Annotated in this window: 56 protein-coding genes and 7 pseudogenes (2 of these 63 running past the window's edge); 29 read left to right on the forward strand and 34 right to left on the reverse strand. The window is 68.6% G+C overall.

Annotated features, from left to right (window positions below; all coding sequences use genetic code 11):
• Window positions 1–857 carry the 5' portion of a protein kinase gene (locus ACH492_RS26465; protein WP_398990180.1) on the reverse strand. 670 nt of this gene lie to the left of the window's left edge, so 857 of the gene's 1,527 nt are visible here — the first part of the coding sequence; its start codon is at window positions 855–857; its stop codon lies beyond the left edge, outside the window.
• Window positions 858–1,176: 319 nt separating this feature from the next.
• Between ACH492_RS26465 and ACH492_RS26470 the strand changes: the two genes are divergently transcribed.
• From ACH492_RS26470 to ACH492_RS26495, 6 genes are all read left to right on the forward strand, one after another.
• A complete protein-coding gene (locus tag ACH492_RS26470; RefSeq protein ID WP_398990181.1) occupies window positions 1,177–2,805 on the forward strand; it encodes a protein kinase in 1,629 nt (542 codons plus the stop codon).
• 180 nt (window positions 2,806–2,985) lie between these two features.
• Window positions 2,986–3,627: a hypothetical protein gene (locus ACH492_RS26475; protein WP_398990182.1), complete on the forward strand. Its 642-nt coding sequence runs from the start codon at window positions 2,986–2,988 to the stop codon at window positions 3,625–3,627.
• A gap of 85 nt (window positions 3,628–3,712) precedes the next feature.
• Complete coding sequence (locus ACH492_RS26480; protein ID WP_398990183.1) at window positions 3,713–4,447, forward strand: PadR family transcriptional regulator; 735 nt, start codon at window positions 3,713–3,715, stop codon at window positions 4,445–4,447.
• A gap of 174 nt (window positions 4,448–4,621) precedes the next feature.
• Window positions 4,622–5,383, forward strand: a complete 762-nt coding sequence (locus ACH492_RS26485) for an ABC transporter ATP-binding protein (protein WP_398990184.1) — start codon at window positions 4,622–4,624, stop codon at window positions 5,381–5,383.
• Window positions 5,380–8,244 carry an FtsX-like permease family protein gene (locus tag ACH492_RS26490; RefSeq protein ID WP_398990185.1) on the forward strand — a complete coding sequence of 955 codons (2,865 nt, stop codon included), beginning with the start codon at window positions 5,380–5,382 and terminating at the stop codon, window positions 8,242–8,244. Before ACH492_RS26485 ends, ACH492_RS26490 begins: the two co-directional genes overlap by 4 nt.
• A gap of 118 nt (window positions 8,245–8,362) precedes the next feature.
• Window positions 8,363–8,905 (forward strand): bacterial proteasome activator family protein, encoded by a 543-nt coding sequence (locus ACH492_RS26495; RefSeq protein ID WP_356224526.1) that lies wholly within the window; start codon window positions 8,363–8,365, stop codon window positions 8,903–8,905.
• Between the two features lie 246 nt (window positions 8,906–9,151).
• Here ACH492_RS26495 and ACH492_RS26500 read toward each other — a convergent pair whose 3' ends face one another.
• Both ACH492_RS26500 and ACH492_RS26505 read right to left on the reverse strand, forming a co-directional pair.
• The gene (locus tag ACH492_RS26500; protein WP_398990186.1) at window positions 9,152–10,141 is read right to left on the reverse strand and encodes an NAD(P)H-quinone oxidoreductase; all 990 of its coding nucleotides are present in this window, start codon (window positions 10,139–10,141) and stop codon (window positions 9,152–9,154) included.
• A gap of 26 nt (window positions 10,142–10,167) precedes the next feature.
• Window positions 10,168–10,845 (reverse strand): annotated as a pseudogene (locus ACH492_RS26505) (potassium channel family protein); the annotation flags it as partial.
• Between the two features lie 61 nt (window positions 10,846–10,906).
• Here ACH492_RS26505 and ACH492_RS26510 point away from each other — a divergent pair.
• Window positions 10,907–11,539, forward strand: coding sequence for a recombinase family protein (locus ACH492_RS26510; RefSeq protein ID WP_398990187.1), 633 nt, complete (start codon window positions 10,907–10,909; stop codon window positions 11,537–11,539).
• A gap of 36 nt (window positions 11,540–11,575) precedes the next feature.
• On the opposite strand, the gene ACH492_RS26515 is transcribed toward ACH492_RS26510, so the two are convergent.
• Window positions 11,576–12,160 (reverse strand): DinB family protein, encoded by a 585-nt coding sequence (locus tag ACH492_RS26515; protein ID WP_266486916.1) that lies wholly within the window; start codon window positions 12,158–12,160, stop codon window positions 11,576–11,578.
• 5 nt (window positions 12,161–12,165) lie between these two features.
• On the opposite strand from ACH492_RS26515, the gene ACH492_RS26520 reads away from it, so the two are divergent.
• Window positions 12,166–12,294, forward strand: coding sequence for a hypothetical protein (locus tag ACH492_RS26520; RefSeq protein WP_257548903.1), 129 nt, complete (start codon window positions 12,166–12,168; stop codon window positions 12,292–12,294).
• A gap of 212 nt (window positions 12,295–12,506) precedes the next feature.
• On the opposite strand, the gene ACH492_RS26525 is transcribed toward ACH492_RS26520, so the two are convergent.
• The 4 genes from ACH492_RS26525 to ACH492_RS26540 form a co-directional block, all read right to left on the reverse strand.
• The gene (locus ACH492_RS26525) at window positions 12,507–12,947 is read right to left on the reverse strand and encodes a hypothetical protein (RefSeq protein ID WP_398990188.1); all 441 of its coding nucleotides are present in this window, start codon (window positions 12,945–12,947) and stop codon (window positions 12,507–12,509) included.
• Between the two features lie 433 nt (window positions 12,948–13,380).
• Window positions 13,381–13,974, reverse strand: coding sequence for a hypothetical protein (locus ACH492_RS26530; protein WP_398990189.1), 594 nt, complete (start codon window positions 13,972–13,974; stop codon window positions 13,381–13,383).
• Window positions 13,975–14,289, reverse strand: coding sequence for a hypothetical protein (locus ACH492_RS26535; RefSeq protein WP_398990190.1), 315 nt, complete (start codon window positions 14,287–14,289; stop codon window positions 13,975–13,977). It abuts the gene before it with no gap.
• A 1,086-nt stretch (window positions 14,290–15,375) separates the two neighbouring features.
• Window positions 15,376–15,642, reverse strand: coding sequence for a DUF6959 family protein (locus ACH492_RS26540; RefSeq protein ID WP_398990191.1), 267 nt, complete (start codon window positions 15,640–15,642; stop codon window positions 15,376–15,378).
• Window positions 15,643–15,769: 127 nt separating this feature from the next.
• Between ACH492_RS26540 and ACH492_RS26545 the strand changes: the two genes are divergently transcribed.
• The 6 genes and pseudogenes from ACH492_RS26545 to ACH492_RS26570 all read left to right on the forward strand — a co-directional run bounded on the left by ACH492_RS26545 (window position 15,770) and on the right by ACH492_RS26570 (window position 19,767).
• Complete coding sequence (locus ACH492_RS26545) at window positions 15,770–16,120, forward strand: hypothetical protein (protein ID WP_398990192.1); 351 nt, start codon at window positions 15,770–15,772, stop codon at window positions 16,118–16,120.
• 6 nt (window positions 16,121–16,126) lie between these two features.
• Window positions 16,127–16,444: a DUF6233 domain-containing protein gene (locus ACH492_RS26550; RefSeq protein WP_398990193.1), complete on the forward strand. Its 318-nt coding sequence runs from the start codon at window positions 16,127–16,129 to the stop codon at window positions 16,442–16,444.
• A gap of 26 nt (window positions 16,445–16,470) precedes the next feature.
• Window positions 16,471–16,695: a hypothetical protein gene (locus ACH492_RS26555; RefSeq protein ID WP_398990194.1), complete on the forward strand. Its 225-nt coding sequence runs from the start codon at window positions 16,471–16,473 to the stop codon at window positions 16,693–16,695.
• Between the two features lie 1,170 nt (window positions 16,696–17,865).
• Window positions 17,866–17,961, forward strand: a pseudogene (locus ACH492_RS26560) (transcriptional regulator); the annotation flags it as partial.
• Window positions 17,962–17,964: 3 nt separating this feature from the next.
• Complete coding sequence (locus ACH492_RS26565) at window positions 17,965–18,435, forward strand: NUDIX domain-containing protein (RefSeq protein ID WP_398990195.1); 471 nt, start codon at window positions 17,965–17,967, stop codon at window positions 18,433–18,435.
• 339 nt (window positions 18,436–18,774) lie between these two features.
• Complete coding sequence (locus ACH492_RS26570; protein WP_398990299.1) at window positions 18,775–19,767, forward strand: potassium channel family protein; 993 nt, start codon at window positions 18,775–18,777, stop codon at window positions 19,765–19,767.
• Between the two features lie 39 nt (window positions 19,768–19,806).
• On the opposite strand, the pseudogene ACH492_RS26575 reads toward ACH492_RS26570, so the two are convergent.
• The 6 genes and pseudogenes from ACH492_RS26575 to pdhA form a co-directional block, all read right to left on the reverse strand.
• A pseudogene (locus tag ACH492_RS26575) lies at window positions 19,807–20,226 on the reverse strand (potassium channel family protein); the annotation flags it as partial.
• Window positions 20,214–21,617 (reverse strand): molybdopterin molybdotransferase MoeA, encoded by a 1,404-nt coding sequence (locus ACH492_RS26580; protein ID WP_398990196.1) that lies wholly within the window; start codon window positions 21,615–21,617, stop codon window positions 20,214–20,216. The pseudogene ACH492_RS26575 and the gene ACH492_RS26580, both read right to left, overlap by 13 nt.
• Entirely contained in the window at window positions 21,614–22,528 is a 915-nt protein-coding gene (locus tag ACH492_RS26585; protein WP_398990197.1) for an NTP transferase domain-containing protein, read from the reverse strand. The genes ACH492_RS26580 and ACH492_RS26585 overlap by 4 nt, the downstream gene beginning before the upstream one ends.
• 128 nt (window positions 22,529–22,656) lie before the next feature.
• On the reverse strand, window positions 22,657–24,075 hold the full coding sequence (locus ACH492_RS26590; protein ID WP_398990198.1) for a dihydrolipoamide acetyltransferase family protein: 1,419 nt from the start codon (window positions 24,073–24,075) through the stop codon (window positions 22,657–22,659).
• Window positions 24,075–25,079 (reverse strand): alpha-ketoacid dehydrogenase subunit beta, encoded by a 1,005-nt coding sequence (locus tag ACH492_RS26595; protein WP_398990199.1) that lies wholly within the window; start codon window positions 25,077–25,079, stop codon window positions 24,075–24,077. The genes ACH492_RS26590 and ACH492_RS26595 overlap by 1 nt, the downstream gene beginning before the upstream one ends.
• The gene (gene pdhA / locus ACH492_RS26600; protein ID WP_398990300.1) at window positions 25,076–26,212 is read right to left on the reverse strand and encodes a pyruvate dehydrogenase (acetyl-transferring) E1 component subunit alpha; all 1,137 of its coding nucleotides are present in this window, start codon (window positions 26,210–26,212) and stop codon (window positions 25,076–25,078) included. Before pdhA ends, ACH492_RS26595 begins: the two co-directional genes overlap by 4 nt.
• A 204-nt stretch (window positions 26,213–26,416) precedes the next feature.
• Between pdhA and ACH492_RS26605 the strand changes: the two genes are divergently transcribed.
• Window positions 26,417–26,947 (forward strand): Lrp/AsnC family transcriptional regulator, encoded by a 531-nt coding sequence (locus ACH492_RS26605; RefSeq protein WP_398990301.1) that lies wholly within the window; start codon window positions 26,417–26,419, stop codon window positions 26,945–26,947.
• Window positions 26,948–26,980: 33 nt separating this feature from the next.
• Here ACH492_RS26605 and ACH492_RS26610 read toward each other — a convergent pair whose 3' ends face one another.
• Window positions 26,981–27,574 carry a TetR/AcrR family transcriptional regulator gene (locus ACH492_RS26610; protein ID WP_398990200.1) on the reverse strand — a complete coding sequence of 198 codons (594 nt, stop codon included), beginning with the start codon at window positions 27,572–27,574 and terminating at the stop codon, window positions 26,981–26,983.
• Entirely contained in the window at window positions 27,571–29,082 is a 1,512-nt protein-coding gene (locus tag ACH492_RS26615; RefSeq protein WP_398990201.1) for a 3-hydroxyacyl-CoA dehydrogenase, read from the reverse strand. The genes ACH492_RS26610 and ACH492_RS26615 overlap by 4 nt, the downstream gene beginning before the upstream one ends.
• Before the next feature lie 122 nt (window positions 29,083–29,204).
• Here ACH492_RS26615 and paaN point away from each other — a divergent pair, with 122 nt between their 5' ends.
• The gene (gene paaN, locus ACH492_RS26620) at window positions 29,205–30,881 is read left to right on the forward strand and encodes a phenylacetic acid degradation protein PaaN (protein ID WP_398990202.1); all 1,677 of its coding nucleotides are present in this window, start codon (window positions 29,205–29,207) and stop codon (window positions 30,879–30,881) included.
• A gap of 156 nt (window positions 30,882–31,037) precedes the next feature.
• On the opposite strand, the pseudogene ACH492_RS26625 reads toward paaN, so the two are convergent.
• The 4 genes and pseudogenes from ACH492_RS26625 to ACH492_RS26640 all read right to left on the reverse strand — a co-directional run.
• A pseudogene (locus ACH492_RS26625) lies at window positions 31,038–31,149 on the reverse strand (rRNA methyltransferase); the annotation flags it as partial.
• A gap of 9 nt (window positions 31,150–31,158) precedes the next feature.
• Complete coding sequence (locus ACH492_RS26630) at window positions 31,159–31,935, reverse strand: TrmH family RNA methyltransferase (RefSeq protein WP_398990203.1); 777 nt, start codon at window positions 31,933–31,935, stop codon at window positions 31,159–31,161.
• A gap of 328 nt (window positions 31,936–32,263) precedes the next feature.
• Complete coding sequence (locus ACH492_RS26635; RefSeq protein ID WP_398990204.1) at window positions 32,264–32,668, reverse strand: three-helix bundle dimerization domain-containing protein; 405 nt, start codon at window positions 32,666–32,668, stop codon at window positions 32,264–32,266.
• A 176-nt stretch (window positions 32,669–32,844) separates the two neighbouring features.
• Entirely contained in the window at window positions 32,845–33,441 is a 597-nt protein-coding gene (locus ACH492_RS26640; RefSeq protein ID WP_398990205.1) for a TetR/AcrR family transcriptional regulator, read from the reverse strand.
• A 169-nt stretch (window positions 33,442–33,610) separates the two neighbouring features.
• Between ACH492_RS26640 and ACH492_RS26645 the strand changes: the two genes are divergently transcribed.
• Entirely contained in the window at window positions 33,611–34,576 is a 966-nt protein-coding gene (locus tag ACH492_RS26645) for an alpha/beta hydrolase family protein (RefSeq protein ID WP_398990302.1), read from the forward strand.
• Window positions 34,577–34,957: 381 nt separating this feature from the next.
• Here ACH492_RS26645 and ACH492_RS26650 read toward each other — a convergent pair whose 3' ends face one another.
• Both ACH492_RS26650 and ACH492_RS26655 read right to left on the reverse strand, forming a co-directional pair.
• On the reverse strand, window positions 34,958–35,608 hold the full coding sequence (locus ACH492_RS26650; protein ID WP_398990206.1) for a TetR/AcrR family transcriptional regulator: 651 nt from the start codon (window positions 35,606–35,608) through the stop codon (window positions 34,958–34,960).
• Between the two features lie 219 nt (window positions 35,609–35,827).
• Complete coding sequence (locus ACH492_RS26655) at window positions 35,828–36,706, reverse strand: SDR family NAD(P)-dependent oxidoreductase (protein WP_398990207.1); 879 nt, start codon at window positions 36,704–36,706, stop codon at window positions 35,828–35,830.
• A gap of 268 nt (window positions 36,707–36,974) precedes the next feature.
• On the opposite strand from ACH492_RS26655, the gene ACH492_RS26660 reads away from it, so the two are divergent.
• Both ACH492_RS26660 and ACH492_RS26665 read left to right on the forward strand, forming a co-directional pair.
• Window positions 36,975–37,313, forward strand: a complete 339-nt coding sequence (locus tag ACH492_RS26660; protein ID WP_398990208.1) for an SCO0607 family lipoprotein — start codon at window positions 36,975–36,977, stop codon at window positions 37,311–37,313.
• 491 nt (window positions 37,314–37,804) lie between these two features.
• Entirely contained in the window at window positions 37,805–38,059 is a 255-nt protein-coding gene (locus ACH492_RS26665) for a Tn3 family transposase (RefSeq protein WP_398990209.1), read from the forward strand.
• A gap of 201 nt (window positions 38,060–38,260) precedes the next feature.
• Here ACH492_RS26665 and ACH492_RS26670 read toward each other — a convergent pair whose 3' ends face one another.
• From ACH492_RS26670 to ACH492_RS26680, 3 genes and pseudogenes are all read right to left on the reverse strand, one after another.
• On the reverse strand, window positions 38,261–38,758 hold the full coding sequence (locus tag ACH492_RS26670) for a hypothetical protein (RefSeq protein WP_398990210.1): 498 nt from the start codon (window positions 38,756–38,758) through the stop codon (window positions 38,261–38,263).
• 527 nt (window positions 38,759–39,285) lie between these two features.
• Window positions 39,286–39,450 (reverse strand): annotated as a pseudogene (locus tag ACH492_RS26675) (transcriptional regulator); the annotation flags it as partial.
• Window positions 39,451–39,798: 348 nt separating this feature from the next.
• A complete protein-coding gene (locus tag ACH492_RS26680; protein ID WP_398990211.1) occupies window positions 39,799–40,179 on the reverse strand; it encodes a winged helix-turn-helix transcriptional regulator in 381 nt (126 codons plus the stop codon).
• A 109-nt stretch (window positions 40,180–40,288) separates the two neighbouring features.
• On the opposite strand from ACH492_RS26680, the gene ACH492_RS26685 reads away from it, so the two are divergent.
• The 4 genes and pseudogenes from ACH492_RS26685 (at window position 40,289) to ACH492_RS26700 (ending at window position 42,791) form a co-directional block, all read left to right on the forward strand.
• Entirely contained in the window at window positions 40,289–40,696 is a 408-nt protein-coding gene (locus ACH492_RS26685; RefSeq protein WP_398990212.1) for a RidA family protein, read from the forward strand.
• Window positions 40,697–40,832: 136 nt separating this feature from the next.
• Window positions 40,833–41,564 (forward strand): annotated as a pseudogene (locus tag ACH492_RS26690) (ergot alkaloid biosynthesis protein); the annotation flags it as partial.
• 412 nt (window positions 41,565–41,976) lie between these two features.
• Entirely contained in the window at window positions 41,977–42,234 is a 258-nt protein-coding gene (locus ACH492_RS26695; RefSeq protein WP_398990213.1) for a hypothetical protein, read from the forward strand.
• 164 nt (window positions 42,235–42,398) lie between these two features.
• Window positions 42,399–42,791 carry a hypothetical protein gene (locus ACH492_RS26700; protein ID WP_398990215.1) on the forward strand — a complete coding sequence of 131 codons (393 nt, stop codon included), beginning with the start codon at window positions 42,399–42,401 and terminating at the stop codon, window positions 42,789–42,791.
• A gap of 205 nt (window positions 42,792–42,996) precedes the next feature.
• Here the strand turns inward: ACH492_RS26700 and ACH492_RS26705 are convergent, their stop codons facing one another.
• From ACH492_RS26705 to ACH492_RS26725, 5 genes and pseudogenes are all read right to left on the reverse strand, one after another.
• Window positions 42,997–43,386: a VOC family protein gene (locus ACH492_RS26705; RefSeq protein ID WP_398990216.1), complete on the reverse strand. Its 390-nt coding sequence runs from the start codon at window positions 43,384–43,386 to the stop codon at window positions 42,997–42,999.
• 45 nt (window positions 43,387–43,431) lie between these two features.
• Window positions 43,432–43,992, reverse strand: coding sequence for an integrase core domain-containing protein (locus tag ACH492_RS26710; RefSeq protein ID WP_398990217.1), 561 nt, complete (start codon window positions 43,990–43,992; stop codon window positions 43,432–43,434).
• Window positions 43,993–44,412: 420 nt separating this feature from the next.
• Window positions 44,413–44,655 (reverse strand): annotated as a pseudogene (locus ACH492_RS26715) (rRNA methyltransferase); the annotation flags it as partial.
• Complete coding sequence (locus ACH492_RS26720; RefSeq protein ID WP_398990218.1) at window positions 44,652–45,914, reverse strand: HTTM domain-containing protein; 1,263 nt, start codon at window positions 45,912–45,914, stop codon at window positions 44,652–44,654. The pseudogene ACH492_RS26715 and the gene ACH492_RS26720, both read right to left, overlap by 4 nt.
• Window positions 45,911–46,834, reverse strand: coding sequence for a DUF5819 family protein (locus ACH492_RS26725; protein ID WP_398990219.1), 924 nt, complete (start codon window positions 46,832–46,834; stop codon window positions 45,911–45,913). Before ACH492_RS26725 ends, ACH492_RS26720 begins: the two co-directional genes overlap by 4 nt.
• 113 nt (window positions 46,835–46,947) lie before the next feature.
• Here ACH492_RS26725 and paaA point away from each other — a divergent pair, with 113 nt between their 5' ends.
• The 6 genes from paaA to ACH492_RS26755 all read left to right on the forward strand — a co-directional run bounded on the left by paaA (window position 46,948) and on the right by ACH492_RS26755 (window position 51,745).
• Entirely contained in the window at window positions 46,948–47,913 is a 966-nt protein-coding gene (paaA, locus tag ACH492_RS26730; RefSeq protein ID WP_398990220.1) for a 1,2-phenylacetyl-CoA epoxidase subunit PaaA, read from the forward strand.
• Complete coding sequence (paaB, locus tag ACH492_RS26735; RefSeq protein WP_254372136.1) at window positions 47,910–48,200, forward strand: 1,2-phenylacetyl-CoA epoxidase subunit PaaB; 291 nt, start codon at window positions 47,910–47,912, stop codon at window positions 48,198–48,200. The genes paaA and paaB overlap by 4 nt, the downstream gene beginning before the upstream one ends.
• Window positions 48,197–48,913 carry a 1,2-phenylacetyl-CoA epoxidase subunit PaaC gene (gene paaC / locus ACH492_RS26740; protein ID WP_398990221.1) on the forward strand — a complete coding sequence of 239 codons (717 nt, stop codon included), beginning with the start codon at window positions 48,197–48,199 and terminating at the stop codon, window positions 48,911–48,913. The genes paaB and paaC overlap by 4 nt, the downstream gene beginning before the upstream one ends.
• Entirely contained in the window at window positions 48,907–49,410 is a 504-nt protein-coding gene (gene paaD / locus ACH492_RS26745) for a 1,2-phenylacetyl-CoA epoxidase subunit PaaD (RefSeq protein WP_398990222.1), read from the forward strand. Before paaC ends, paaD begins: the two co-directional genes overlap by 7 nt.
• Complete coding sequence (locus tag ACH492_RS26750; protein ID WP_398990223.1) at window positions 49,411–50,466, forward strand: 2Fe-2S iron-sulfur cluster-binding protein; 1,056 nt, start codon at window positions 49,411–49,413, stop codon at window positions 50,464–50,466. It begins immediately after the preceding gene.
• 115 nt (window positions 50,467–50,581) lie between these two features.
• A complete protein-coding gene (locus tag ACH492_RS26755; protein WP_398990224.1) occupies window positions 50,582–51,745 on the forward strand; it encodes an acyl-CoA dehydrogenase family protein in 1,164 nt (387 codons plus the stop codon).
• A gap of 58 nt (window positions 51,746–51,803) precedes the next feature.
• Here ACH492_RS26755 and ACH492_RS26760 read toward each other — a convergent pair whose 3' ends face one another.
• From ACH492_RS26760 to ACH492_RS26775, 4 genes are all read right to left on the reverse strand, one after another.
• The gene (locus ACH492_RS26760) at window positions 51,804–52,148 is read right to left on the reverse strand and encodes a rhodanese-like domain-containing protein (protein WP_398990225.1); all 345 of its coding nucleotides are present in this window, start codon (window positions 52,146–52,148) and stop codon (window positions 51,804–51,806) included.
• A 91-nt stretch (window positions 52,149–52,239) separates the two neighbouring features.
• Window positions 52,240–53,073 carry a J domain-containing protein gene (locus ACH492_RS26765; protein WP_398990226.1) on the reverse strand — a complete coding sequence of 278 codons (834 nt, stop codon included), beginning with the start codon at window positions 53,071–53,073 and terminating at the stop codon, window positions 52,240–52,242.
• 33 nt (window positions 53,074–53,106) lie between these two features.
• Window positions 53,107–54,576 (reverse strand): DUF2252 domain-containing protein, encoded by a 1,470-nt coding sequence (locus tag ACH492_RS26770; protein WP_398990227.1) that lies wholly within the window; start codon window positions 54,574–54,576, stop codon window positions 53,107–53,109.
• A gap of 172 nt (window positions 54,577–54,748) precedes the next feature.
• Window positions 54,749–54,927, reverse strand: the 3' portion of a protein-coding gene (locus ACH492_RS26775; RefSeq protein ID WP_398990228.1) for a winged helix-turn-helix transcriptional regulator. It continues 172 nt past the right edge of the window; 179 of the gene's 351 nt are visible here — the last part of the coding sequence; its start codon lies off the right edge, out of view — the gene reads right to left on this strand; it ends in the stop codon at window positions 54,749–54,751.

Consider the following 54,927-nt stretch of genomic DNA (forward strand, 5'->3'; position numbering starts at 1 on the left):
TCCGCGCTCTGGAACCGGTCGTCCGGGTCCTTCGCCAGCGAGCGCATCACCAGACCGTCGAGCTCCGGCGGCACCGCGTCGGAGACCTCGGACGGCGGCACCGGGATGTCCTGGACATGCTGGTAGACCACCGAGAGCGGGGTCTCGCCGGTGAACGGGGGCCGCAGGGCGAGGAGTTCGTAGAGCAGACAGCCCGTGGCGTACAGATCGGAGCGGTGGTCGACGGCCTTGCCCAGCGCCTGCTCGGGGGAGAGGTACTGCGGCGTGCCCATGACCATGCCGGTCTGGGTCATCGTCGACTGCGCGCCGTGCAGGGCGCGCGCAATGCCGAAGTCCATCACCTTCACCGCACCGGAGTTGGTGATGATGACGTTCGCGGGCTTGATGTCGCGGTGCACGATGCCGTGCTGGTGCGAGTAGGCGAGCGCCTCCAGCACACCGGAGACGATGATCAGCGCCTGCTCGGGCGGCGGGGCCTCCGCGTTGACCAGCAGATCGCGGATGGTGCGCCCCTCGACCAGCTCCATCACGATGTACGGGACGGTCTGGCCGCCCACCACGTCCTCGCCGGAGTCGTAGACCGCGACCACGGCGTGGTGGTTGAGGCCGGCGACCGACTGTGCCTCGCGCGTGAAGCGGGCCTTGGAGACCGGGTCCTCGGCCAGGTCGGAACGGAGCAGCTTGACGGCGACCGTGCGGCCGAGCCGTACGTCCTCCGCCGCGAACACCTCGGCCATGCCGCCGCGTCCGAGACGGTGCGTCAGGCGGTAGCGGCCGTCGCCGACCACTCCGCCGATGCCCCAGGAGTCCGCCGCATCCGGCGATCCGCCGCCGCCTGCTTCGGGTTCGGGTGCCATCAGTCCTCGCCGTCGTAATCTGTCCGCGTGCGTACCGTGCCTGCGGGTGTTCGCTGTCGCCCTCAGGGTGCTCTGCCACGTCACGCTACAGCCTTCGTGTGAGTGGCCTCTTTCGATGTGGACCGGCCATCAAACCCGCTGCCCGTGCGGCCATGCAAATTCCATGCTTTTCCTGTAACGCTTCCGAGACGCTTCCTATGCGTACGGTCACGGAACGGGCACCTGGCTTGACGTGCCGGACCCCTCGGGCAGACTTGCCCCAAAGAGCAACGGGATCATCGCGGGCCATCGGGCCTTGCGCCGAGGGGGATGCACAGTCATGAGCCAGGACGGCGCGCAGGGCCGCTATGCGGGTGGTTCCGTAGCGGGCGGCCGGTATCAGCTTCGCGACCTGCTCGGCGAAGGCGGCATGGCCTCCGTGTACCTGGCGTACGACTCGGCGCTCGACCGCCAGGTCGCCATCAAGACGCTTCATACGGAACTGGGGCGGGAGCAGTCCTTCCGCGAGCGGTTCCGGCGCGAGGCGCAGGCGGTCGCCAAGCTGTCGCACACCAATATCGTCTCGGTCTTCGACACCGGCGAGGACGAGCTCGACGGCTCGCTGATGCCGTACATCGTCATGGAGTACGTCGAGGGCCAGCCGCTCGGATCCGTACTGCAGGCGGACATTCAGCAGTATGGCGCGATGCCGGCCGACAAGGCGCTGAAGGTGACGGCCGATGTGCTGGCCGCGCTGGAGACCAGCCATGAAATGGGCCTGGTCCACCGCGACATCAAGCCCGGCAACGTGATGATGACCAAGCGGGGCATCGTCAAGGTGATGGACTTCGGCATCGCGCGCGCCATGCAGTCGGGCGTCACCTCGATGACGCAGACCGGCATGGTGGTCGGCACTCCGCAGTACCTGTCGCCCGAGCAGGCGCTGGGTCGCGGCGTCGACGCGCGCTCCGACCTGTACTCCGTCGGCATCATGCTGTTCCAGCTGCTGACGGGGCGGATCCCGTTCGACGCGGACTCGCCGCTGGCGATCGCGTACGCGCATGTGCAGGAGGAGCCGGTCGCACCGTCCACGATCAACCGCTCCGTCACGCCCGCGATGGACGCACTGGTCGCGCGGGCGCTGAAGAAGAACCCCAACGAACGTTTCCCGAGCGCCGCAGCGATGCGCGACGAGTGCGCGCGGGTGGCGAGCGCCGGGCAGACGGGCGCGCCGGTCATCATCGGCGGCGCTCCGGCGGCGAGCGGCGCGGGGGTGGGTTCCGCGGTCTTCCCGCCGCTGGATCAGTCGACTCCGGCGCCGCAGAGCGTGCAGACGCCGTACCAGCCGGGTCCGTACGGCCCGCCGACTCCCGCGTCGGCGCCCATGCAGAGTCATACGCCGGCTCCGACGCCCCAGTACGGCTACCCGCACACGCCGCCCCCTCCCGCCTACCAGACGCCTGGGCCGGTTGCGTCGACGCCGCCGTACAACATCACGCCCCAGACGAGGGTTTCGGGCGGCGGCGGTGGGAAGCGGAACATGCCGGTCGTCGTGGGCGCGATAGTGGTGGCACTGCTGGCGATCGGCGGTCTGATCACGGCGATCGTGCTGAGCAAGAACTCGGGGGACGGGGACAACGCGGGCGGCGACCCGAGCTCGAGCGAGTCGGCTGACTCTGGGGGACTGGCTCCGGACCGCACCCGGACGATCGAGAAGACGAAGTGCTCGGAGGCCACGGAAGACGGCACGGACCCGGCGAAGGTCCAGGCCCCCGACCTCCTCTACAAGGACCTTCTGTCGGTGAAGGAGTGTCTGCGGGCCGCCGGGTGGACCTGGAAGGTGACCGAGGTGGACAACCCTCAGTACCCCAAGGACGCCGTGGTTGTGCAGTACCCCGGCCAGGGACAGGCCGTGGTGCCGAAGAACCAGGAGTTCGAGCTGACGATCTCCACGGGCAAGTCGGGGTAGCCCGAGCCGCACCGCATCCCCGGGGACGGCCCGGCACGCACTGCGCGTGCCGGGCCGTCCCCCATTGCACTCCCCCGGGATGCCGGAAGTGTCAAGGCATGTGACGCTGAGTCCGATATGGGCGACATCTCGGCGACTTCTCGGCGACTCGGCACGGGAGGGGGTCCCCCCGTGACTCCAATGCTCCGCACACGGTGCGCGATCGCGGTCACCTCGCTCCTGGTGCTGGCCACGCCCCTTGCGTACGCCGAGGAGTCCGAGGCCCCCGACCGCGCCCCGGCCGCCAGGCCTGCCGCCACACCTGCCGCCACACCTGCCGCCACACCTGCCGCCGCGCCGACCGCTTCCGCCTCCGCTTCGCTCGCGGGGCGGCAGGCCGGGGAGGGGCGGAAGAGGCCCGGACGGACTCCCCAGTCGCACAGCCCGGACGAGTCCGAGAGCCCGGACGGCGAGGGCCGCCCCGACCGTGAGCCGTCCGCCGCACGGTCCGCATCGCCTTCCGAGTCCGATTCCGAGTCCGCGTCTGCTTCCGCGTCTCGTTCCGCTTCAGCCACTTCGTCCCGTACGCGACCCTCCGCGCCGAAGTCCCCCTCTGCGGAGGACGAGGTACTCGAGACGGAGGAGCAGGAGGAGGCCGAGGAGGCCGATGAGTTCCCGGCGCTCTCGCCCAGCCCGACGCCACCCGCCGCCGCACGTGACCAGGCACCCCAGGCACTGCCCGAGCCGGTCGTGCACCAGATCTCCCCGCTGTCGCTGGGGGTCGGGATGGCGCTCATGGGGCTCGGAATCGGCTTCCTCGGGGTGCGGTTGCGGCGTCGTTGATCTTCTCGTCCTCCTCAGGATGGAGGCACAGGCTCCGCCTCTCGATGGTTGGCGGCGGTCGGCATACCCGGTATACATACCGAGTATGTCCATCCGCCACGGGCTCCTTGCCCTCCTCGAGCACGGCCCTCGCTACGGCTCCCAGCTCCGCACGGAGTTCGAGTCGCGCACCGGAGCCACCTGGCCGCTCAACGTCGGTCAGGTCTATACGACCCTCAACCGCCTGGAGCGCGACGGCATGGTCGCCCAGGGCGGCGAGGACGAGGCGGGCCATGCGCTCTACGTCATCACCGATGCCGGGCGCACCGAGCTGAAGAGCTGGTTCGCGACGCCGGTGGACCGCAGCAGTCCGCCCCGTGACGAGTTGGCGATCAAGCTCGCGATGGCGGTCGGTGCGCCCGGCGTGGACATCCGTGCCGTCATCCAGTCCCAGCGCCACCACACCGTGAAGGCGATGCAGGACTACACCCGGCTCAAGGCGCAGGCGCTGGCCGCGATCGAGGGCGGGGGCTCGCAGGAACGCGACGACGTGGCCTGGCTGCTCGTGCTGGAACAGCTGATCTTCCAGACCGAGGCGGAGGCGCGCTGGCTCGACCACTGCGAGGTGCGGCTCATCCGGATCTCCGCGGCGGCCGGCCGGGCCGCGGACCGCGGAGCGGCGCACACGACGGCCGCGTCCCTGCTCGGTACCCCGGCGGGGCGGGCGTCCTCGGCGTCTTCGGCGTCTTCGACGGAGCCGCCATCGGCAGGCTCGGAGGGCCCGGCATCTCCTGCGGCGCCGTCAGGCTCGGCGCGCGCACGGCCCGCGCCGCCGACGTAGTCCACCCAATGCCGCCGATGTAGCCCGCCGAACGCCGCCGAGCCGGCTCAGTCCACCGAACGCGGCCGGCTCAGCCCACCGAAACGACCCGCACGCCCAGCTCTCCCAGTCTCCGTACATCCGCTCGCGGCATCCAGCCGCTCGTGCACCGTCCGTCCAAGGGGGGACCCTTCCATGTCCGACCGTCAGTCACAGACGTCACAAAAGTCACAGCAGCCAGTGCTGCAACTCCAGCAACTCACCCGCGTTCACGGCAGCGGCGCCACCGAGGTGCATGCCCTGCGCGGCATCAACCTCGATGTCTTCCCCGGCGAACTCGTCGCCGTCATGGGCCCGTCCGGCTCCGGCAAGTCCACGCTGCTCACCATCGCCGGCGGACTCGACACCCCCACCTCGGGGCGTGTGATCGTCGAGAACACCGACATCACCACCGCAGACCGCAAGACGCTCGCCGCTCTGCGCCGCCGCAGCATCGGCTATGTCTTCCAGGACTACAACCTCATCCCGGCGCTCACCGCCGCCGAAAACGTCTCCCTGCCGCGCGAGCTGGACGGCATATCCGCACGCAAGGCCCGTTCCGAGGCCGTCACCGCGCTGGAGGAGATGGAGCTCGGTCATCTCGCCGACCGCTTCCCCGACGAGATGTCGGGCGGCCAGCAGCAGCGCGTGGCCATCGCCCGCGCCCTGGTCGGCGAGCGCCGGCTCGTCCTCGCCGACGAGCCGACCGGCGCCCTCGACTCCGAGACCGGTGAGTCCGTACTCGCCCTGCTGCGCTCCCGCTGCGACAGCGGAGCGGCCGGCATTCTCGTCACCCACGAACCGCGCTTCGCGGCCTGGGCGGACCGTGTGGTCTTCCTGCGCGACGGCGCGGTCGTCGACCAGACCATCCGCAGCCAGGCCGACTCGCTGCTCTCGGGCCAGGCGGCCGAGCTGTGAACAGTTGGTACCACTCCTGGCGGGCCGCGATCCGGATCGCCCGCCGCGACGCCTGGCGCTCCAAGGGGCGCAGCTTCCTCGTCCTCGCCATGATCGCCCTGCCCATCCTCGGCGTGAGCGCCGCGGATCTGACCCTGCGCAGCGCCGAGCTCTCGACCGAGCAGAGCCTGGAGCGCTCGCTGGGCGCCGCCGACGCACGGCTGAACGACCCCGGCATGGGCGGGGTGCCCCTCATGCAGACCCCCGACGCCAACAACTCAACGCCGGTGGGGGACTTCGAGAACAAGCCGTATCCCGAGGGCAAGTCCGACGTCGACAAGGCACTGCCCACCGGTGCCAAGTCCCTGACGGACTCTGTTGGTTCGGGCAAGCTGCGCACCACCCACGGGCTGCTGAACACCGAGATCCGTGAGCTGAAGGCCTCGGACCCGTTGGCCAAGGGCATCATGGTCGTCGATCAGGGCCGGCTTCCGCAGAAGGCCGACGAGGTCGCCGCGACCACACACTTTCTGGAGACCAGCGGTCTGAAGGTGGGCTCCAAGCTCACGGCCCGCGGACTCGACCGTGAGTACAAGATCGTCGGCGCCTACGAACTCCCCGACGCACTCGACGCCGACCAGGTCAACGCGCTGCCGGGCGCGCTCCTCGCCCCGCTCGACAAGGCCCTGGAAAAGGCCGGGCTGCCCGTGGCCGAGGCGAGTACCACGCATCTGGTGAGCGTTCCCGGTGGTTTCACGTGGAACATGGTCAAGGAGGCCAACGCCAAGGGCGTAACGGTCAATTCGCGCGCCGTGGCCCTCGACCCGCCCGCCAGGTCCGACGTCCCGATCTACCAGCAAGAGGGCTGGGGCGATTACGAGGAGAGCACGGCGGCCAAGGCCGCGGCGCTCGCCGCGGTCGGTACCGTCGTCGGCCTCGCGATGCTGGAGATCTGCCTGCTGGCAGGGCCCGCCTTCGCGGTCGGCGCGCGTCGCTCCCGCCGCCAGCTCGGTCTGGTCGGCGCGAACGGCGGCGACCGCCGCCACATCCGCGCCATCGTCCTCGCCGGCGGCCTGGTGATCGGCGTCGCCGCGGCGGTGGTCGGCACGGTTCTCGGCCTGCTCCTCACCTTTGCGCTGCAGCCGCTGCTCGAGGATTACATGGGCCAGCGCTTCGGCAGCTTCGACGTTCGGCCGCTGGAACTGCTCGGCATCGGGCTGCTCGCCGTGCTCACGGGCCTGATGGCCGCGATCGTTCCGGCCATCACCTCGTCCCGCCAGTCCGTGCTGGCCTCGCTCACCGGCCGTCGGGGCGTACGCAAGAGCAGCCGGGTACTGCCGGTGATCGGCCTGATCGCGGTCGCGCTGGGCGCGACGATCGCGCTCTACGGCTCGGTGATGACCGACCAGTCCATCGTTGTCGCGGGCGGCAGCGCCATCGCCGAGCTGGGCGTGGTCGCGCTGACCCCCGCCCTGGTGGGTCTGTTCGGCCGGACCGGACGCATCCTGCCGCTCTCCCCGCGGCTCGCGCTGCGGGACGCGGTACGCAACCGGGGCCGTACGGCTCCCGCCGTAGCCGCGGTGCTGGCCGCCGTCGCGGGCACCGTGGCAGTGGCGACGTACGCCGCCAGCAACGACGCCGAGGGCAGGGCGGCGTACGAGGCACGTCTCCCGCACGGCGCGGTCTCGGTGATGCTCGACGAGGCCGGCGGCCGGGACGTCCCGGCCGTGCGCGCCACCGTGCAGAAGATGCTGCCCATCGATCTACGGGCCGATGTGGACCGGATCTCGGTCGGCAAGACCAACTGCTCGACGTATGGCGGCGGGGACGGCTGCGGCCGCTACGAGGTGGTCGTGCCCAAGGCCAACCAGTGCCCGCTGTGGATGACCGACCCCGCCCACCCGAACGAGGACACCACCTCGAGGTTCAGCAAGGCCGAGCGCCGCAAGCTCTCCGAGGACTGGCGCTGCAAGGAGTTGTCGGGCGGCGGCAGCTATGTCGACGGCGGTGTGCTGGTCGGTGACACGAAGCTGCTGAAGGTGCTCGCGATCGACGACGCTGCGGCCGAGAAGGCGCTGGCGGCCGGGCAGATCGTGTCCTTCGACAAACGAAACGTCGACGCCAAGGGCAAGATCGGCATCCGTCTGATCACTGACACCAAGAAGGCCGACGAGGCCGCGGAGAAGGGCAAGGACGCGCCGGGCGAGGTCAAGAGCTTCAGCGCGCACCAAGTCGCGGGTGAGCCCAATTCGTACGGCGTCGCGATGATCCTGTCGCCTGCCGCGGCCAAGTCGGCGGGCATGAGCACGGTGCCGTTCGGGGCGTACTACTCGACGGACAAGATGCCGAGCAGCGAGCAGCGCCAGCGGCTGGACGGCGAGCTCGACAAGACCGGGTCGGACATCAACCTCCATGTCGAGGAGGGCTACACCAGCGAGAACAGCATCATCCTGCTGGCGCTGACCGTCTTCGCCGGGCTGATCACGATCGGCGCGGCCGGTATCGCCACGGGCCTGGCCCAGGCGGATGCCGAGGCCGACCTGAAGACGCTGGCGGCTGTGGGTGCGCCACCACGGGTCCGCAGGACGCTCAGCGGATTCCAGTGCGGTGTGGTGGCCGCGATGGGTGTGGTCCTTGGCTCGGCGGCGGGTGTCCTGCCGGCGATCGGGCTCCGGCTCACTGAGAAGCGCGAGCAGATGAAGTGGTACCGGGAAGCGCTGGACCAGGGCTACGGCTCGCTCAACTCGGTGCCGCACGTACCGATCATCGTGCCCTGGGAGACCCTGGCCGCGCTGCTCGTCGCGGTCCCGGTCGGCGCGGCGCTGCTGGCGGCGCTGGTGACCCGCTCCCGCGGCGCGCTGTCCCGCCGCGAAGCGACCTGATCGGCGGAGCCGGGCGTATCCAGCCATATCCAGCGGCTTTGCGCCCCCGTACAAGGGTGGATCACCCTTGTACGGGGGCACACCGTGTCGTGAGGCACATGTGCGAGAGAATGGCGGCATGGAGATGCCGAGGAATGAACGGTCGCAGGAGAGCCCCCACATTCTTGTCGTGGGACAGGACGGGATGGCACTCGGCGGCGGTGACGGTGACGACGAGTCGCGCGAGGTCCCGGTGACGGAAATGGTGGAACAGCCTGCCAAGGTCATGCGCATCGGCAGCATGATCAAGCAGCTGCTGGAGGAAGTCAGAGCAGCACCTCTGGACGAGGCGAGCCGGGTCCGGCTCAAGGAGATCCACGCCAGCTCGGTCAAGGAGCTGGAGGACGGCCTCGCCCCCGAACTGGTCGAGGAACTCGAACGTCTCTCGCTGCCCTTCACCGACGAGGCAATCCCCTCCGAAGCTGAACTGCGCATCGCGCAAGCCCAGTTGGTGGGTTGGCTGGAGGGCCTCTTCCACGGAATCCAGACGGCCCTGTTCGCACAGCAAATGGCGGCCCGCGCCCAACTCGAACAAATGCGCAGAGCACTCCCCCCGGGAGCCCCGCACGAGGACGACGAGGGCGGCCAGCACGGAGCGATCCGCTCGGGACCGTATTTGTAGGGGCGCGGGGGTACTGCGTACGGCGCTGGAGGTACTGCGTACCTCCAGCGCCGAGCCAATTTCGCGACTGGGTACTGAGTACTGGCCCGCGCCGCCAGGACGGGGGGACCTGAGGCGCACGCCGTCACCCCCAGCCCGCGGCCGCGGGGGCATCCGAGGCGCACGTCGCCGCCACTCCGAGGTCCGCGCGGGCGGGGCGGCCGGGAGGGCGAAGCCCGCAAGCCAGCACGCGAACCGCGGGCGCGCTCAGCCCCCCGCAGGCGCCACCAGCAGCACCTTGCCGACGTTCGCCCCGGCCTCCAGCACCCGATGCCCCTCCTCCGCATCCGCCATCCCCAGCTTCCGGTCCACGACCGCCCGCACCCGGCCCCCCTCGATCAGCGGCCACACATGCTCCCGCACCGCCGCCACGATCGCCGCCTTCTCGCCCAGCGGCCGCGCCCGCAGCGACGTCGCCGTCACCGCCGCCCGCTTCCCCAGCAGCGCCGCCAGGTTCAGCTCACCCTTGACGCCACCCTGCATCCCGATCACGGCCAGCCGGCCGTTGACCGCCAGCGCCTGCACATTCCGGTCCAGATACTTCGCGCCGACGATGTCGAGGATGACGTCCGCCCCCGCCCCCTCCGTCGCCTTCCGCAGCTCCTCCACGAAGTCCTGCTCTCGGTAGTCGATCAGGATGTCCGCGCCCAGCTGCGCGCACCGCGCCAGCTTCTCGGGCCCGCCCGCCGTCACGGCCACCCGCGCACCCACGGCCTTGGCGAGCTGGATCGCCATCGTGCCGATCCCGCTCGCACCCCCGTGCACCAGCAATGTTTCACCCGGCCGCAAGTGCGCAATCATGAAAACGTTCGACCACACCGTCGCGGTCACCTCCGGCAGCGCAGCCGCCGTGACCAGGTCCATCCCCTCCGGCACCGGCAGCAGTTGCCCCGCCGGCACGGCGACCTTCTCCGCGTAACCGCCGCCGGCGAGCAGCGCGCACACCTCGTCACCCACGGCCCAACCGGAGGCACCCTGCCCCAGGGCGACGATGCGCCCCGAGCATTCAAGGCCGGGGTACGGCGACGCCCCGGGCGGCGGGTCGTAGAAACCCTGACGCTGCAGCAGATCGGCGCGGTTGACGGCGCTCGCCACGACTTCGACGAGGACCTCTCCCTCGTCGGGTACGGGATCGGGCACCTCGGCCCACACAAGCGCCTCGGGGCCGCCAGGTTCGGGAATCGTGATCGCATACATGGCCGCGAGGCTACTCCGGAGCGGCCTTATTCAGGGCGGTTGAGGGCTGCGCCTTCCTCGGCGCGCACGATGGTGATGAGGCGGTCCGTCAACTGCAATGGACTGGCCGCAGGATCGTCGTATCCGAGCAGCCGGTGCCCCCGCAGCACGCTCACCACCAGGTCATCCGTCTCCCGCACACTGCGCCCCACCTCGGCCTTTATCACCGGCCGCTCAATGAGGTCGAGCCCGCTGCCCTGCTGGATCAGGTCCTCCATCACCGTCCCCGCGCTGGGGCTGAGCACCGACAGACCCAGCAGCCGCCCCGCCGCACTGGCGCTGGTGATCACCGCGTCGGCGCCGGACTGCCGCAGCAGCGGCGCGTTTTCTTCCTCGCGCACCGCTGCGACGATTTTCGCTCCACGATTGAGCTGCCGCGCGGTCAGCGCGACCAGCACCGCCGTGTCGTCGCGCTGCGTCGCGATGACGATCTGGCGCGCTTTTTGCACCTCGGCGCGGAGCAGCACATCACTACGGGTCGCATCACCGACCACCCCCACAAAGCCGTCGGCGTTCGCGGCCTCGATCACCTTGCTGCTGGGGTCGACGACAACGATCTGCTCTTTCCTCAGGCCCGTGGCGGTCAGCGTCTGGATCGCGGACCGACCCTTGGTGCCGAAGCCGACGATGACGGTGTGATCACGCAAGCGAAGCCTCCAACGGTTTTCCAAAAGTAACCTAAGCGCATGAGCGACGATCTCGTGAAGCGGGCACGCTGGGGCGATCTTGAAGGCCAGAACTGGGCCGGTCTCGTCCCGGCTTTCCTTCGAGCCTGACGACGGCCCCGGTACCGACGGGAATGACGGTACCGACCACCTTGAGGACGCGATCGAGGTCGTCCAGAACTTCGGCCGCCCGATCATCGACATCACGGGTTCTCTCGACCTCCTCACCGAAAACGGCCGTACGGTCGCACGCATCGTGACCGCGACAAACGGCAAGCAGTCGGCCGACACTGCGCGACGGGTCGCGCGTAAGCACCAGGCTCTACAACAGGCTGGAATCCCCATCGGTGGGCAGAGGCCCTTCGGATGGAAGGAGGACAAGCGAACGCTGGACCCGTACGAGTCCAAGTGGCTTCGGCAGATGGTGCATTGGCTACTGGCTGGGAAGCCGATCTCAGCCGTCATCCATGAACTGAAGAAGGCCGGAGTATCCACGGCCTCCGGGCACGAGTGGTCACGCGAGGCGATAAAGGTCGTCATGCGCAATCCACGCATGTGCGGCTGCCGGTCACGCCAGGTCATCGATGTTGACCCGGTAACAGACATGGAGAACAAGCGGCTTGAGATCGTCCTGGACGACAAGGGGAAGCCCGTCATGGGGCAGTGGAAGCCCGTGACCTCCGTGGACGAATAGGAGGCCGCACGAACATCAAGTCAGGTGAGACAACCTCTAAGCCTTGATTGGTGCGGCCGACCTGGCGGCCTGCTCGATCTTCGCGCAGTAGGCTGCACGGGCTTCCTCGTCGATCTGCTTCTCGAGTTCGGCGCGCAACCCGGTCCGGCCGTCGAGGCCCTCGCGCAGGATATCGGCGTGCCCGGCATGCCGGATGGACTCGCCGAGGACATGGACCATGATGGCGAACAGGTTCGTGTCGGCATAAGGCTCCGGCCACCACGGCACGTGGCCGGGGGCGTCGAGGGGAAGCTCGTTGATCGTCGCGTCCGAGTGTTCCCACGTGCGCCGGTAGAACCCGATGATCTGATCGCGGGTCTCGTCCTCGGTCGCCCACAGATCGCTGCCGTTGGAGTCCTGCCACCGGGGCAGCGGTTCCGGGGAAGGGCGGTCGAAGACCTCGCCGAAGTACCTGGCCTCGACGGTGGCCACGTGTTTGACCAGGCCGAGGAGGTTGGTCCCGGTCGCTGTCAAAGGTCGGCGGGCGTCGTATTCGGACAAGCCGTCGAGTTTCCAGAGCAGCGCCTTGCGGTCCCGCCGCAGTCTCCCGTGCAGGTTGTCTTTCGCGAATTCATCGATCATGCGGCATGAGCCTGCCATGGGCTGCTCGTGGTCTCAAGATCCCGTACGTGGTCCGCAACGACTGGCAGAGCCGAGGCCTGGCCATGGCCGCCGCCCTGACCTGCTACAAGAAGCTCGCGAAACTTGCCACGTGAGACACCCTCTTAGTGACCTGCAATCGAGCGGTCATCCGTGGTCGTTGTTGGTCGAGGTGGGCCGTCCCTCAATGGCCCCACAGACGGCTGGCTCCGGCGTAACGTCAGATTCACCGACCCCGCACCCCAACGCTGTCTGATCGTCTGCATACCCATCCGATCCGATCCGACATATAACCTTGCGGCTGAACCGTCGGCGCTGAGTGGCCGGGTTACAAGACCCCCATCTCTAGTCGCGCTGCTTCGCGAAAGGCTTCCCGTGCTTGCAGATAGCCCTCGGCTGCATCAGGATGCTGCGGCCCCTTGTTGATGAATGCATGATCATGGAGATTCGCGAGGTGGTCGAAAAGCTCGCTGGCGGCGGTCCTTGTACTGTCAGATGCAAGCAGTGAGACCTCACCTGACAGCTGGTAAGTCTCGTCCAGGAGTGCATCGGCTCGCTCGTTGTCACCTTTCTCGATGGAGTCATGCCAGCTATTGGCAATTGAAAGTTGTCTACTAAAAATGACTCTCCGCGACTCGTCCCACCGGGCAGCGTATTGTCTACGCCAGACGCCACGCTGCGTCAGATAAGTTGCCAAGGCTCCCAAGGTAGCGCCGCTCAACGTTGCCACACCGGTGATAACTGGCTGCAACCATGTCGAGTCTGCCATGTGCGCAGCATGACACAAATGGCCAGCTCGGAGACGCTTCAACCGCCCCAGCCACGACGTGTATTGACCTTATGCACGGTGTGCTTGCCTGGGTGCGCCGGCCGCCGCCCGCTCCTGCCCGGAGGAGCGCAGCGACGACGGGTGCTTGATCAGCCGCAACAACTCCGCCCCCACCGACCGCGCCCCCCGGAGGCGTTGCAGTACAGCAGCGAAGTACAGCAACCACCGCGACCGCATCCGACGAACATCGGCCCCGATCACCCCGGCTGACCAGTCGAACGGACCTCAGCGACCGTCTCGCCGGTAGTTCGCATGGAGGGGCAGCTGACATCCACAGTTGACATCAACGACGGCGAACGACAGCAACATCGAGCGGCCGTCAGCAGCGCCGCTGCGCGTGATGCGGCCAGGTGCGGCTGCTGTCCGGCCAAACTTACAAAGCAGATGTCGGTGCGCCGGCCTCGCGAGCCCTCATCCATGCAGGCGCTTGCCACTGGGGCCGACTTTCACGAAGTTTTCTGATCTGCCGCTGCGTATGAAAACGAAGCGGCCCAGCGAATGGCGTCAGTTCCCGCCGCATGGCCTTCAAGCAGAGTTTAAGTTCCGGCTCATTGTCGTACGGACAATATGCAGAGTCCGGAATCTCTGCGTCGCTCGTGATTATTTCCTCCATCCAAGCTTCTTTCCGGTATGGGCCTCCCCGCCGACGAGTCTGCGTGAAAAGAAGCTGGTAGGCCTCCCCTATCACCGCAGAGTCCATATCTAACAGCGCCTGGTTATAGCGGATTCGCGAGAACACCTCCGTCTGACGCTGAACGATTGCAGCTCGTGTTTCACTGGCACCGTCAGGGCGTCGTCGAATTAAATACGGAAGTTCCTCGTAGTCCGAGATAGCCAAAATCGCCTCAGCGTATGTCTTGGATTTTCGCTCCCGGCGGGCGGCATGCTGGTTGACCCAGTATCCAAGAATAGCTGCGGTGGCGGTCGCGAATCCGGTGATGAGTGTTACTCGGGCGGCAGCATCCATTTACTCGGCGCCCGCGATAGCGGGAACGATAACTGCTGCAATGGCTGACAGCAATCCGCTTGCAGCCAGGAACGCGTTGAACTTCTCCTTGGCCGCGAGAAAGACAACCCTGGAGAAATCCCCAGCCTTGCTGCGCAGAACGATCATCTTGAGCTTTTGCCATCTATGCTGGCGCTTACTGCAACCCATCAAGATTCCGTGGGCGTTGTTTCGGCAATAGGTAACGCGATCACGATTGACGGCCCCGCACCACACAGGGACCTGAAAGGAAGCGTGGGCGAACACGGCAAGGGAAAGAAACATAATCACCGACATTGCGGCTCCACGCCCCCAGGCAACGATGAGAGCCGCAATGGCCAAATAGCCCCAGTAAGTGCGAATCCCCCTCATGAGGGTGCAGAGTACCGACCGCCAGACATCACAGGTAGAGCGCGAACCAGCCACAACGCTCGACGTATCCATGCTGCCCCGGTAGGTCCCCTCATGCCCGATGCGTGCCCGATTGGGCGGCAAACAGCGGTCAACCACGGGCTCAGTGGAGCCAAGCCATAGGCCAGCCAGCGGCGCGTCCTCGACCGAGCCGGAATCGACGCTCAGCAAGCCCCCCGGGGCAGAAAGGGGGACTGTCCCGGGCGAGTTGGAGTGAGGGCTTCGATGCACCAACGCTAGCGACGGGGGGATGCACCAGCGTCGATCGTCCGGGGGCAACTGGCGTCACCCCTCGAAATGGCGGCTGAACAGCTTCCCGATCAATTCCCAGAGAGCACGAGCCCCCAGCGCGATCGAGAGCCGACTAGCAACCTCACGAATCTTCCCCTTGGACTCCGGGAAAGGGTTCGGCTTTTCCATCACTCCACCTCATCTCTGGGGCTGCGTCTCGTCACCGTGCGGGACGAGGCGCCCCCCTCTCAGAGATGAGGCCCCGCAATATTAGCGCCCACTTCCGATTGATCACCACTCAGGCAACTCACCCAGCGTCCACGGCTGTTGCGGTACAGCAGCGAAGTACAGCAACCCCAGAACCACCCGCACCCAGCAGCGTCCCCCAGAGGCTTCGCAGCGACCGCTATGACCGCCCCCGACCGATCCACGTAGAGCTACGGATCAGAAGGCCCTGTTGCCTATGGCCCGTATGGCACGATCCGTTGCGTGGAGTGGGCGACTTTGGTGGGACGGGTCAGCGACGACGACGGTCCCAGGGAGGCCCCGCCGGCTCAGCAATGACACAGGGTGCCTTCACGGCAGGCGCACCAGATACGCACCAGATAGGGCAGCGTTCACCGGTCAACCACGGTCACAAGGCGAGGCTGGAGCACACCCCGATTCGTGTCGTCTCCACAGGTCAGCAGGTATGTCCGCCGGAAGCGGCCGGTGATTCCCAAGCTGAGGGTCTTCGCGAGGTCAGTACTGCGGCGGGATCTCGTGCTCTTCGAGTGCCGCGGTGTAGCGCGTCAGGAGCGCGTCGAGGTCGGCCAGCAGGAGGCCGGCGGCTTCCCGGGCCCCGGCCACGTCGCCCTGGGCGAAGGCATCCACCACCTCGGCAACGTCGTTGCGGAGGATGGAGAGAGAGTCACCCTGGATCAGTACACCGGGAAATCGGCGACCGGGCAGCCGCACCACAGCGTTGTTCCCACCGTCCGTGAACAGCTCAGCCTCGACACGTTCCATATGGCCATCCAACCTGACATCACCGTCTGAGGATGTCGATGGCGCCGACCCGGGGGTCTGACTCGCTGGCACACACGCGACCGCACGGTGCTCGCCAACGCAAATCGAACAGGCGTACCATTCTGGTGTGGCTGAACCGTACGACTTCCCCGACGATCTCCGCACCGCGCAGCTCGACCTGCACCAGACGCGTGCTGAGTACGCGGCGCTGTGTCGTACCTTGCCCTGGTCGGTGACCCCGGAGCCCGGCTGGACGAGCGAGAAGCACGTACTCGGCGACCGGATCGTGTCCTTTCCCGACAGCCCGGGCTACACCACGGAACAGACGGCGGAGGTAGAGCGGTTGCGCCGGCGGCTGCTCGATTTGTCGGTCATGGTGAGCACGCATCCGTACTGGGCGACTCTGACGGCGGACGTGGTCGATGCGCGGATGGCTCTCAAGCACGCCCATCAGCAGGCCGAGGACAGGGCGGCGTAGACCGTCATGGCCGAGCGCCCACCATCGCGGCTGGATCTCCTGCGCTTCCTGGAGCGGGTCCAGCTTCAACAGCTCCAGCAGACCAAGCGCTGGCTGGAGCAAGAGGAGGACCGAGCCCTGCGTGCTGCCCACATTCCGCCACCACTGCCGGAGTGGAAGATCGAGATGAGCCGCGGCGGGCGACACGCCATCGCCGTCCATACCGGGGACTGCACGCACGGCGGCGCACCGCGGGCCAAGCCGATCAGCCGCGAGCAGGCACTCGCCGCGCACGTCGAACCCTGCACGATCTGCCGCCCCGACCGAGACCTCGGAACGTTGTGACGGGCCACACGTCTCAGCCTGGAGGCATGAGAGGTGCACCGATCGTTGTGCACCGGATCTCCGCAACCGTCGGCCGGCGAGTCACCGTGCGGGACCAGATCATGGGCCTGGCCCACTCCGACCGGGACCTACTGGAGTTCCTCCGCCAAGCAGGCCTGCCCGACGCTGAGGAGCTCCTGGACGACCCGACTTGGGTCGAATGGGGCGGCGGCAGGGCGCACGAGTACAAGCCGGACGATCCTCCGGGCTGAGCGCCGCCCCCTTGGCCCACACGCGAAACCGCCGCCGTCTCAGTCTCCGTCTCATTCAGCCGCGTTCACCATCGTTCAGACCCGACCCAGTCCAAGTCCCGCTGCACCAGTCGCACCGCCATGGCCCCAGGTGAACGACCCTGGACATGCCCCTCAGCGACACCAATAGACGTGAAAAGCTTGCGTATGTCGGCACTGCCGGCGGGCACGATGCGCCATGGCGACGGACAGGACTGCGCCGACGATGTGCCCGCCCGCAAGCGGTGCCGGGCGTCGAAGGCAGCGGGCCACCTCAGCTCGCTTCACCCAACCGAGAAACGGCCCGTACGAGAGCTGCCACGTCATGAGCCGCAGCCGCCGGCAGCACCAAGCGCAGTCTCCCGGCCCCGTCCGCAGCTGCACTTGCCTGCCACCTGAGCCCGGTCGTGTCGACCCCGGCCGCAGCCAACGCACCCACCAGAGCCCTGCCGGCATCCGTCGCGTCCCGCCAGCCCGCCAGCCCGCCAGGTAATCGACCCCACGCACCCAGAGCACGTCGTCAGGGTCGAACGGCTCGTTCTCGAAACCGGCGTCTTCTGGGTCGTACATCTACCTCAAGTCCCTTCCACGCACGTTGGCTTGACTCCGACCAATCGGGATTCATCGAGCGTGGGCACGACGACGACCCCGGTACCATCGGCACCGGGTTGCATCTGCATTCCAGACCGGACCGCCCCGCATGCTGTCCAGGCGAAGGGGCGGTCCGGGCCACAACCGGCTTACGAGGACCGGAAGTTAGAGGATCTGTGAACTGGGATCGTTGATCAGTGCCATCGGCACATAGAGCACGATCCAGAAGAAGAACGATCCCGAAGGCGAATAATCGCTGCCGCATCAGTGCGCACCGCCGGTCTCAGCCCGCGTAGCCCGGAAGAACGTGGTCGTTGCGGCCCGGAATCCCGTATGACCGGAGCGGCCCGCATGCCGCAGGCACCCTCTGGGACCTCCTTGCTGTCAGCGGCTCCCGATGACTCCCCGCACGTGGTGCATCGGCGTCATAGATCGGTCCGGTTCCAGAGGCGTCAACCTGCAACACCCAGCCCACGAACCGCCACACGGCACGCGCGGCCATCACCGCAGCCCTCCTCTCGACCCAGCGCGCGAGGCCCGGCCACCGCGATCCACCGTCAGCACATCCGCCGCAATGGCGATGGCGGGATATTCGACACCTATGCAGCCAGCTTCGATGCCGTGTGGTCGACAGCCGAGCCGGTAGAGGGAAAGTGAGCCATGGCACGGACCGAGTACTTCGACGACCCCAATGCCCCCAAGCCGAACAGTCTGGTTGTCGCCGCGTCCGCAGTCGTGACCGACGAGACGGGGCGCATCCTTCTCCAACGACGCCGTGACAACGAACTCTGGGCACTGCCCGGCGGCGGCATGGACATGAGCGATTCGCTGCCCGGCACGGCTGTACGGGAGGTCAAAGAAGAGACGGGCCTCGACGTGGAGATCACGGGTCTTGTCGGCACGTACACGGACCCCCGCCACGTGATCGCCTACACGGACGGCGAGGTGCGCCGTCAGTTCAACGTCTGCTTCACAGCACGCGTGGTTGGCGGTCGACTCGCCATCTCTGACGAGTCCACGGAACTACGTTTCGTGTCGCCGGAGGAGCTCGAAGCTCTGCCCATGCACCACACACAGCGGCTGCGGATCCAGCACTTTCTGGAGCACCGAGAGCGGCCGTACCTCGGCTAGTGAAAGCGTGCGGCGCAGTAGCGAGGCCACCGAGCACAACGAGCTGCGGCTACGCTCGCGCGTGTCGAGTGGACCGCCACCGTCGACAATCGCCTCTCGTTCCTACCCGAGCTAGAGCCATGGCGAGCTCAGATCAAGCCTCCCGCATGCACACCATTTGCCGGTCCGGTACGGAAGCATGGTCGGCATGCTGAATGAACGGATCACTGCACGCGAGGGCCGGTCATGAAAGATGAGACGCGGTCGGCCGAGACGCGAAGACTCTCGGTTTTCCGGTCCCTCTGGTCCGGCACCCGGTCTGGGGGCCAGGTCGACGCTGACGCTGCCCGCACCGTCGTCATGCCGGTCATGGGCGTGGTTCCTCCATTTCAGCAAGTCCTACGACGCCTCACCATGGCCCTGGGCGTGCTGCTGGCGACAGTGGCCATCGTCTACGTCGATCGCGGCGGCTACCACGACAATGCCAACGACTCGGTTGATCTTCTCGACGCCTTTTACTATGCGACAGTCACCCTCTCCACCACCGGATACGGCGACATCGTTCCGCATAGCGACAGCGCACGCCTGACCAACATCCTTCTCATTACCCCGTTGCGCGTGCTCTTCCTGATCATCCTGGTTGGCACCACCCTCGAAGTGCTCACCGAACGAACGCGGCAGCAGGCTCGCGTTCACCGCTGGAAGAGCCGCACCCAAGACCACGTGGTCGTCGTCGGCTATGGCACCAAGGGTCGTCACGCCATCGCGACGCTGCTCGGCCAGGGAACCCCCAAAGACAAGATCGTCATCATCGACCCTCAGCAGAAGGCGGTGAATGCCGCCAGCAGTGACGGCTTCGTAGCGGTCCATGGGGACGCGACACGCTCCGAGACACTGCTGCAAGCAGAGGTGCCGCGCGCCGCACAAGTGATCATCGCTCCCGAGCGGGACGACACAGCCACTTTGGTCACTCTCACCGCGAGACAGCTCAATAGGCGAGCCGCCATCGTCGCAGCTGTCCGGGAGGACGAGAACGTACCGCTGATCAAGCAGAGTGGAGCCGATGCCGTAGTAACCAGCTCCAGTTCGGCCGGGCGGCTTCTCGGGCTTTCCACCATCAAGCCTTATGTGGGCACGGTGTTGGAAGACCTGATGACTTATGGCAGCGGGCTTGATTTGTCTGAGCGGCCGGTGACGGACGAAGAGACAGGCCGATCACCCCGCGAGTGCACGGACCAAGTCGTCGCTGTCGTGCGCAGGCGCGAGGTACTGGGCTACGACCACCCAGACGCCGCGACGCTCCGGCCCGGCGATCGGGTGATCACGGTGAGCCGGACGAAGTCACACGGCTGACCAGGCGGGGTTTGTGCTACATCTGGCAAACCGTTGACTCCAGCGGTTCAGCCGCCACTCGTCCCGGGTTCTCTCCGTGAGGACCTCGAGAGTGGTGCCGACCAGGATGATCAGAAAGAGCACGCGTAGCGGCGTCACGATCAGCACATTGGTGAGCCGTGCCCCGTCGCTGTACGGGACGATGTCGCCGTATCCCGTGGTGGAGAGGGTGACCGTCGCGTAGTAGACGCAGTCGAGGAAGTCGACGGAATCGTCAGCGTTGTCGTGATAGCCGGCTCGGTCGGCCCAGACGAGCAGCACCGTAAGAGCGAGCACCCCCAGAGCCATCAGCAGGCGTTTGCCAACCTGGCGCAACGGGCGCTCGACGACGCGGCGGGGGAGTGTCACCCGGCTGGTGACCAGCTGCTCGTCGGCATGCCTGGCCATGGCGTCATGGCCGGGAAGTTTCACGTGAAACATCCTCCCTCGGCGAGGGAGGGTGTCCAGGACGTCCACGGCAGATCGAGGACCTCCAACTCGTCACCGGCCTGCGCCCCACCCGGCGGCACGACGGCGAGTCCATCGGCGGCGGCGATACCGCGCAGCATGGCCGGCCCGTTGTAGTGCAGCGGCACAAGGCGGTCGGCGCGGTGTACGAACGGCACAAGGCGGGTGTCGTACGGATGCCCATGCACCTCATCACGTACGGGCGCGCGATACGGGACGGGCGCCGGGCGGCCGGCGAGTCCGCGCAGTAGCGGCTCGGCAAGCGTGAGGAGCCCGGAGACCGCGGCCAGGGGATTGCCGGGCAGACCTACCAGATGCCTGGCCGGGAGATCGCCGTCCGCCGCGAGCCGGGCCAGCAGCATCGGATGGCCGGGGCGCACCGCGACGCCGTCGACCAGCAGCTCGGCGCCCGCCTTCCGCAGGACCGGGTGGACATGGTCGACCGGGCCCGCGGCCGTACCGCCGGTGGTGAGGATGAGATCGGCATCGGAGGTGGTGACGGCACGGTGGAGGGCTTCGGCGTCGTCACCGAGGCGGCCTGTGCCGACGACATCGACGCCGAGGGCGCGCAGCCAGGGACCGACCATCGGCCCGAGGGCGTCGCGGATGAGGCCGTCGTGGGGGAGTCCGGCAGTGAGCAGCTCATCGCCGAGGACCAGGACTTCGACGCGCGGCCGGGCAACGGTGAGCAGTTCGTCGTAGCCGGCGGCTGCGGCGAGGCCGAGCACGGCGGGGGTCACGAGGGAGGTGGCGGGCAGAAGTTGGTCGCCCGAGCGGCATTCCTGTGCTCGCGGGCGGATGTCCTGACCGGGGATCACCTCGCGCTCGGCGTACAGCTGGCTCTTGTCCGCGTCGGTACGGGCATGCTCGCTGCGGATCACCGCTGTGGCCTCGGGCGGGATACGGGCGCCGGTGGCGATCCGTACCGCAGCCCCGTCGGGCAGCGGCGGGGCTTCACCGTGCCCGGCGAGAATCGAGCCGCCCACTTGAACGGTCCATGGTCCGGGGCCCGCGACGACCCAGCCGTCCATGGCGGAGGAGTCGAACGAGGGCAGATCGCACAGCGCGGTGAGCGGCTCGGCGAGCACCTGCCCGAGGGCCTGATCAAGGGGCACATGCTGAGTACGGGGTGGGGCTGAGCGTCCGATGCGCGCGGCGAGCTCGCGGGCATCGGGCCAGGCGGTGGCCCGATGCCGAGCTGTCGAAGGACCGCCGGCGGGGGCGGACTCTTGGTGCGTCTGGCGGCCGACCAGCGCGAGGGCCTCCTCGACGCCGTCCGACTCGGCCTCGTCGCTCCCGTTGAGAGGGGCACCGGTCACATCTGATCCGTCCGCCGCGTCGAACTCGCGGTCCCGACCGTTCATCCGGCGTCGGCCTGGTCCTGCTCGCCGGGCTTGGCGGGCTTGGCAGACTCGGCAGGGCCCGCTTCCGGGGTGGCCTGTTCGGCCTCCTCCGCCCAGCGCGCGGCGAGCGCGGCCGCCTTACGGGCGGCCTCCGCGACCGCCGCCGGGCCGCCGCTGCCTGCCTGGGCCGCCGCGTACCCCACCAGGAACGTGGTGAGCGGCGCGGCGGGGCGGGCAACGCCGTGGGCGGCGTCCCGGGCCAGGTCGAGCAGAACGCCTGTGTCGACGTCCAGTTCGATCCCGAGTTCGTCCTTGACTGCGGTAATCCATTCGTCCAGCACGTTCCCATGCTCCCGTATACGGGCCCGGGCTGCGGAGATGTCCTCCCAGGTGTCGCAGTCGAAGGAGGCGAGCGGCTCCGCGCCGATCCGGGCGAGGTCCAGTTCCTGCGTCAGCAGACGCAATGGCAGCCCGGTAAGACTCCCGTACTCGGTGGCGAGGAGAGCGAGTTCACGACGCAGCGGTTCGGTGCGGTACGCGGCCACGAGCGGCTGGTCGCGGCCGCCCGCATCGGTGAGCAGCGCCGCCTCACGCCCGCTGGTGCCGAGCGTGCCGATCAGCTGCCGCACCGTCCGCTCCCCCAGGAACGGCAAATCGGCCGAGAGCACGAGAACGGCCTGCGCCTCGACCTGCCGCACCCCTGCGTCCAGCGCGGCCAGCGGCCCGCCGCCAGGGGGTTCCTCGCGCGCCCAGACCACGGGGCGAGCGGTGGCCCGGCGCCGCCCGACGACAACGGTGCGCCCCGCGTCGCGGCACACCCCGAGCACCCGGTCGAGCAGGGCCCGCCCGCCCACGCTCACGGACGGCTTGTCGACCCCGCCCAGCCGCTTGGCGGCACCTCCTGCGAGCACGATGGCGTCATACGCGGTCATGCTTGAAGTATGGGCCGCGATCGCGTGAGCGGGGAGCCCCGAGTGGATCTCTCTTGCACCGATGGGATCTCTTGCAGACCTCGCTTCGCTTGCAGACCTCTCTCGTGGCCTCTTCCTGTGCTGCCGGCCTACAGGCTGCGCAGCAGCACCGCCGGATGTTCCACGCAGTCGGCGACATAGCGCAGGAATCCGCCCGCCGTGCCGCCGTCGCACACCCGGTGGTCGAAGGTGAGCGAGAGCTGAACGACCTGGCGGACGGCCAGTTCGCCCTGGTGCACCCATGGCTTCGGCACGATCCGGCCGACCCCGAGCATCGCCGCTTCCGGGTGGTTGATGATCGGCGTGGAGCCGTCGACGCCGAACACACCGTAGTTGTTCAGGGTGAACGTCCCACCCGTCAGATCCGCCGGAGTCAGCGTCCCCTGCCTGGCCGCCTCCGTCAGCCGTCCGAACTCCTCGCTCAGCGACTCGGCCGAGCGGCTGTCCGCATCCCGTACGACGGGAACGACCAGGCCGCGCTCGGTCTGCGCCGCGAACCCAAGATGCACCGCGGGCAGGCGCACGATCTCCCTGGCGTCCATGTCCACCGTGGAGTTGAGCTCCGGGTGGCGGGCGAGGGCTGCCGTGCAGATCCGGGCGAGCAGCGCCAGGAGCGAGATCTTCGGACCGCCCGCGGCGTTCATCGACGCCCGCGCGGCCATCAGCTCGGTCGCGTCCGCGTCGACCCAGCACGTGGCGTCCGGTATCTCACGCCGACTGCGGGACAGCTTGTCGGCCACGGCTCCGCGTACGCCGCGCAGCGGTATCCGCTCACCGTGCGACGCGGCTGTGGCGACGTGCTCGGGCGCGGCAGGCGCCTCGGCGGCCCGCATCACGGACTCGACGTCGGCCCGCAGGATCAGGCCGTCGGGCCCGGACCCCGTCAACTTGCGCAGATCGAGACCGTGTTCACGGGCGAGGCGGCGGACCAGCGGCGATATGACAGGCACGGGCCCGCCCTGCGCCATGTCCTCGACCGCCACGGCGCGCACTGCCTGCCGCTCGGGCTCCGCAGCTGAGGCCCCAGCCCCGGCCGGGGCCGCCGGCGTCGGCGCAGGAGCCACAGCCGCAGCCGGTGCCGGGACCGCGGCGGGAACAGGCGCGGCGGGCGCGGCGGGCCGGATCCGGCGGCGGCGGGCGGCGGGCGCCCCAGTCCCATAGCCGACGAGAACGTTGCCGGACGACTCGTTCGAGGACCGCGTCGAGCCCAAGGCCCCGGCAGAGCCCGCGGCACCGGAGGAGTCGGAACCAGCCGACTCCACCGCCCCCACCGCGACCGTCAGCAGTGGTGCCCCGACCGGTAGTTCCGCGCCCTCCTCGCCGAAGCGCGCGGTCACCACGCCCCCGTACGGGCACGGCACCTCCACCACCGCCTTGGCCGTCTCGACCTCGACGACCGGCTGGTCGATGGCGACGACATCGCCCACCGACACCAGCCAGCGCACGATCTCGGCCTCGGTCAGCCCCTCCCCGAGGTCCGGGAGCTTGAATTCGAGCACCTGAGCCATCAGCTCCCCGCCTCCCACTGCAGCCGCGCCACCGCGTCCAGCACGCGGTCGACTCCCGGCAGATGGTGCCGCTCCAGCATCGGCGGCGGATACGGAATGTCGAACCCGGCCACCCGCAGTACCGGCGCCTCCAGATGGTGGAAACAGCGCTCCGTCACCCGCGCCGCGATCTCCCCGCCCGGCCCTCCGAAGCCCGTCGACTCATGGACGACGACCGCACGTCCCGTACGCCGCACGGACGCGCAGACCGTCTCGTCGTCGAAGGGCACCAGCGAGCGCAGATCCACGACTTCCAGGTCCCAGCCCTCGGCGGCTGCGGCCTCCGCCGCCTCCATGCAGACCGGCACGGAAGGCCCGTAGGTGATCAGCGTGGCACTGCGCCCCGGGCGCCTGACCACGGCCCGGCCTATCGGCTCGACCGCCGACGGCGCCTCCGGCGACCACGCTGACTTCGACCAGTACAGCCGCTTCGGCTCCAGGAAGACCACTGGGTCGTCGGAGGCGATCGCCGCCCGCAGCAGCCCGTACGCGTCGTCGACCGTGGCCGGCGTGACGACATGGAGCCCCGGAGTCGCCATGTAGTACGCCTCTGACGAGTCGCTGTGGTGCTCCACGCCGCCGATTCCGCCGCCGTAGGGCACACGCACGGTGATCGGCATCGGCATCCCGCCGCGCGTGCGGTTCCGCATCCGCGCCACATGGCTGATCAGCTGCTCGAATGCCGGATACGCGAAGGCGTCGAACTGCATCTCTACGACCGGCCGCAGCCCGTACATCGCCATGCCGACGGCCGTGCCGAGGATGCCCGCCTCGGCGAGCGGCGTGTCCGTACAGCGGTCGTCGCCGAACTCCTTGGCGAGCCCGTCCGTGACCCGGAAGACCCCGCCGAGCGCTCCGACGTCCTCCCCCAGCACGTGAACGGCCAGGTCCTCGGCCATCGCGTCGCGCATCGCGCGCTGCAATGCCTGTGCCATGGATGCGGGCTTCACCGCGGCCGTGGTCATCGCGCCTCTCCCTCCGCGTCCAGCTCGGCCCGCAGCTGCGCCGCCTGCTCCCGCAGCTGACTGGTCTGCTCGGCGTAGACATGCGCGAACAGGTCCATTGGGTCGAGCACCGGGTCGGCGTTCATCCGCTCGCGCAGATCCGCGGCCATCGTCTCGGCCGCGTCTGCCGCCGCCCGTTTGCCGTCCTCGTCGAGCAGTCCTCGCTCCGTCAACTCCCGCTCCAGCAGCCGGATCGGATCATGCGCACGCCAGGCCTCGACCTCGCCCTCGCCTCGGTAGCGCGTCGCGTCGTCAGCGTTCGTATGCGCGTCGATGCGGTACGTCACGGCCTCGATCAGCGTCGGACCGCCACCGCGCCTCGCTCGCGCGACGGCCTCGACGACAACCTCGTGCATCGCGGCCGCGTCGTTCCCGTCGACGAGCCGGCCCGGCATGCCGTACCCCACGGCCTTGTGGGCCAGCGACGGCGCGGCGGTCTGCTTGGCCAGCGGCACCGAGATCGCGAAGCCGTTGTTCTGCACGAGGAAGACGACCGGGGCCTGCCAGACCGCGGCGAAGTTCAGCGCCTCGTGGAAGTCGCCCTCGCTGGTCCCGCCGTCGCCGACCATGGCGAGCGCGACGACGTCGTCCCCCTTGAGCCTGGCGGCGTGCGCCAGCCCCACGGCGTGCGGCAGCTGGGTGGCGAGCGGGGTGCACAGCGGCGCTATGCGGTGCTCATGCGGGTCGTAGCCGGTGTGCCAATCGCCGCGCAGCAGGGTCAGGGCCTGCACGGGGTCGAGGCCGCGCGCCACGGCCGCGAGGGTGTCGCGGTAGCTGGGGAAGAGCCAGTCCCGCTCCTCCAGCGCCAGCGCCGCCGCCACCTCACATGCCTCCTGCCCGGTGCTCGACGGGTAGACGGCGAGCCGGCCCTGCTTGGTCAGGGCCGTGGCCTGGGCGTTGTACCTGCGGCCGAGTACCAGCTGCGCGTACAGCCGCAGCAGCAGTTCGGGGTCGGCCCCGGCTGCGGCGTCCGTGCCGAGCACGCGGTACGGCTCCGGGTCCGGGAGCAGTGGTGCGGGGTCGGTCCGGGGCTTCCACGCCGGGGGCGGGGTGGGCCGGTAGGCGGCGGCACCGGGCAGTTCCTGGACCGTCATGCTGCTCTTTCTCAACGCGAGCACCTCCTCGTGGGAGCGACGACGAAGCGGCCCGAGTGTCGAGCGCCTCACCTACCGATTGTTCGGTCGTGGACGCATTTTGGCTACAGGCACCTTCAGCCTGTGGACAAACGGTTCTCCACAGCCTGAGATGGAGACAGGTCGTCCATGCTAGGAAGGCGGGGGGATATGGCAGCTGAACAAATGGCCGAGGGCGGGGACCGGGCGGAGCAGCCCCCTCCGCCGCGCCCGCTCGACGCCATCGACCGAGACATCCTGCGCATCCTGCAGACGGACGGTCGCGCCTCGATACGCTCCGTGGCCGAGCGGGTCCATGTGTCCCGCGCCAATGCGTACGCCCGGATCAACCGGCTCATCGACGACGGAGTGATCCGCGGTTTCAGTGCCCGTGTGAACCATGAACGCGCAGGTCAGGGCGCATCTGCCTACATCACGCTCAAGATCGTGCAGAACTCCTGGCGCACGGTGCGCGAGCAGCTGCAGGCCCTGCCCGGAGCCGCCCATATCGCGCTGGTCAGCGGCGATTTCGACGTACTGCTGCTGGTGCACACCCCGGACAACCGCACCCTGCGCGAGCTCGTCCTGACCAGGCTCCAGTCGATCCCGGAGGTGCTGTCCACCCGCACGCTGCTGGTCTTCGAGGAGACGGATCTCGACCCAGGGCCGGGGCAGGGGCCGGTTGTCGCGCCCGCTCCGGACGCCGAGCCCGTGTAGGAGCCCTGGCAGCGTCAGGAGCCGCCGACAGCTCTAGGAGTCCGTGCGCAGGCCGTCGAAGGCGAGCCTGACGACCGCCTCGGCGACCTGCTCGCCGTCGTAGCCGCCGCCCGGGTGCGGCCGGTACCACTCGACCAGGGAGTTCACCATGCCGAAGAGCAGCCGGGTGGCCAGCCGGATGTCCATGTCCGCGCGGAGATCGCCGTCCGCCGCCGCAGCCTTCAGCAGATCGGCGACCCGCTGGTCGAACTCCCGGCGCCGCTCCATGGCCCACCGTTCGGTCTTGGTGTTGCCCCGTACCCGCAGCAGCAGCGTCACATAGGGCAACTCAGCCATCAGCACCTCGACGGTGCGCCGGGTGACGTACTCGACCCGCTCGATGGCCCGCCCGCGGACGGCTCCGGGCTCCTCGAGGATCGCGAAGAGCGCGTCGAGCGCCCGGCTGACGGCGCGGCGCAGCAGCTCCTCCTTGCCCGCCACGTGGTGGTAGATCGAGGACTTGGAGATGCCGGCCGCCTTGGAGAGATGCTCCATGGAGGTGCCGTCGTAGCCGCGCTCGTTGAAGATCCGTACGGCTACGGTCAGCAGCGTCTCGGGGGTGTACGTATCGCGCTTGGCGGTGGTCATGAGGCGCCCTTCTGGGAGGTCGCGTACGACCACTGATGGAGCGCGAGGGACCGCGCGTAGCGGCCGGTCGGCACACTCTCGTGGAGATTGCCGAGCAGTTCCCAGGCCCAGTCGCGCCCCAGGCTGTCGTTCCATTCGATGGGCCCCAGGGGGTAGTTGACCCCCAGGCGCATCGCCGTGTCGATGTCATCCTTGGAAGCGACGCCCTTGGCGACCGCGTCCAGCGCCAGATCCCCGAGCATCGCGACGGTACGGGCGACGATCATGCCCGGTACGTCACCTATGACACTGACCTGCTTGCCGAGCGCCTGGAAGAGGCCGGTCGCCTGCTCGAGCGTGTCGTCCCCGACGCGGTCGGCGGCGGACAGGGCGATCCGGGTCGCGGACCGGTAGTCGAGTGCCAGGTCGAAGTAGACGACATCGCGGAATTCAACGGATGTCTGGCCGTCGGCGAGCACCAGCTGACCGCCGCTGGGCAGCACCAGCCGCGTTCCCTTGTCCTCGTCCTTCTGCCGCACCTCGATGCCCGCTTCCCGGATCATCGCGATCAGCTCTCCGGCGGGCTCCAGATCACCCTCGACCACGACGTACTCAGGGGCCCTGGCCGGCTCCGCCGTGTGCGGCGCGGGCTTCGGCGCCCCTTCGGCGTACGAGAACCAGCCGTGGCCGGACTTCCGGCCCAGGCGGCGCGACTCGACGAGACGGCGCTGCGCTAGGGAAGGGAGGAACTTGGAGCTGTGGAAGAAGGACTCCCAGACGGAACGGGTGACGGCCTCGTTGACGTCCTGGCCGATCAGATCGGTGAGCTCGAAGGGGCCCATTTTGAAGCCGCCGGATTCCCTGAGGACCGCGTCGATGGTGGCGGGATCGGTGCCGTGCTCCTCGTACACCGCGAATGCCTCGGCGTAGAAGGGCCGGGCTATGCGGTTGACGATGAATCCGGGCAGGTCGGCGCAGCGCACCGGGGTCTTGCCCCAGGCCGCCGCCGTCGCCCACGCGCGCGTGGCGGTCGCCTCGTCGGTGGCGTGGCCGCTGACGACCTCGACGAGCGGGAGCACGGGCGCCGGGTTGAAGAAGTGCAGCCCGACGAAACGGCCGGGGTGTCTCAGGGCGCCCGCGACGGCCGTGACGGAGAGGGAGGAGGTGTTGGTGGCGAGCAGGCAGTCGTCGGCGACGATCTCCTCCAGCGCCGTGAACAGCTCCTGCTTGACCGCCAGTTGCTCAAGAACTGCCTCGACGACGAGCGCGGCGTCGGCCAGCTCGGCGAGGTTCGCTGCCGGGTGCAGACGGGCCCGTGCCGCGTCGCGCTCGGCGGCGCCCATCCGGCCCTTCTCGACCAGCCGGTCGAGGCGCGCGCCGATGGCGTCCGCGGCTTCGCCGACCCGCCCGGGAACGGCGTCGTAGAGGCGCACGGGATGGCCCGCGGCGAGGGCGACCTGAGCGATGCCCTGTCCCATGGTGCCGGTGCCGACAACGGCGACGGTACGGCTCTGATCGATGGCGGTCATGGCGCGATCCTCCCCGATGAGTTATCCACAGGCTTGACAGGCCCCCTTGTACCGACCGATCGTTCGGTTACTCTAACTCTGTCATTCCTTCCCTGCCCAGCTCGACGAGGAGTTGGTCCTTCATGCAGCTGACCGAGACCCACCGGCCGACGCTCGACCAGGCCCTCGAGGTCATCCGCACCCGCGCCTACTGGTCCCCGCATCCCGAGCACCCCAAGGCGTACGGCGAGACCGCGCCGGCCGACGGACTCGCGGCGTTCGAGGCCCTCCGGGGCACCCGCTTCGAGCTGGACCAGCCGGGCACGGACGGCTGGACGGGCGCCGAAGTCTCGCCGTACGGCCCGGATTTGGGCATCGAGTATCCCCACCCCGACATCGACGTCCTGCTGCCCGCGATGCGCGCGGGCATGGCCGCCTGGCGCGAGGCCGGTCCGCAGACCCGGGCACTGGTCTGCCTGGAGATCCTTTCGAGGATCAGCGCCCGCACCCATGAATTCGCGCACGCGGTGATGCACACCAGCGGGCAGGCCTTCATGATGGCGTTCCAGGCGGGCGGCCCACACGCTCAGGACCGCGGCCTCGAGGCCGTGGCGTATGCCTACGAGGAGCAGACCCGCACGCCCGCGGCCGCCGACTGGTCCAAGCCGCAGGGCAAGCGCGACCCCCTGGAGCTGCGGAAGACGTTCACCACGGCGGGACGCGGCATCTCCCTGCTGATCGGCTGCAACACCTTCCCCACGTGGAACGGCTACCCGGGGATGTTCGCCTCCCTGGCCACCGGCAACCCTGTGCTGGTCAAGCCGCACCCCCGCGCGGTGCTGCCGCTCGCGCTCACGGTGCGGGTCGCCCGCGAGGTGCTGACCGAGGCGGGCTTCGACCCGAACCTGGTCTGCCTTGCCGCCGAGCGACCGGGCGAGGGCATCGCCAAGACCCTCGCGGTACGCCCGGAGATCAAGATCATCGACTACACGGGGTCCACCAGCTTCGGCGACTGGCTGGAGGCCAACGCCCGGCAGGCACAGGTCTACACCGAGAAGGCCGGCGTCAACACCGTCGTCGTCGACTCCACCGACAACTACAAGGGGATGCTGTCCAACCTGGCCTTCTCGCTGTCCCTGTACAGCGGCCAGATGTGCACCACCCCGCAGAACCTCCTCATCCCCAAGGACGGCATCACGACGGACGCCGGCCCCAAGTCGTACGACGAGGTGGTCACCGACCTTGCAGCCTCGGTGGGCGGCCTGCTCGGCGACGACGCCCGGGCGAACGCCCTGCTGGGCGCGCTGGTCAACCCGGATGTGAAGGCACGCCTGGACGGCGCAGCCGGGCTGGGCGAAGTGGCCCTGCCCTCTCGGAAGATCGCCAACCCGGAATTCCCGGATGCTGTCGTCCGTACGCCGGTGATCGTAAAGCTCGACGGCTCGCGGAAATTCTGGGACGGGGCCGACACTGAGGCGGCGTATCTGTCGGAGTGCTTCGGCCCGGTGTCCTTCGCCGTCGCCGTGGACTCGACGGCCGACGCGCTGGAGCTGCTGCGGCGCACGGTCCGCGACAAGGGCGCGATGACGGTCGGCGCGTACACCACGTCGGCGGAGACGGAGCGCGCGATCGAGGACGTCTGTCTGGACGAGTCGGCGCAGCTCTCCCTGAACCTGACGGGCGGGGTGTACGTCAACCAGACGGCGGCGTTCTCCGACTTCCACGGCTCGGGCGGCAACCCGGCGGCCAACGCCGCGCTGTGCGACGGGGCGTTCGTCTCGAACCGCTTCCGGGTGGTGGAGGTCCGCCGCCAGGCCTGAGACTTCGGCGACCTGCGCGTGTGTGCCGACGGCGAGGACCATGCTGTCGGCACACACGTGGGGTCCGTCCGACAGCTGCGCCGTCGCTTACGGGTACGGGATTTCCGCGTACCGCTGCACCCACGCGTGCATGGCGATCGCGCCGCGCCCGGTTTACTGGTACCGGTCGGTGACCATGGCACCGCGCCGGTTCCAGCGCCGCCGGGCCCACGATGTGGATCTCCTTCGCCAGGAAGGCGTTGGCGGTACGCACCACCGACCCAATGTTGAGTGTCGGTTACATAACGGGTCTGGAGAGCTCATCCTGGGAACCTCCCCAGTGGAACAGAGCCATGGCCACGCTGGTCGCAAGGTTGTAGCTCGACACCTGGGGTCGCATGGGAAGGGCCAGCAGCCTGGTTGCCTGGCCTCGAAGTCCGGGTGAGACCCCGTGCCGCTCAGAGCCGAATACGAGCAGCGCGTCACCGGGGATGTCCACAGACCTGATGTCCTCCCCCTCGGGGTCAAGGACATACCGAGGGCCTGGTGGAAGGTCGTCGAAGGCGAGTCGTTCCACAGCGGTGGCGAAGTGGAGACCGGCGCCCGCCCTCACCACGTTGGGGTGCCACGGGTCCATGTCGCCGGTGGTGACCACCCCTGTGGCCCCAAAACCGGCAGCAAGGCGAACCACGGCACCGACATTCCCAAGATTGCGCGGGTTGTCCAGAACGACAATCGGTGCGGTCCGCGGCAGCGTCACCAACCCCGCCACATTTGCCTGACGGCTGCGCCTGGTAGCCAGAGCGACCACCTGCGTCGGGTGAACCCTCGGCACCAGTTCCCGCAGCGTCTGTCCCGGCACCTCGACGACAAGATCCCTGATGCGGTTCGTTACGTCGTCGGCGAGCGAAAGAGCAAGCGCCAAGGTGGCCTCCTTGCTGCTGGTGACCGCGACTCGTACATCCGCTCCGAAACGAAGCGCGTGCTTCAGCGCATGAAAGCCATCGAGCAGCACAGCGTCAGGTGCGGCCTCACTCCACTGCCGTACAGCCCTCGTGGCATCGTCATCGCTCATCGACTCAGGCTACGGTGCAAATCAGCCGCTCAGCCCCGTCGCATAACGCCCGCGAGCTACCGAGTTCGGCACGGTAGATGTGCCGGGTGTCGGCTCCGCCAAGTACGTCATCGAGGCTACGGAGACGAGCTGTACGCCGCTGAAGGTGCTGCACTTGGCGATGCCCGATGCGTCGGCCGGCCGAGCCTCCCGGCTCACGGTCGCACCGGTGGCGATGCCTATAGAAGCTGCGAGGAACCTCCTGCGCTGCACTTCGTCACCTTCGCCTCGCGCCAGCTTTCCCACGTGTCTGTGAGGAGATATTTGGCGGCGCCGGGAGACAGTCGCTTCAGTCGCGCGTCACGACATTGGGGAGCCGATCAGTCGCCCGGCGTTCCATGAGGACCGGCAAATAGGTCACACGTGCATACCGCAGTTCGCTGAAGGCGGTGAGGACTGATCGTCGGACCAGGGCGGAGCCCAAATGGGGATGGGCCATCACCAGCCGCTCCGTCACCTCTCGGATGAGGTGTGCATCCTCGGTCTCCGCCGACATCGTGGACACCCTCCGCCGTGAACAACAGGTTTTGCCACCCTTACGCTTCGCCCTCCATCCAGACAGTGGGTCCCCCGCCGCTTTTCGACACGCTGGTCCGCCCTGAACGGCTGGAATGGCATACCGCTCCAGTGCCGCATCAGGCAACGCCTCGGCGATCCTCGCGACCGGCATGCCCTGCGCGGACAGCAGCACCATCTGGGCCCGCCCGCCAGGTCACCACCGACCCGCTGCCCCGCGGAGGATCCGAACAAGGCGCCGCCGCCCCTCGTCGTCATCGATCTCGCGGGCGTGTACTCGTGTCGTCACCCAGGCAGCCTGACGACACAACGCTGCCCCAACAGTCCCTCGCCGCATCCGGGCTCGCGTCGACATCAGGATGACTGCGGTCGCTGTAGTCCCTGAAGGAGCAGTTCGATCAATCGGCGTGGGTCATAGCGGGGGTCGCTGTCACGTCCGATGCAGAGGTTGCCGATGCCGCGCATCAGTTCGTAGGCGTGCGTACCGGGCCTGATTTCGTCGGCGTTGACTGCGGCGTCGAGCAACTGCGCGCAGACGGGCACCAAGCGGTCGAGGAAGTAGGTGTGCAGCGCGTCGAAGCCGCCGCTGTCGGATTGCAGCGCGTTGGCCAGTCCGTGCTTCGTGACCAGGAAGTCAACGAAGAGGTCGACCCACTGACGGAGTGCTGCGAGCGGAGAGTTGGCACTGTTCAGCAGGCTGGGGCCGGCCTCGGCGCATGCCTCGACCTGGTGGCGGTAGACGGCGACGACGAGATCAGCCCGAGTCGGGAAGTGGCGGTAGATCGTCCCCATCCCGACGCCCGCTCTGGCCGCGATCTCACGGATCGGCGCGTCGACGCCTGAGGTGACGAACACCGCAGCGGCGGCGGTAAGCAGCGTCTGCTGGTTGCGCAGCGCGTCGGCCCGCTTGCTTCGGGCCGGCACCTCCCCGGACTGGCTTGTAGAGGGCATCGCGCTCTCTCCTGTCGACGGCAGTTGACGAAACGGAACACTGCTCCGTATATTAAACGGAACAACGTTCCGCTTCTCAGTCTAGCTGAAGCCGGACGCTCCTGACCGCCTCCCCCGCCGCCGATCGAATGAGACCGGCAGCAGAGGCCATCGAAGGGACATACGCATGATGAGTGAATCGACTTACACAGCCGACGCCGTCAGCTCGCCCACTCCCACTCCCGTCCTCTCGGTCAGTCCGGTAGTGCTGTCGGCTCCCGGCCGAGCCGTGGACCTTCAGGTGCGGGTCTCCGCGCCCGTGACCGGGAGCGACCTGCCGGTCATCCTCCTCTCGCACGGTCAGGGCTACTCGAACAACCTCTCCTCATTGAACGGCTACGCCCCCCTCGCCAACTTCTGGGCGGCGCACGGCTTCGTCGTGATCCAGCCCACCCATCTGAGTTCCACGACGCTGAGCCTGGATCCCGATACCCCCGGGGCGCCTCTGTACTGGCGATCACGGGCCGAGGACATGAAGCGCATCCTGGATCAGCTCGACATGATCGAGGCCGCCGTCCCGCAGCTCCTCGGGCGCCTGGACCGAAGCAAGGTCGCCGTAGCCGGGCACTCGATGGGCGGGCACACCGCGAGCCTGCTGCTGGGCGCCCGGCTCACCGATCCCCACGACGGAACGCAAGTGAATCTGGCTGAGCCGCGGATCAAGGCGGGTGTGCTGCTTGCCGCGCCCGGCAGAGGGGGCGATGCCCTCACCGAGTCCGTCGCCGAGAATTGGCCTTTCTTCTTGACCACGGACTTCTCCGAGATGACGACGCCCGCGCTCGTGGTCGCCGGCGACAAGGACGCCTCTGGCCACCTGACGGTTCGGGGCCCGGACTGGCATACCGATCCGTACTTCCTCTCCCCGGGCCCCAAGTCCCTGCTCACCCTGTTTGATGCAGAGCACGGGCTCGGCGGGGTCTCTGGATATGACGTCGCCGAGACTACGGACGAGAACCCCGAGCGAGTGTCTGCGGTCCAGCGGCTCACCTGGGCCTACCTCCGCACCGAGCTCTACCCCGGGGATTCCGCTTGGCAGGCAGCGCGTGACGCGCTGACGGCCGGCCCCAACCCGCTCGGACGGGTCGAATCCAAGTAAGCCCAAAGAGACCCATCTCTGTAGCGGAACAACAGCACGAGATGGTCGCCGGGAGCTCCTCCGCGAAGGGCACAGCCCGCCCTCCGCGGACTTCTTCCAAGACCCGTAACCCGACTGCGGCCTCGCCCAGGGCTCGGGTCACGTCGGCGACCTCGAGCCGCTGCCCTTGGTCGACGGACGCGAACGAACGGCCCGCAGCCAGCGCGGGTCTTGTTCGCCTCATGGAAGTCGGCCTTCCAGCGGCCGATGCACGATGGTCCCGCCACCTGCCGCAACGCCCGTTGCTTTGCTGACCGGCAGGGACTGCCGCAGCCGTTCCCACTCGGCATCGCTCAGATCACCCCGCCCCATGTCCACATCAGCGACTCGGACACGAAGTGGTCAGATGATCGGCCCGGACTGCCCCGTGAGGTGCGCCGTCTCGCCGGTGGTGCTGTCCTTTGTCGACGGAGAGTCGCCACCGGAGTACTGGATGCACACGCCTTCCAGTAGCGCGGTCAGATAGCGACGGGCGGTCTCGATGCGGGCGGTGGGGGCGCTGTGGACGTTCGCGGCGTAGGCGATTCCGCACATGAGCGGGACCAGGTCGTTTGAGGTCAGGTCGGGGCGCACAACCCCGGCGTCGCGGGCGCGCTCGAGCAGCTGTCCGCCGACCGACCGCAGGATCCTCTTCAGTTCGGTGGTGCGCGGCAGGGCGTCCGTGGGCGCGGCGGTGACCGTGGACAGGGAAGCGTCGGTGACCTGCGCTTCGATGGTGCGGGTCAGGAAGCCGGCGAGGGCGCGCCCGGGGTTGTCATCGGCCAGCGCCTGCTCGCCGTGGGCGGCGAGTGCCTCCAGGCAGGGGGTGGCGACGGTCTCCAGGAGCGCCTCGGCGGTGGGGAAGTGGCGGTAGACGGTGCCGACGCCCAGTTGGGCGCGGCGGGCGACGTCGTTGAGCTGCAGTGGTGTGCCTTCGTCTACGAGACCGCGGGCCACGGCGACGATCCGTTCCCAGTTGCGGGCGGCGTCCTTGCGCAGGGGGGCGGTCGTCATGGGAGAAGTCTAACTGGATAGCTCATCCGCATTGCTGTGGCGTGCGAACCGGATGAGCCACCCGTTTCCTCTTTGGGCAACTCTGTGCCGAGCCTGCAAAATTGGCGCGAGGTCACTGCGGGCTGCCATCACGGACCGCTTCGCGCAGTTCGGGCTGCCCGCCTCGCTGCCCTGAGGAACCGATCCGCCTGGCGGTCATGCTGATCGCTTCAGATCTCGTCACCCGGTCGTGAGTGGCGCGAGGCGCTCACTGAGGTGGCGGACGGCTTCGGCGATGCGGGGATCGGTTGCCGGACGGAAGGGGGCGACGGGATGTGCCTGGGGTCCGATGACGACGCCGGTCCGGCCGGTCAGCGAGCCGTCGGTCGCGGCGAAGATCGAGGGCTCGGCCGCCACGGACGCCGGGCCCGAGGTTGAGCGTTCGAACTTCCGCCTGACCAGCGGCCAGAGCAGTCGCAGCGCCGGTGAGACGATCTTCGGATCGCGCATGGTGCCGTTGGTCATGTCGGTCGCGGCGCCGCCGGGGTCTGCTGCGAAGACCGAGACGCCCGTGCCCTCGAGCCGGCCGGCCAGCTCCAGCGTGTAGGCGAGGTTGGCGAGCTTGGCGCGGCCGTACCAGTGGAAGCCGTAGTAGCCGCCGGGCGGCTCGACGGCGTCGAAGACGCGCTTGGCGACGCCGGTCGCGCCCGAGGTGACGTTCACGATCCGGCTCGGCGCACCCGCTCGCAGCGCGGGCAGTAGCAGTTCGGTCAGCAGGTACGGCGAGAGATGGTTGACGGCGAACGTCGCCTCGATCCCGTCGGCCGAGTCCTGCCGGTCCGGGAACATCGCCCCGACGTTGTTGACCAGCACGGTCAGCGGACCGCTGGCGTCTATCCGGTAGGCAAGATCGCGGACCGCGTCGAGCGCGGCGAGGTCGGTGGCCAGGAACTGGGCGGGATGCGCCGGTCCCGTGGCGTTGATCCGTTCAATCGCACGGGCACCGCGCTCGGCGTTGCGTCCGACCACGATGACCGCGAGGCCTGCCGCGGCCAGCCCCAAGGCGGTCTCCAAACCGATTCCCGCTGTTCCTGCCGTGACCACCGCTGTCCGCTTCATCGCACGACCCGTTCCGCCTATATGGATGAGTTATCCGGTTGGCGTCAACATAGCAGATCCGGATGACTTATCCGGTTGAGGTTGGCCAGGGTGACGTTGCGGCACCCCAGCCCGTAGCGCACGGACCCGCGCCCGACACTCGTCGCACGCCCAGGGGCCGCGGCGTGTTGAGCATCCACGCGGGCGCTTCTGAGCACGCGTACTCAGGGCTCGGCAGCTGTCGGCGACGAGAGTGGGGGCAGACCGAACGATGGAGACAATCGTGCCCATGCCCCGCAGGATGAGCCGAGCCACCACCGCCCTCCGACCCGGAAGGGTCCGCATCGCCGCTGCCGCTCTCGCGAGCGCGGCCGCAGTCGTGGCACTCACCGGCTGTTCCTCCTTCGAGTACCAGGAGGACATCTGCAGCAGCGGCGAATACCCCGTCTTGTCCGTCGGCGACACCGGTTCCGCGTGCGTCTCGGACGGGGAAGAGCCTCCGGCTGGATTTGTGCGATACCCGGAGGGCAAGGTGCCGCAGCAGGTCGACGACAAGTGGGACGTGTACTGGCGTGCCCACACGCTCGACAAGGACGGCAAGGTCATCGACGCGCCGGACGCGGGCTGACTGGACGGCCGCGCTCCGGGTGGCGTCCCACCATGTGGCGTAGGGGATCTTGACGGCTGCGATCTCCGGCCTGCAGTCGGCCGAGGGCTCGGCCGCCTACCGGGGCCCGACCTCAACACTGACGGAACGTCGGGTTGCGACCCGGCGGCGGAACGCCGACTCTGCCTTCCATTTAGTAGACCTCGCGAGGCAGGATCGCCGCGGTCGGGAATGCATCCACTGCGGGCGGGCGGTGTACCGGATCCAGGCGCCGATGACCGCTTTCATCGCGGAGTGGGAGGCTCCGGTGCGTTCGAGATGGTCGGTGCAGGTCTTCAACCGGTCCGGGTTCTAGGGCCGGTTAAGGTCCTCGGCCGCATCCCTTGCGAGGTCGCCGATCGCCCCACTGTCCTGCGTGAACTGCGTCAACCATGCGCCGAAGCCGTCCATCGGGCTCAGGTCGCCCTTTCGGTCTGAGGTCGTAGACCGTCGAACCCTGCATCCCAGGGCACATGAGCGATTACGCAGTGCGAAGGGGCGCGGTTGTACCGGCTGGCAGCCGGGAAAGACCAGTTCTGGCCGCGTCTGACGCCGGTGCTGTCCACGAAGACCTGATCCGCCCGCAGGCCGACGCCGAACAAGTCCTGCGGCGCTGCACCCGCGGTGGGCGAACCACCCCACGTTACCGGGCGATCGAGAAACTCGGGCGGGCGGTGCGTACGGCGTTCACCTCCGACTACCTTGCCGAAGCTGATGGCCCTCTCTGAAAAATTCCCCACCCCCTGCTCAGCCGCTCACCAGACCTGCTCGCCTTTGCTCCCCCACGCTGACGCGACTGACCGGGCCTCGGGACGCAGGGTCCGGATGGGCGACCGGACGTCTCAGTAGGACGTCCGACCAAGGACGGGAACATGTATGGGGCGCAGAGGACTTGGGGCGCAGAGGACTACCGTTCGCTCCGGCTGCGGTCACGTGCCGCGGCGCTGCTCGTGAACGGCCTTCATGAGGTCCTCGATGGCGGACTGGGTGTCGCGGTCACGCGCGTCGTCGATCGCTTCGAGGGCGGCGGCCGCGGCCTCACGAATGTGGTGGGGAAGCCCGTCGGCGGCCGTGAGGTGGTAGGCGGCCTTACGGCGGGCCTTGCGCTCGGCGGCGTCTACTGCGTCGGGGCCGGACAGCGGAAAGACGGACGCCCTGTACGCGGATATCCCCAGGACCACCATGTCCGCGACTCCGTCGGCGTAGCCGAGCGCGGCGGCCTTCCCCTGTCCTTCCCGAATGGTTGCGATCATTCGACGGCGGGTCAGGACCGTGGCCAGGGTGGCGCCGCCTCCTAGGGAAAGGGCGCAGGCGACGGCGAGGAACGGCCCGTCCCAGACGAAGCCGGCGAGTGCTCCGAGGCCCGCGACCGCGATGGTCCATCCGGCCGCTGTCCGGGAGCTCATTTGCTCGGGTGTGGTGTCCATGGTGGGAGTGTCCCAGCGGGTACCGACAGCACCGGTGCGGGGTGGACCGCCGACCTCCGATCTCGGGCAGCTGCTCCCAGGGGCCAGCCGCACAGGCCGTTGTCGGTCGGGGCCGGCCGGCAGCGATGTCTGCACGCTCGCGCGTACAGGGCTGGGGCAGCTGCGGGGGTGCTCGTGAGCGAGGCTGAGCACCCCCGCCCGCGCTGGTTCTGCTCGCTCGCCGCAGCTCGGAGTCAAGCGCGGCACCGGAGCGGGCTGGGGCCCGTCCCGCGAGTGCGAATGTCTCGGGACGCTCTCTCATTCAACGGAGTCGTCGCAGGTCAGCGGCCCGACGCTCACGGCGGACCGGCGGGGCGGAGCTGGTACCTCCCGAGAGTGGCTGTGTCATCCAATCCAGTCGCCACAGGTCAAGGCCTCGCCGTCGACCAACTTCGCTGACAACGGACAACAGCGGTTCACCAATGCCGTTTGTCAAGCTGCGAGAGCGGCGGGCGGCGTGAGCTCGTAGCACGCCCGTCGCGTAGGAGTGCCCAGTTGACCCCCGCCAGCTGGGCCAGCTCCTCGCGCCGCAGACCCGGCACCCGCCGCCGCTCGCCGTACTCCGGCAACCCCATGTCCCCCGGCTTCAACTGCGCCCGGCGCGTTGACAAGAACTCGCCGAGGACGGACTTGCCGTGCCTTGTGTCGTTCATGCGACCGAGTGGTCCGGTACCTATCTCCTAGCCTGCCACTGCGAGTAACAGGCACCGAGACCGCGGAGACCCTGCTGCTCGGCCCGGGAGGGGGACACGACGCCAGATGCCTCGGCGGCGTGGCCTTCAACCGGAAGGCTCGTCGGCGCGACCGCGTCGTGACGCTCCGCTGCTCGATGTCGCGAGGCCTGGGGACCGAAACGGTCAAGACCTAGGTGTTGCGGATCCTGACGAAACTCAGCCCGCGTGACCATGTCCAGGCGGTCGCCCTCGCCTGTCGGGTGTGACTGGTGTCCGGCACGGCCTGAACCCGTGCACCCTCGGGGCGGCAGGCGAGTGCTCCACTCGTCAGGTGTCGAAGCGGTGGCGGGAGGCCTCGATGTGACCGAGGTACAGGTGCGTCCAGTCGCACAGTCCGTCGATCGTCACCCGCAGGGCCTGACCCGGCTCGGTGAGGGTGTACTCGACCCGCGGCGGCACGACGGGGTGCACCGTCCGCTCGACCAGACCGTTGCGCTCCAACATGCGCAGGTTCTGGGTGAGCATCTTGTGGCTGACGCCCTCGATCTCGTTCCGCAGCTCGCCGAAGCGCAGGGTGCCCTCCCCCAGAGCCTCGATGATCAGGAGCGCCCACTTGTTGGCGACGTCCGAGAAGATCTCCCGCGCCAGAGAGTCCGCACGCCTCAGGTCCGCATCCTCGGGCGAGCCGCTGAACTGCTTGGTCACCATCAGGTTCCCCAGTCACCGAAAAGTGCGTTCTTCCATGTCAGCGGCCACTCTCCTACGGTTTCCGAGTAACCACAAGAGAGCGGCTCTCATAGCAATGGAGGCAGGCAGCATGTCCATCACCCTGGTAAACCCCAACGGATTGCCGGAAATCGACGCCTACCGGCAGGTCTCGATCGCCACCGGGTCGAAGCTGGTCTTCATCGCCGGGCAGGTCGCCTGGGACGCCGACGGGGTCACGGTCGGCGAAGACGACCTCGCCGCGCAGGTCGAGCAGTGCTACCTCAACATCGCCACCGCCCTGACCGAGATCGGCGGCTCCTTCGACGACGTGGCGAAACTGACCGTCTATGTCGTCGACTGGACCCCCGACAAGATGCCCCAGCTCATGGACGGGATCACCCGGGCGACCGCGAAACTGGGCGTCACACCGGTACCACCGGCCACACTGCTGGGCGTCGCGGCACTGGACATCCCCGCGCACCTGGTCGAGATCGAAGCCACCGCCGTCATCGACTGAACGAATGTTCTTCGCGCTGGAACTGTCTGACGCCATTCCGCCAGCGTTCGCGGATGTCCACGCTCGACGGGGTCCGGGTCGGCGGGGTGCCAAGCCGCAGAGGCTGCTGGGCGACCGGCCGGCCGCCTATCAGCCACTGAAGGTCAGCCCCCCGCAGGGACGAGTGCCCAGGACTTTGGCGGCGAAGCTCGCCAGTTGCCCCCGCATTTCTTCGCGGGGTAGGCACTCTTGTCCGGCCAGGTGCTCGACGAGGTCGGTCCGCTTCGACTGGTACGACCCCGCCGGCCATGCCGACCCTCGACCGAATCGCCCGCGTCTATCTCATCCCGTCCCTGGGCGACCCCGAACCGGCTGCGGTCATGCTGCCCTTTCTCCGGCAGGCCCGCGCCGTCGGCGTACACCGTGCGGTGCGGCTCAGCTCCTCGGCCATCCCCGAGGGCGGCCCGGCGGTGGGAGCAGTGCACCAGGCCCTGCCCGGTCTGTTCGACGAATGGGCCGTGCTGCGGCTCTCCTGGTTCATGCAGAACTTCACCGGCACGCACGCCCACGCCCAGAGCATCCGTGACAACGGCACCATCCTGACCGCCGCCGGGACCGGCCGTGTCGGCTTCGTCGGCGCCGACGACATCGCCGCCGTCGCCGTACGTACCCTGACCGACGACCAGGCGCCCACACCGACCTGGTCCTGACCGGACCGGAGACGCTGAGCCACGACGACATCGCCACGATCATCACTGAGGTCGCCGGCCGGCCCGTGGTCCACCACCGCCTGGCCTATGAACAGATGCGGGACCGGCTCGCGGCCGCGATGCCGCTGAAGTTCGCCGCGATGCTCACAGGCATGGACCGCGCCATCGCCGAGGGATCTTCCGCGCAGTCGCCGAACGCGAGATGGCACGAAGCAGCTGACGCCCGGCTCCAGGTTCGGCCTCCCGGGCTGCCGACCGGCCCTGCTCGCCGTCGGGTACGGCTGTCAGCGCCCCGGCGGCCCCTCGCGTACCCGTCCACGATGCGGCACCTACACCCGGCACGCGGTGGTGGACGAGCAAGCGGACACGGCATCAGGCTCGCGGGGCGGCCCGAACCGGTCCGCTCGGCGGGCTGACCGCGGCTCGGCTGTCTCGTTTGGATCACCGCGGGCCCGCGACATCGGCTGCGACACCGCCGCGCGGTCGGCAGAAGCAACCCTGCCCGGTGCGCGGCGGTCTTACTCGGCGTCGTGCTCAGAGGATCAGCCTCTGCCGACTCATACCGGCAACCGACTGGAAAGGGCGCACTCAATGGTGCTGGATCCCAACTTCTGCCTGGACGTTCCGGAGGGTTTCGACGACTCGGACGCTGAGACTGGGGTACATCCCATCGCCAGGAAGCTGTTCCCCGCCACAACTGCCGCGGAAGCCTTCAGGAAAGCCCATGAGTGGGTGCGGGAACAGAGAATCCGCCTGTCAGACGTGTCGTGGGATTTCTTCCACGACGAGGACGAGCCCTACTGCCTCAGCATCTATTTCATCTTCGAGCTGGATCCCGAAGACGCCTGATCCACCTCGCAGCCGACGCCCGCTGTCGGCCCCTGGCCTTCCATCTCACCGCCGGACAGGCCGGCGATGGGCCCGCGTTCACCGATGTGATGGCACGTCTCCGCGTTCCCCGCCGCCGTGGACGGCCCCGCACCAGACGGACATGGTCCCAGGCCAACCGGATCGTGGAGCGCGCATCCGGTACCGGCAACTACTACTCTTCGGGGCCGGAGGGCAAGCCCGGAACGAAGGGTCTGCTGTTCCGTGGTCTCTGGGGCGAGGTCCCCGACCCGGGCGAGGCAGTCGACCGCTTCTTCCGGTCAATTGAGAAGGGTGAACAGGTGCCTTTCCACGGGATCACGATCACCGGCCAAGCTGAGGAGTTCGATCTCGACCGCTTCGACGGCGCGTTGATGAGATGCCGGAAGTCCAAGTGGACCAGTGACGGTGAGCCAGTGGCGCTGTGTGTCTGGGCCGACCACAGCACCGTGGCTGGCGTGTATGCCTCGCGGATCTCCCTGTCCGAGCTGGCAGACCTCGCCAGTCGGCTCTACAAGACCTCCCGCGTCATGAAGTGATCATGCCGAGCTGAGGATCACAGGCTGGCTCAGGCGTTGTGGCTGCCTTCTTCCCCGGAGCACCAGGATGTCATGAGTCAAGAAGTTGGCAGAGTTTGATCTTGCTCGGGTCGGGATTCTCCATCTTCGGAGGGGCTCCTCATCGTGTTCGCGTGAGCGTGGGCAGGCGACCGGAAGTAGGTCTGGCGCGGTGTGCGGCCTCCGGTCAGGGGCGGCGGTCCGCAAGGACGCAGAACTCGTTCCCCTCCGGGTCGGCAAGTGTGACCCAGCTCTCATCCCCGGTTTGGCCGACGTCGGCGTATCGAGCACCTAGGTCGAGCAGGCGACGGACCTCTTCGCCTTGCTCCCTGTCGGTTGGGTTGACGTCGATGTGGAGCCTGTTCTTGACGGTCTTGCCCTCGGGCACGTGCGCGAATGTCAACGTCGGTGGCACTGGGCCAAGGTGGTTCTTACCTTCAGGCACCATAGGGGAGCCAATTGCGACAATTCCGTCGTCTTCGTCGTGCACCTCGTAGTCAAGGACCGAGCACCAGAACCGGGCGAGACCGTGGGGATCGGCACAGTCGATCGCAAGCTCGGTGAACTTACTGGTCATGTCAGGATCTCCCAGCCAAGTAGCGGGTCCGCCAAAGGCCACACGCTAACCGCAGTGTTCGACGGCGAGGTAAGCCGCACGTGGTGTGCGTTCGTCGAGGGCCTGGTGGGGTCGCAGAGTGTCGTAGGTGTGGCGGAAGAGGTTGACCTCGACGGCGAGGGCGTTGCCGTCGCCGATGGTGGCGCGGTAGCGATGTTCGTACTTCAGCCAACCGAAGAACCGCTCGACCACGCCGTTGGTCTGTGGGCTCCTCACCCGTGTGCGGACGTGACGGAACAGCGGGTCGTCGCCGGCGAACGCGTCAGCGAAGGTCACGCCACGAAAGCATGGCCCGTTGTCCGTCACGACGGCGATCGGAGCGGGTGCTTCACCGATCACGTAGTCGTCGGCGTCGACGACGTCCATCACGCCGCGGTCGGCACGGAGGTCGTCGAGGTCGAGGGCCCGTTCGGCCTCGACAACGGCCCGGCGGAGGCAGCCGAGCGCATCCTGGCCCGAGACGTCGGGGTGACGGTTGCGGCGAGGCAGTACCTGGTGGCGTAGTCGATGACTGCGCAGATCCGCCAGATCCCCGCCGCGGGCGGTCTCGAACGCGGAGAAGTCCATCTGCCAGACCCGGTTCCGCTGGCGTGGTGGGTCTCGGAACGCCCGCTTCCGCAGCCGCGCCCACGATCTGCGGTCTGCGGTCTGCCCGGCTGCCCGGAACCCGGGGTCGGCAGCAGCAGTCCGCGCCGGCGGAGGGCCCGCTGAACGGTGGAGGTGGACACCTGGTGGCCGTCGGCACGCATCATCGCGGCGATCTTGCGGTACCCCCCCAGGCGGGCCAATCCGCTGCGTATTTCGCGGCGACTGCCTCGATCGCGTCCACGTCGTCCATAGGTGGCTGCGCGAGGCACGTCGTCCTCAGTGCGCGCTAATGCTGTGAGCGCGGATGGGTTGGGGTAACTGGCCTGCGTTGTAGGTCTCTTCGGGCTCCGCGGTGTCCATAGCCACGACGCTAGACCTCAACACCCCTTTCTATACGCAATTGAAGTCGTGCCCCCCGTTCTCCACGGCCACATGAAACCCGTGCCGCCGTGTGTCCAGGTCTGCGACGATCGCCTCGCGCGTCCAGTACCTGTAGTGGTCGGCCACATTGCGCCGGTCACCCTCGGCCAGCAGCTGGGGGTCGTACCGCCCGTCCTGCGGACACGGCAGCGGACACGGCCCGACGCCGACCTCGGGGCTGTAGGCGTCGTCGTACTGAATCGGTTCTTCAATGGTGCTCACCCGACGAGCGAACGGGGCTGGTCCGGGCTACCCCGCCGCTGCTCCAGCCGCCCCGCGACGTCCGCGCGCGAGAATAGCCGGTCTCGCCCGCGCGCCGCCTGCCCGCCGAGCCAGATCAGGAAGGCGGTCGGCAGGAAGACCGCGTCGGCGGCAATCATCGCGAGTGAGAAGAAGGGCAGTCCGAGCAGTACGGCGATGGCCGCGTGCTCCAGCATCATGGCGGCCAGCAGGGCGTTCTTGACTCGCCGGTTGAAGAGGGTGAACGGGAAGGCGACCTGCACGATGACTGTGCCGTACGTCAGCACCATCACCATCACGCCACCGGAGGCGAGGAGGTCGGAGAGGGCCGGCCAGGGCGTGAAGTAATCGAGCTTGAGCGGGTAGTAGAGCGCGGTGCCGTCCTGCCAGCGGGAGCCCTGGATCTTGTACCAGCCTGCGGTGGCGTAGATCAGACAGACCTCGGCCATGATCACGACGAGAGCGGCGTTGTGAGCAAGGTTGGCGAGAACATCCAGCAGGGTGCGCAGCTCGCTGTCCGGCGCGTATCGGCTCACCATCCACCACAGCCCCAGCCCCACCCAGAGCACCCCGAGCAGCAGCAGTACGAGCCAGCCGGTCTGGTTCAGGAATGTGGCGATGACCAGGGCGAGTCCCAGCACTGCCCAGAGCACGGGGCCGACCCGGTCGCGGGACGGCCCGCCCGGCGCTTCCTGCGCGCCCTGCACCGCCGACCCGCCCGGTACTCCCTGCGCGTCCGGTTCGGCCGCCACCCCCGGCACCGCTCGCGCCGCGCGCCGTGCGTCCAGGGACCAGACCTGCCCGCAGCGCGTCAGGACCAGATAGATCGCCATCAGATGGATGACGTTGTCGCCGCCGTCGCCCATGAAGATGGAGCGATTCTGGAGCGAGAGCACACCGATCATGAAAAGCACGGACATGGTGCGGGTATGCCAGCCAAGTATCAGCAACACGCTGGACAGCACGGCGAGGCCGTACACGACCTCGAACCAGAGAGTGGTCTCTGACCACATGAGCGCGGTGAAGGCGTCATTGCCCGCTATGAGCTGTCGCGCCATGTCCCAGCTCCACGGACCGTTGGGGCCGTACATCTCATGGCGATTGGGCAGCTCACGCAGCAGGAAGAGCAGCCAGGTGGCGGCGAAGCCGATCCGGACGATGGCGCTCTGGTACGGACCGAGGGCCGTGGAGGTGATGCGCTGGACAGCGCGCGCGACCCCGCGGTCGGCGGTGTCGTTCACGTGCCCGCCTCCGTCCGGCCGTTACCGACGCCCTCGGGCAGATCCGCGGCGGTGACCGTCCACCAGGGCAGAACCCGGTAGGCGGGGCGGGTGTCGATCTTCTCGTCGCTCCACTCCGGGGCCTTGACCGAGCGGGTCGAGGACCTGAGCTGGATGCGCTCGACGGACCTTCCCAGGTCGTGCGCGTCGAGGCGCATCATCACAATCCTGCGGACATATCTCTCGGAGAGCTGGCCGCGCACGCCGTTGGCGCGGTTCTCGTTGTCGTGGGAGTTGATGTAGAAGTCCCACGCCCGGCGGAGCTCGTTCTGCTGGACATGGCTCGGGAGGAGATTGCCGCGGATCGCCTCGCCGTCCTCGGCGGTGAGGTCGATCCAGTCGGTGTGCTTTCGGCTGCCGTCGGTGGCCGTGAACTCGACCTTCACCTGCACGGCGACGTTCTGCTGGAGCGGGTTGGGGGCGAAGAGCTTCCAGTTCTGCTCGAACTCGGGGTAGACCCAGCCGTCGACCGCCTTGCCGTACTGCTTGGTGACGGTGTTGGACGGGGCGACGTGCAGAAACACCATGGCCAGGTGGACGCAGGCGAGAGAGCCGATAATCGCGAGCGAGACGGCGGCTGCAACCTGGTAGGGGAGGGAGAGGGCCGCCATGCCGCGGACGGGGGCGGGCTCGAGCGCTGCGGGCTCGGCGGCGTCCGGGGGCGTGACCGGCGGAAGCCGGTGCCAGTGCTCCTGCTCAAGCTGGTGCTGGACCGCGGACTCGACCTCGGACTCGACCGCGGGTTCGAATTCAGGGTGGGATTCGGGTTCGAATTCAGGGTGGGATTCGGGCTGCGTACGGGCCTTGGGGACGCGGCCTGGCCGCGGCTCGGAGCTCAGGCTCCTGGCGCCGTTGACGTCCTCGTCCTCGTAGGAGTCCATCCCGCCCCGATCCCCATCGGTCCACCTCAGTTATCCACAGGGTTGACACCCTACGGGCCGTCGACCCACCATTGAAGTCAATGAACCGAACGATCGGTCGGTAGGGGGCCCGGATGACGGCAGTGACTGCGGATACGTACGAGGCGGTTTTCGACGCCGCCGTAGCCGCCGATGAGCGCATCGAGCCGCGCGACTGGATGCCCGATGCCTACCGGGCCACGCTCGTCCGCCAAATGGCTCAGCACGCCCACTCCGAGATCATCGGCATGCAGCCGGAGGCGAACTGGATCACGCGGGCGCCCTCGCTGCGCCGCAAGGCGATCCTGATGGCCAAGGTCCAGGACGAGGCGGGCCACGGGCTGTATCTGTACAGCGCCGCCGAGACCCTGGGCACGAGCCGCGAGGAGCTGCTCGACAAGCTCCACGCCGGCCGCCAGAGGTATTCATCAATCTTCAACTACCCGACGCTGACCTGGGCCGATGTCGGCGCGATCGGCTGGCTGGTGGACGGCGCGGCAATCACCAACCAGGTGCCGCTCTGCCGCTGCTCCTACGGTCCGTACGCCCGCGCGATGGTCCGGATCTGCAAGGAGGAGTCCTTCCACCAGCGCCAGGGGTACGAGCTGCTGCTCACCCTCTCCCGGGGGACGCCCGCCCAGCACGAGATGGCGCAGGACGCGGTGAACCGCTGGTGGTGGCCGTCGCTGATGATGTTCGGCCCGCCGGACGACGAGTCGGCACACTCGGCGCAGTCCATGGCCTGGAAGATCAAGCGGCACTCCAATGACGAGCTGCGCCAGCGCTTCGTGGACATCTGCGTACCGCAGGCCGAAGCCCTCGGCCTCACCCTCCCGGACCCCGATCTGCGGTGGAACGAGCAGCGGGGCCACCACGACTTCGGCGCGATCGACTGGGCCGAGTTCCAGGACGTCCTCAAGGGCAACGGCCCTTGCAACGAACAGCGGATCACACAGCGCCGCCGGGCCCACGAAGAGGGCGCCTGGGTCCGGGACGCGGCCGCGGCGTACGCCACGAAACACCAAGCACAGCACACGAAGCCCGGGGAGGCGACGGCATGAGCAGCTCGACCGACTGGCCGCTGTGGGAGGTCTTCGTGCGCTCGCGCCGCGGGCTGTCCCACACCCACGCGGGAAGCCTGCACGCCCCGGACGCGGAGATGGCCCTGCGCAACGCCCGCGACCTGTACACCCGGCGGAACGAAGGCGTGTCGATCTGGGTGGTTCCCTCCACGGCGATCACCGCGTCCTCGCCCGACGAGAAGGACTCGTTCTTCGAGCCGGCCGGCGACAAGCCCTACCGTCACCCGACCTTCTACGAGATCCCGGAAGGGGTGAAGCACCTGTGACCGCGACCGCCAATGCCGCGGCGCTCGCCCTCGGCGACGATGCGCTGGTGCTCTCGCACCGGCTGGGGGAGTGGGCCGGCCATACGCCCGTCCTGGAGGAGGAGGTCGCCCTCGCGAATATCGCGCTGGACCTGCTGGGGCAGGCGCGGGTGCTGCTCTCCCTCGTCGGGGACGAGGACGAGCTGGCGTATCTGCGCGAGGAGCGGGCGTTCCGCAATCTCCAGCTGGTCGAGCAGCCGAACGGCGACTTCGCCCACACCATCGCCCGCCAGCTCTACTTCTCCCTCTACCAGCGACTGCTGTACGGGCAGCTGACGGCGGGGAACAGCGAGTTCACCGGGCTCGCGGCCAAGGCGGTCAAGGAGGTGGCGTACCACCAGGACCACGCCGAGCACTGGACCGAGCGGCTCGGCGACGGCACGGCCGAGAGCCATGAGCGGATGCAGCGGGCGTGCGACGCGCTGTGGCGGTTCACCGGCGAGATGTTCCAGCCGGTCGAAGGGCTGGACGTCGACTGGCAGGCGCTGGAGGCCAGTTGGCTGGAGGCCGTCACCGCCGTGCTGGAGCGGGCGACGCTGACCGTGCCCGACGGGCCGCGGGCCGGCGGCTGGGCGGCTGGTGCGGGACGGCAGGGTCTGCACACCGAGTCCTTCGGGCGGATGCTGGCGGAGATGCAGCATCTGCACCGCAGCCACCCGGGGGCGTCATGGTGACCGACGTGACTGAGACCCGGCTGGAGGCGGAGCTGCGCAGGCTCGCCGGCTCCGTGCCAGACCCTGAGCTGCCGGTGCTGACGCTGGAGGAGCTCGGCGTGCTTCGCGGGGTTCAGATCCTCGGGCCCGGCAGGGTCGAGGTGGAGCTGACCCCGACCTACACCGGCTGCCCGGCGATCGAGGCCATGACCTCGGACATCGAGCAGGTGCTGCACGACCACGGAATACCGGACGTCTCGGTCGTCAAGGTCCTCTCCCCGGCCTGGTCGACGGATGACATCAGCGCGGAAGGACGGCGCAAGCTCGCCGAGTTCGGCATAGCCCCGCCCCGCCCGCACACGGCGGAGGGGCCCGTGCCGCTCACTCTCTCCGTACGCTGCCCGAACTGCGGCTCCACCGATACCGAGCTGCTGAGCAGGTTCTCCTCCACCGCTTGCAAGGCACTGCGCCGCTGCGTCAGCTGCCGCGAACCCTTCGACCACTTCAAGGAGTTGTAGATGTTCCATCCGCTCCGGGTCAGCGAGGTCGAACAGCTCACGGACGATTCGGTGGCAGTCACCTTCGAGGTGCCGCCCGAGCTGCGCGAGACCTTCCGCCACACCCCCGGCCAGCACCTGGCCCTGCGCCGGCTGGTGGGAGGCGAGGAGATCCGTCGTACGTACTCGATCTGCGCCCCGGCCGCCCCGGCCAACGGTGATCCGATACTGCGCGTGGGCATCCGGCTGGTCGACGGCGGCGAGTTCTCGACGTTCGCGCTCAAGGAGCTCGGTGTCGGCGACACCGTCGAGGTGATGCCGCCGATGGGCCGCTTCCTCCTCGCCCCGCGCCCCGGGTACTTCGCAGCGGTCGTCGGCGGCAGCGGCATCACCCCGGTGCTGTCGATGGCGGCGACGCTGCTGGCACGGGAACCGGAGGCCCGGTTCTGTCTGATACGCAGCGACCGCACCGCGGCGTCGACGATGTTCCTGGACGAGGTCGCCGACCTCAAGGACCGCTTCCCGGACCGTCTTCAGCTGGTCACCGTGCTCTCCCGGGAGGAACAGCAGTCGGGACTGCCGTCCGGACGGCTGGACCAGGAGCGGCTGACAGGGCTGCTGCCCGCCCTGCTTCCGGTGACCGACGTGGACGGCTGGTTCCTGTGTGGCCCCTTCGGCCTGGTCCAGGGCGCCGAGCGCGCGCTGCGCGGGCTCGGGGTGGACCGAAGCCGTATCCACGAGGAGATCTTCCATGTCGACGACGGCTCGGCGCCCGGGCCGGGGCCGGTGACCGCGCCGACCCATGCTGAACTGACCGCGACCCTGGACGGCCGTTCCGGCAAGTGGCCGGTGCGGGAAGGCGAGTCACTGCTGGAGACCGTGCTGCGGAGCCGCTCGGACGCGCCGTACGCGTGCAAGGGCGGGGTCTGCGGTACCTGCCGGGCCTTCCTGGTCTCGGGCGAGGTGCGCATGGACCGCAACTTCGCGCTGGAGTCTGAGGAGACCGAGGCGGGCTATGTGCTGGCCTGCCAGTCTCATCCGGCCACACCGGAAGTGGAGTTGGACTTCGACCGCTGAGCAGGCCCTGGGTCGCTCCCTTCCACGCTGTGTTCTTTTTCAAGAACCTGTTCTATCTTGACGGTCCGTCAGATACGGATGTCAGGGCAGCACCGGTGCGTGGGAGGACAGGGCAGTGGACTTCACCTTCACCGAGGAGCAGCAGGCGGCGGTCGAGGCTGCGAAGGCGGTCTTCTCGGGCGTCGCGCCCGACGGAGTGCCGAGCCCCGCGCTCACCCCGGGCGCGGTGGCCGAGGAGTTCGACCGGCCGCTGTGGGCCAAGCTCGCGGACTCCGATCTGCTGAGTCTGGTCCTGTCGCCGCAGCACGGCGGAGCCGGCCTCGATCCAATCGCGCTCTGCCTGGTGCTGCGCGAGTCCGCGAAGGTGCTGGCGCGGGTGCCGCTGCTGGAGACGAGCGCGGTCGCCATGGCCGTGGAGCGTTACGGCAGCGCCGAGTTGAGCGACGAAATCCTGCCCCGCGTAGGCCTCGGCGAACTGGTGCTCACCGTCGGGGCCAACGGCCGCACCGGCCACGACCCCGCCGAGCTCGCCGTCGCCGCGCGCCCTGCCCCCGAACACGGTGATGGGGCCGGCTGGGTGCTCGACGGGGTGCAGACGGGCGTGCCCTGGGCTCAGTCCGCGGACCGGATCGCCGTGCCGGCGCACACCGGTGAGGGCCGGGCAGCGTTCGCCTTGGTCCCCCGGGACCGTGAAGGCATCACGCTCGGCGAGCAGATCTCCACCAGCGGCGAGCGCTTCGCCGAGGTCAGCCTCGACTCCGTGCGGATCGACAGCCGCGAACTGATCGACGCCGACGGCGCCTGGGAGTGGCTGCGCCAGCTCCTGGCCACCGGGACCTGTGCACTGGCTCTCGGGCTCGGCGAGAGCGTGCTCGCGATGACCAGCGGGTACACCGGAAAACGTGAGCAGTTCGGCTTCCCGGTCGCCACATTCCAGGCAGTCGCCGTCCAGGCCGCCGACCGCTATATCGATCTACGCGCGATGGAAGCGACCCTTTGGCAGGCGGCTTGGCGGCTGACCCCGGCGCGGGAGAGCGCGGGAGTCGGCGGCCCGCTGCCGGTGTCCGGCGATGTCGCGGTGGCGAAGATCTGGGCCTCGGAGGGCGTACGCCGCGTCGTCCAGACCGCGCAGCATCTCCACGGCGGCTTCGGCGCCGACACCGACTATCCGCTGCACCGCTACCACGCCTGGGCCAAGCAGCTCGAGCTCTCACTCGGCCCGGCCGCGGCCCATGAGGAGGCCCTGGGCGACCTGCTGGCCGCCCACCCCCTCGGCTAACGGCTCAGGGAGCCGCATCCAGCCTCGCGGCCCCGAGCCCCGTGCCTCAGCCCGTGCCTCAGAGGACGAACGCCGGGTTGCCGGTGTCGGTGACCATAGGGCGGCCGGCGCCGTCCCATGCGAGCATGCCGCCTTCGATGTTCACCGCGTCGATGCCCTGCTGCACCAGATACTGGGTGACCTGCGCGGACCGCCCGCCAACCCGGCACATCACATACGCCCGGCCCCCGTCGGCCAGAGCCTCGGTCACCTCACCGAAGCGGGCCACGAAGTCGCTCATCGGGACATGAAGCGCGCCCTCGACATGCCCGGCCGCCCACTCTTCGTCCTCCCGGACGTCCAGTACCAGGCCGTCGGACGGTACCGCCGCGGCGTCCACCGAGGGCAGCGGGGCGAAATTCATGGGTCATGCCTTCTCTCGTACATCTCTCATATATCGTGCATCTCGAACATACGCGGCAGGGTTTCCCGGCTCCTGAGAAACCTCAGAAAACCTACTGCACCAGCCCGGACAGTTCCTTCTCACGCTCGGCGACCTGCACGAGCAGCTGCTCGGCGATCTCCTCCAGCAGCCGGTCCGGGTCCTCGGGCGCCATCTTCAGCATCGCGCCGATCGCGCTCTCCTCCAGCTCCTGCGCGACCGCGGTCAGCAGCTCCTTGCGCTGCGACAGCCACTCGAGCCGGGCGTAGAGCTCCTCGCTCTCGCTGAGCGGCTGTTCGGCGGGCACAGGCCCGGCCGCCCACTCCTCGGCCAGCTCCCGCAGCAGCGCCGCGTCGCCGAGCCCGTAGGCGGCGTTCACGCGCGTGATGAACTCTTCGCGCCGTGTCCGTTCCCCCTCGTCCTGCGCCAGGTCCGGGTGCACCTTGCGGGCCAGCTCGCGGTAGAGCTTGCGCGCCTCCTCGCTGGGACGCACCCGCTTCGGCGCACGCACGGGCTGGTCGTTGAGCATCGCGGCGGCCTCGGGGGAGAGTCCCTCGGAGTCCATCCAGTCGTGGAACAGCTCGTCGACACCGGGCATCGGCATCACCATCGCCCGCGCCTCCTGCGCCTTGCGCAGATCCTCCGGGTCGCCGCTACGAGCGGCCCGGGCCTCCGCGATCTGCGCGTCCAGCTCGTCCAGGCGCGCGTACATCGGACCGAGCTTCTGGTGGTGCAGCCGGGAGAAGTTCTCCACCTCCACCCGGAACGTCTCCAGCGCGATCTCGAACTCGATCAGCGCCTGCTCGGCCGCGCGCACCGCCTTGTCCAGCCGGGCCTCGGGCCGTGGCTGCGCGTCCTGCTCTTCGTCGTTCCGGGTCGTCGGCCCGCCGGATGCATCCTGGGTCACGCGCCCAGCCTACGGGCGCGGCGAAGCACCCCGTCACACCCCCAGCTCAGCGGCTATCCGCCCACTCTTGATCGCCGCCAGCAGATCCGCGTGGTCCGCTTCCGTACGGTCCGCATACGTCATGGCGAAGCCGGCCACCGCCTCGTCCAGCTCCTCGTTCTTGCCGCAGTACCCGGCGAGCAGCCGCGGGTCAGCGCTGTGCGCATGCGCCCGGGCCAGCAGCGCACCGGTCATCCGCCCGTAGTCGTCGAATTCGTCGGGCGCGAGCGCCGCCGGATCCACGCTTCCCTTACGGTTCCTGAACTGCCGTACCTGGAAAGGCCGACCGTCGACCGTCGTCCAGCCGAGCAGAATGTCGCTGACCACCTGCATCCGCTTCTGGCCGAGCACCACCCGGTGCCCCTCGTGGTCCACCTCCGCCACCCGGAACCCGGCGGCCGGCAGATACGGCAGCAGTGCCGAGGCCCGCGCCTCCTTCACCTGAAGCACAAGTGCCTCGCCCCGGTGGTCGAGCAGCAGCACCACATAGGACCGCGTGCCAACGCTCCCCGTCCCCACCACGCGGAACGCCACATCGTGGATCGCGTACCGCGCGAGCAGTGGCCACCGGTCCTCCGACACCGTGCTCAGATACCCCTCGAGCGCCGAGGCGACAGCCGCCGCCTCCGCGTCCGGCACCCGCCGCAGCACCGGCGGCGCGTCCACGAAGCGCCGTGCGTCGTCGCCACACTCCTCTGTCGCCTTGGCGGCGAAGCGCGCACTCGTGTTGTTACGGGCTTTCTCCGAGACCCTCTCCAGCGTGCCGAGCAGGTCGCGCGCGTCCGTGTGGGAGACGAGCTCCTCGTCGGCGATGGCGTTCCACGCGTCCAGCGCGGGCAGCCTGGCCAGCAGCCGCATGGTGCGCCGGTACGCGCCCACCGCGTCGAACGCGGCCGCCCGGCAGACAGTTTCGTCCGCGCCTGCCACCCGCCCGGCCAGCACCAGTGAGACGGCGAGCCGCTTGACGTCCCATTCCCACGGGCCGACAACGGTCTCGTCGAAGTCGTTCAGGTCGATGACGAGGCGGCCGCGCACATCGCCGTACAGTCCGAAGTTCGCCGCGTGCGCATCGCCGCAGATCTGCGCGCTCACTCCGGTGACCGGAGTGCCCACCAGGTCGTGGGCCATCAACCCCGCCGAGCCGCGCAGAAACGCGAACGGCGATGCGGCCATCCGGCCCACCCGTATCGACGTGAGCTCAGGCACCCGGCCGCGGCTGGACTCCTCCACGGCCTCGACCGCGTCGGGCCGCGTCACCGCGAGTACCAGCGAGTCGTGCGAAGCCCGCGGCACCCGGTCCCGCAGCGCCTTCCCCGCCTCCTTCGGCGACCGGGTGGCGTCCGCAGCGCCGGGCGTTCCCTGCCCCGGACGCGGTGCGAAGCCCGGCACCACCGGAATGCGCTCCCCGCCCGTCGCCCCTGCCCCGACCTGCTGCACCGGCATCACCGTCTCCGCCTCGCTCATGACGCGCTGCCTCCCCCGTCGTCGTACCGAATTCAACATCAACTGCCAACGACGGTACCGCCGCTGCCCGACAACCGTCTCCCCCTGTGGATAACGTTGCGCATCTCCGCGGCCTGCAAGGCTCAGGCGCCCAAACCCCGCCCTTGTGCCTCCGCCCGAGCCGGGAGCCCCGCTAACAGGGGTCCGAGCCGCCCTTCGCCAGATGCGTGTCGGCCCACAGCGCCAGTTCCTTGAGCGCGGGCTCCATCGCCGCCCCGGCCTCGGTCAGCCGGTACGCGACGCGCAGCGGCGGCCCCTCGTCGACCTCTCGCACGACCAATCCCGCCGCCCCCAGCTCGGTCAGCCTGTCCG

The organism is Streptomyces sp. NPDC019443, from assembly GCF_044389785.1.
In the GTDB taxonomy this organism is placed as follows: Bacteria; Actinomycetota; Actinomycetes; order Streptomycetales; family Streptomycetaceae; genus Streptomyces.

Coding starts and splice junctions, on each gene's coding strand:
- ACH492_RS26470 (WP_398990181.1), top strand. CDS start 1,177: ATGAGCCAGGACGGCGCGCAGGGCCGCTATGCGGGTGGTTCCGTAGCG.
- ACH492_RS26475 (WP_398990182.1), top strand. CDS start 2,986: ATGCTCCGCACACGGTGCGCGATCGCGGTCACCTCGCTCCTGGTGCTG.
- ACH492_RS26480 (WP_398990183.1), top strand. CDS start 3,713: ATGTCCATCCGCCACGGGCTCCTTGCCCTCCTCGAGCACGGCCCTCGC.
- ACH492_RS26485 (WP_398990184.1), top strand. CDS start 4,622: ATGTCCGACCGTCAGTCACAGACGTCACAAAAGTCACAGCAGCCAGTG.
- ACH492_RS26495 (WP_356224526.1), top strand. CDS start 8,363: ATGGAGATGCCGAGGAATGAACGGTCGCAGGAGAGCCCCCACATTCTT.
- ACH492_RS26500 (WP_398990186.1), bottom strand. CDS start 10,141: ATGTATGCGATCACGATTCCCGAACCTGGCGGCCCCGAGGCGCTTGTG.
- ACH492_RS26515 (WP_266486916.1), bottom strand. CDS start 12,160: ATGATCGATGAATTCGCGAAAGACAACCTGCACGGGAGACTGCGGCGG.
- ACH492_RS26520 (WP_257548903.1), top strand. CDS start 12,166: ATGAGCCTGCCATGGGCTGCTCGTGGTCTCAAGATCCCGTACGTGGTC.
- ACH492_RS26525 (WP_398990188.1), bottom strand. CDS start 12,947: ATGGCAGACTCGACATGGTTGCAGCCAGTTATCACCGGTGTGGCAACG.
- ACH492_RS26530 (WP_398990189.1), bottom strand. CDS start 13,974: ATGGATGCTGCCGCCCGAGTAACACTCATCACCGGATTCGCGACCGCC.
- ACH492_RS26535 (WP_398990190.1), bottom strand. CDS start 14,289: ATGTCGGTGATTATGTTTCTTTCCCTTGCCGTGTTCGCCCACGCTTCC.
- ACH492_RS26540 (WP_398990191.1), bottom strand. CDS start 15,642: ATGGAACGTGTCGAGGCTGAGCTGTTCACGGACGGTGGGAACAACGCT.
- ACH492_RS26550 (WP_398990193.1), top strand. CDS start 16,127: ATGGCCGAGCGCCCACCATCGCGGCTGGATCTCCTGCGCTTCCTGGAG.
- ACH492_RS26555 (WP_398990194.1), top strand. CDS start 16,471: ATGAGAGGTGCACCGATCGTTGTGCACCGGATCTCCGCAACCGTCGGC.
- ACH492_RS26565 (WP_398990195.1), top strand. CDS start 17,965: ATGGCACGGACCGAGTACTTCGACGACCCCAATGCCCCCAAGCCGAAC.
- ACH492_RS26570 (WP_398990299.1), top strand. CDS start 18,775: ATGCCGGTCATGGGCGTGGTTCCTCCATTTCAGCAAGTCCTACGACGC.
- ACH492_RS26580 (WP_398990196.1), bottom strand. CDS start 21,617: ATGAACGGTCGGGACCGCGAGTTCGACGCGGCGGACGGATCAGATGTG.
- ACH492_RS26585 (WP_398990197.1), bottom strand. CDS start 22,528: ATGACCGCGTATGACGCCATCGTGCTCGCAGGAGGTGCCGCCAAGCGG.
- ACH492_RS26590 (WP_398990198.1), bottom strand. CDS start 24,075: ATGGCTCAGGTGCTCGAATTCAAGCTCCCGGACCTCGGGGAGGGGCTG.
- ACH492_RS26595 (WP_398990199.1), bottom strand. CDS start 25,079: ATGACCACGGCCGCGGTGAAGCCCGCATCCATGGCACAGGCATTGCAG.
- pdhA (WP_398990300.1), bottom strand. CDS start 26,212: ATGACGGTCCAGGAACTGCCCGGTGCCGCCGCCTACCGGCCCACCCCG.
- ACH492_RS26605 (WP_398990301.1), top strand. CDS start 26,417: ATGGCCGAGGGCGGGGACCGGGCGGAGCAGCCCCCTCCGCCGCGCCCG.
- ACH492_RS26610 (WP_398990200.1), bottom strand. CDS start 27,574: ATGACCACCGCCAAGCGCGATACGTACACCCCCGAGACGCTGCTGACC.
- ACH492_RS26615 (WP_398990201.1), bottom strand. CDS start 29,082: ATGACCGCCATCGATCAGAGCCGTACCGTCGCCGTTGTCGGCACCGGC.
- paaN (WP_398990202.1), top strand. CDS start 29,205: ATGCAGCTGACCGAGACCCACCGGCCGACGCTCGACCAGGCCCTCGAG.
- ACH492_RS26630 (WP_398990203.1), bottom strand. CDS start 31,935: ATGAGCGATGACGATGCCACGAGGGCTGTACGGCAGTGGAGTGAGGCC.
- ACH492_RS26635 (WP_398990204.1), bottom strand. CDS start 32,668: ATGGTGCTGCTGTCCGCGCAGGGCATGCCGGTCGCGAGGATCGCCGAG.
- ACH492_RS26640 (WP_398990205.1), bottom strand. CDS start 33,441: ATGCCCTCTACAAGCCAGTCCGGGGAGGTGCCGGCCCGAAGCAAGCGG.
- ACH492_RS26645 (WP_398990302.1), top strand. CDS start 33,611: ATGAGTGAATCGACTTACACAGCCGACGCCGTCAGCTCGCCCACTCCC.
- ACH492_RS26650 (WP_398990206.1), bottom strand. CDS start 35,608: ATGACGACCGCCCCCCTGCGCAAGGACGCCGCCCGCAACTGGGAACGG.
- ACH492_RS26655 (WP_398990207.1), bottom strand. CDS start 36,706: ATGAAGCGGACAGCGGTGGTCACGGCAGGAACAGCGGGAATCGGTTTG.
- ACH492_RS26660 (WP_398990208.1), top strand. CDS start 36,975: ATGCCCCGCAGGATGAGCCGAGCCACCACCGCCCTCCGACCCGGAAGG.
- ACH492_RS26665 (WP_398990209.1), top strand. CDS start 37,805: ATGAGCGATTACGCAGTGCGAAGGGGCGCGGTTGTACCGGCTGGCAGC.
- ACH492_RS26670 (WP_398990210.1), bottom strand. CDS start 38,758: ATGGACACCACACCCGAGCAAATGAGCTCCCGGACAGCGGCCGGATGG.
- ACH492_RS26680 (WP_398990211.1), bottom strand. CDS start 40,179: ATGGTGACCAAGCAGTTCAGCGGCTCGCCCGAGGATGCGGACCTGAGG.
- ACH492_RS26685 (WP_398990212.1), top strand. CDS start 40,289: ATGTCCATCACCCTGGTAAACCCCAACGGATTGCCGGAAATCGACGCC.
- ACH492_RS26695 (WP_398990213.1), top strand. CDS start 41,977: ATGGTGCTGGATCCCAACTTCTGCCTGGACGTTCCGGAGGGTTTCGAC.
- ACH492_RS26705 (WP_398990216.1), bottom strand. CDS start 43,386: ATGACCAGTAAGTTCACCGAGCTTGCGATCGACTGTGCCGATCCCCAC.
- ACH492_RS26710 (WP_398990217.1), bottom strand. CDS start 43,992: ATGGACTTCTCCGCGTTCGAGACCGCCCGCGGCGGGGATCTGGCGGAT.
- ACH492_RS26725 (WP_398990219.1), bottom strand. CDS start 46,834: ATGGACTCCTACGAGGACGAGGACGTCAACGGCGCCAGGAGCCTGAGC.
- paaA (WP_398990220.1), top strand. CDS start 46,948: ATGACGGCAGTGACTGCGGATACGTACGAGGCGGTTTTCGACGCCGCC.
- paaB (WP_254372136.1), top strand. CDS start 47,910: ATGAGCAGCTCGACCGACTGGCCGCTGTGGGAGGTCTTCGTGCGCTCG.
- paaD (WP_398990222.1), top strand. CDS start 48,907: ATGGTGACCGACGTGACTGAGACCCGGCTGGAGGCGGAGCTGCGCAGG.
- ACH492_RS26750 (WP_398990223.1), top strand. CDS start 49,411: ATGTTCCATCCGCTCCGGGTCAGCGAGGTCGAACAGCTCACGGACGAT.
- ACH492_RS26760 (WP_398990225.1), bottom strand. CDS start 52,148: ATGAATTTCGCCCCGCTGCCCTCGGTGGACGCCGCGGCGGTACCGTCC.
- ACH492_RS26770 (WP_398990227.1), bottom strand. CDS start 54,576: ATGAGCGAGGCGGAGACGGTGATGCCGGTGCAGCAGGTCGGGGCAGGG.